The organism is Bacteroides difficilis (genome assembly GCF_048319815.1).
GTDB lineage: Bacteria > Bacteroidota > Bacteroidia > Bacteroidales > Bacteroidaceae > Bacteroides > Bacteroides zhangwenhongii.
Genome location: NZ_CP182814.1, coordinates 1,441,785 through 1,499,455, shown reverse-complemented (window position 1 = coordinate 1,499,455; position 57,671 = coordinate 1,441,785). Strand labels below are relative to the sequence as shown.

The 57,671-nt window shown below is 41.2% G+C and carries 46 protein-coding genes, 1 tRNA gene and 1 pseudogene (2 of these 48 cut by a window edge); 19 read left to right on the top strand and 29 right to left on the bottom strand.

The features are described from left to right. From ACNOGP_RS05425 to ACNOGP_RS05370, 12 genes are all read right to left on the bottom strand, one after another. On the bottom strand, positions 1 to 518 hold the 5' end (the start) of the coding sequence (locus tag ACNOGP_RS05425; RefSeq protein WP_418214283.1) for a glycosyl hydrolase. Its footprint begins 4,117 nt before the window's first position; the window shows 518 of its 4,635 coding nt (coding positions 1-518); it begins with the start codon at positions 516 to 518; its stop codon lies off the left edge, out of view. Between the two features lie 14 nt (positions 519 to 532). Next, complete coding sequence (locus ACNOGP_RS05420) at positions 533 to 1,741, bottom strand: glycoside hydrolase family 88 protein (RefSeq protein ID WP_195532047.1); 1,209 nt, start codon at positions 1,739 to 1,741, stop codon at positions 533 to 535. A 26-nt stretch (positions 1,742 to 1,767) separates the two neighbouring features. Next, positions 1,768 to 4,359 carry a xylan 1,4-beta-xylosidase gene (gene xyl3A / locus ACNOGP_RS05415; protein ID WP_418214282.1) on the bottom strand — a complete coding sequence of 864 codons (2,592 nt, stop codon included), beginning with the start codon at positions 4,357 to 4,359 and terminating at the stop codon, positions 1,768 to 1,770. A 119-nt stretch (positions 4,360 to 4,478) separates the two neighbouring features. Then, on the bottom strand, positions 4,479 to 5,357 hold the full coding sequence (locus ACNOGP_RS05410) for a metallophosphoesterase (protein WP_418214281.1): 879 nt from the start codon (positions 5,355 to 5,357) through the stop codon (positions 4,479 to 4,481). 111 nt (positions 5,358 to 5,468) lie between these two features. Then, positions 5,469 to 6,713, bottom strand: coding sequence for a DUF2264 domain-containing protein (locus ACNOGP_RS05405; protein WP_195532049.1), 1,245 nt, complete (start codon positions 6,711 to 6,713; stop codon positions 5,469 to 5,471). Positions 6,714 to 6,800: 87 nt separating this feature from the next. After that, positions 6,801 to 7,883, bottom strand: coding sequence for a glycoside hydrolase family 88 protein (locus tag ACNOGP_RS05400; protein ID WP_195629200.1), 1,083 nt, complete (start codon positions 7,881 to 7,883; stop codon positions 6,801 to 6,803). A gap of 26 nt (positions 7,884 to 7,909) precedes the next feature. Continuing rightward, the gene (locus ACNOGP_RS05395; RefSeq protein ID WP_418214280.1) at positions 7,910 to 9,724 is read right to left on the bottom strand and encodes a glycoside hydrolase family 2 protein; all 1,815 of its coding nucleotides are present in this window, start codon (positions 9,722 to 9,724) and stop codon (positions 7,910 to 7,912) included. 186 nt (positions 9,725 to 9,910) lie between these two features. Further along, positions 9,911 to 10,429: a DUF1735 domain-containing protein gene (locus ACNOGP_RS05390; RefSeq protein ID WP_195532052.1), complete on the bottom strand. Its 519-nt coding sequence runs from the start codon at positions 10,427 to 10,429 to the stop codon at positions 9,911 to 9,913. 21 nt (positions 10,430 to 10,450) lie between these two features. Next, positions 10,451 to 12,496: a RagB/SusD family nutrient uptake outer membrane protein gene (locus ACNOGP_RS05385; protein ID WP_287667026.1), complete on the bottom strand. Its 2,046-nt coding sequence runs from the start codon at positions 12,494 to 12,496 to the stop codon at positions 10,451 to 10,453. A gap of 27 nt (positions 12,497 to 12,523) precedes the next feature. Then, positions 12,524 to 15,670 (bottom strand): SusC/RagA family TonB-linked outer membrane protein, encoded by a 3,147-nt coding sequence (locus ACNOGP_RS05380; protein WP_418214279.1) that lies wholly within the window; start codon positions 15,668 to 15,670, stop codon positions 12,524 to 12,526. Positions 15,671 to 15,940: 270 nt separating this feature from the next. After that, positions 15,941 to 19,960, bottom strand: a complete 4,020-nt coding sequence (locus tag ACNOGP_RS05375) for a hybrid sensor histidine kinase/response regulator transcription factor (protein WP_418214278.1) — start codon at positions 19,958 to 19,960, stop codon at positions 15,941 to 15,943. A 96-nt stretch (positions 19,961 to 20,056) separates the two neighbouring features. Next, entirely contained in the window at positions 20,057 to 22,117 is a 2,061-nt protein-coding gene (locus ACNOGP_RS05370; RefSeq protein WP_418214277.1) for an acetate--CoA ligase family protein, read from the bottom strand. A gap of 120 nt (positions 22,118 to 22,237) precedes the next feature. Between ACNOGP_RS05370 and metG the strand changes: the two genes are divergently transcribed. Further along, positions 22,238 to 24,277: a methionine--tRNA ligase gene (metG, locus tag ACNOGP_RS05365; protein ID WP_186966035.1), complete on the top strand. Its 2,040-nt coding sequence runs from the start codon at positions 22,238 to 22,240 to the stop codon at positions 24,275 to 24,277. Positions 24,278 to 24,280: 3 nt separating this feature from the next. Further along, the gene (locus ACNOGP_RS05360) at positions 24,281 to 25,723 is read left to right on the top strand and encodes a lipopolysaccharide biosynthesis protein (RefSeq protein ID WP_143866297.1); all 1,443 of its coding nucleotides are present in this window, start codon (positions 24,281 to 24,283) and stop codon (positions 25,721 to 25,723) included. Here ACNOGP_RS05360 and ACNOGP_RS05355 read toward each other — a convergent pair. Further along, positions 25,720 to 26,550, bottom strand: coding sequence for a hypothetical protein (locus ACNOGP_RS05355; RefSeq protein ID WP_007762192.1), 831 nt, complete (start codon positions 26,548 to 26,550; stop codon positions 25,720 to 25,722). The genes ACNOGP_RS05360 and ACNOGP_RS05355 overlap by 4 nt on opposite strands. An 88-nt stretch (positions 26,551 to 26,638) precedes the next feature. On the opposite strand from ACNOGP_RS05355, the gene ACNOGP_RS05350 reads away from it, so the two are divergent. Genes ACNOGP_RS05350 through ACNOGP_RS05320 form a run of 7 tightly spaced genes read left to right on the top strand, consistent with a single transcriptional unit; the run spans position 26,639 to position 33,959 of the window. Beyond that, entirely contained in the window at positions 26,639 to 27,601 is a 963-nt protein-coding gene (locus tag ACNOGP_RS05350; protein WP_186966037.1) for a glycosyltransferase, read from the top strand. A 12-nt stretch (positions 27,602 to 27,613) separates the two neighbouring features. Then, positions 27,614 to 28,639, top strand: a complete 1,026-nt coding sequence (locus ACNOGP_RS05345) for an exopolysaccharide biosynthesis protein (RefSeq protein ID WP_418214276.1) — start codon at positions 27,614 to 27,616, stop codon at positions 28,637 to 28,639. Between the two features lie 4 nt (positions 28,640 to 28,643). Continuing rightward, positions 28,644 to 29,558, top strand: coding sequence for a glycosyltransferase (locus tag ACNOGP_RS05340; protein ID WP_418214275.1), 915 nt, complete (start codon positions 28,644 to 28,646; stop codon positions 29,556 to 29,558). Then, positions 29,555 to 30,640: a glycosyltransferase family 4 protein gene (locus tag ACNOGP_RS05335; protein WP_272719662.1), complete on the top strand. Its 1,086-nt coding sequence runs from the start codon at positions 29,555 to 29,557 to the stop codon at positions 30,638 to 30,640. The genes ACNOGP_RS05340 and ACNOGP_RS05335 overlap by 4 nt, the downstream gene beginning before the upstream one ends. Before the next feature lie 42 nt (positions 30,641 to 30,682). Then, positions 30,683 to 31,948 carry a glycosyltransferase gene (locus tag ACNOGP_RS05330; protein WP_418214274.1) on the top strand — a complete coding sequence of 422 codons (1,266 nt, stop codon included), beginning with the start codon at positions 30,683 to 30,685 and terminating at the stop codon, positions 31,946 to 31,948. A gap of 3 nt (positions 31,949 to 31,951) precedes the next feature. Further along, positions 31,952 to 33,217: a glycosyltransferase family 4 protein gene (locus ACNOGP_RS05325; protein ID WP_186966042.1), complete on the top strand. Its 1,266-nt coding sequence runs from the start codon at positions 31,952 to 31,954 to the stop codon at positions 33,215 to 33,217. Next, positions 33,210 to 33,959, top strand: coding sequence for a glycosyltransferase family 2 protein (locus tag ACNOGP_RS05320; RefSeq protein WP_186966043.1), 750 nt, complete (start codon positions 33,210 to 33,212; stop codon positions 33,957 to 33,959). Before ACNOGP_RS05325 ends, ACNOGP_RS05320 begins: the two co-directional genes overlap by 8 nt. Before the next feature lies 1 nt (position 33,960). Here ACNOGP_RS05320 and ACNOGP_RS05315 read toward each other — a convergent pair whose 3' ends face one another. Next, a complete protein-coding gene (locus ACNOGP_RS05315) occupies positions 33,961 to 34,677 on the bottom strand; it encodes an SGNH/GDSL hydrolase family protein (RefSeq protein WP_418214273.1) in 717 nt (238 codons plus the stop codon). Positions 34,678 to 35,015: 338 nt separating this feature from the next. Next, on the bottom strand, positions 35,016 to 35,714 hold the full coding sequence (locus ACNOGP_RS05310; protein WP_418214739.1) for an SIR2 family NAD-dependent protein deacylase: 699 nt from the start codon (positions 35,712 to 35,714) through the stop codon (positions 35,016 to 35,018). A gap of 470 nt (positions 35,715 to 36,184) precedes the next feature. Here ACNOGP_RS05310 and ACNOGP_RS05305 point away from each other — a divergent pair, with 470 nt between their 5' ends. From ACNOGP_RS05305 to ACNOGP_RS05285, 5 genes are all read left to right on the top strand, one after another. Next, the gene (locus ACNOGP_RS05305; protein ID WP_186966586.1) at positions 36,185 to 36,769 is read left to right on the top strand and encodes an FKBP-type peptidyl-prolyl cis-trans isomerase; all 585 of its coding nucleotides are present in this window, start codon (positions 36,185 to 36,187) and stop codon (positions 36,767 to 36,769) included. Between the two features lie 20 nt (positions 36,770 to 36,789). Continuing rightward, on the top strand, positions 36,790 to 37,668 hold the full coding sequence (locus ACNOGP_RS05300) for an FKBP-type peptidyl-prolyl cis-trans isomerase (RefSeq protein WP_007747681.1): 879 nt from the start codon (positions 36,790 to 36,792) through the stop codon (positions 37,666 to 37,668). Positions 37,669 to 37,828: 160 nt separating this feature from the next. Then, positions 37,829 to 38,293 (top strand): Lrp/AsnC family transcriptional regulator, encoded by a 465-nt coding sequence (locus ACNOGP_RS05295; protein ID WP_007747677.1) that lies wholly within the window; start codon positions 37,829 to 37,831, stop codon positions 38,291 to 38,293. 6 nt (positions 38,294 to 38,299) lie between these two features. Beyond that, on the top strand, positions 38,300 to 38,611 hold the full coding sequence (locus ACNOGP_RS05290) for a DUF4491 family protein (protein ID WP_007747674.1): 312 nt from the start codon (positions 38,300 to 38,302) through the stop codon (positions 38,609 to 38,611). A gap of 91 nt (positions 38,612 to 38,702) precedes the next feature. Beyond that, a tRNA-Ile gene (locus ACNOGP_RS05285) sits at positions 38,703 to 38,776 on the top strand. 284 nt (positions 38,777 to 39,060) lie between these two features. Here ACNOGP_RS05285 and ACNOGP_RS05280 read toward each other — a convergent pair. Then, positions 39,061 to 39,960, bottom strand: a complete 900-nt coding sequence (locus ACNOGP_RS05280) for a helix-turn-helix domain-containing protein (protein ID WP_418214272.1) — start codon at positions 39,958 to 39,960, stop codon at positions 39,061 to 39,063. A 130-nt stretch (positions 39,961 to 40,090) separates the two neighbouring features. On the opposite strand from ACNOGP_RS05280, the gene ACNOGP_RS05275 reads away from it, so the two are divergent. Together ACNOGP_RS05275 and ACNOGP_RS05270 are read left to right on the top strand one after the other, a co-directional pair. Then, entirely contained in the window at positions 40,091 to 40,867 is a 777-nt protein-coding gene (locus ACNOGP_RS05275) for an MBL fold metallo-hydrolase (RefSeq protein ID WP_418214738.1), read from the top strand. A 232-nt stretch (positions 40,868 to 41,099) separates the two neighbouring features. Beyond that, on the top strand, positions 41,100 to 41,975 hold the full coding sequence (locus ACNOGP_RS05270) for a radical SAM mobile pair protein B (RefSeq protein WP_014775428.1): 876 nt from the start codon (positions 41,100 to 41,102) through the stop codon (positions 41,973 to 41,975). 380 nt (positions 41,976 to 42,355) lie between these two features. On the opposite strand, the gene ACNOGP_RS05265 is transcribed toward ACNOGP_RS05270, so the two are convergent. Next, complete coding sequence (locus tag ACNOGP_RS05265; protein WP_259322503.1) at positions 42,356 to 42,481, bottom strand: hypothetical protein; 126 nt, start codon at positions 42,479 to 42,481, stop codon at positions 42,356 to 42,358. 161 nt (positions 42,482 to 42,642) lie between these two features. Between ACNOGP_RS05265 and ACNOGP_RS05260 the strand changes: the two genes are divergently transcribed. After that, positions 42,643 to 43,776 (top strand): PstS family phosphate ABC transporter substrate-binding protein, encoded by a 1,134-nt coding sequence (locus tag ACNOGP_RS05260; RefSeq protein ID WP_418214271.1) that lies wholly within the window; start codon positions 42,643 to 42,645, stop codon positions 43,774 to 43,776. Positions 43,777 to 43,939: 163 nt separating this feature from the next. Next, positions 43,940 to 44,177: pseudogene (locus ACNOGP_RS05255) on the top strand (tyrosine-type recombinase/integrase); the annotation flags it as partial. Positions 44,178 to 44,245: 68 nt separating this feature from the next. Here the strand turns inward: ACNOGP_RS05255 and ACNOGP_RS05250 are convergent. The 11 genes from ACNOGP_RS05250 to ACNOGP_RS05200 form a co-directional block, all read right to left on the bottom strand. Then, positions 44,246 to 44,800 carry a hypothetical protein gene (locus tag ACNOGP_RS05250; protein ID WP_418214270.1) on the bottom strand — a complete coding sequence of 185 codons (555 nt, stop codon included), beginning with the start codon at positions 44,798 to 44,800 and terminating at the stop codon, positions 44,246 to 44,248. Between the two features lie 29 nt (positions 44,801 to 44,829). Next, positions 44,830 to 46,053: a relaxase/mobilization nuclease domain-containing protein gene (locus ACNOGP_RS05245; RefSeq protein WP_418214269.1), complete on the bottom strand. Its 1,224-nt coding sequence runs from the start codon at positions 46,051 to 46,053 to the stop codon at positions 44,830 to 44,832. Between the two features lie 14 nt (positions 46,054 to 46,067). Further along, positions 46,068 to 46,439: a plasmid mobilization protein gene (locus ACNOGP_RS05240; protein ID WP_039848667.1), complete on the bottom strand. Its 372-nt coding sequence runs from the start codon at positions 46,437 to 46,439 to the stop codon at positions 46,068 to 46,070. Positions 46,440 to 46,640: 201 nt separating this feature from the next. Next, a complete protein-coding gene (locus ACNOGP_RS05235) occupies positions 46,641 to 46,805 on the bottom strand; it encodes a hypothetical protein (RefSeq protein WP_182400473.1) in 165 nt (54 codons plus the stop codon). A gap of 4 nt (positions 46,806 to 46,809) precedes the next feature. Further along, positions 46,810 to 47,142, bottom strand: a complete 333-nt coding sequence (locus ACNOGP_RS05230; RefSeq protein WP_418214268.1) for a helix-turn-helix transcriptional regulator — start codon at positions 47,140 to 47,142, stop codon at positions 46,810 to 46,812. A gap of 250 nt (positions 47,143 to 47,392) precedes the next feature. Next, positions 47,393 to 48,256 carry a toprim domain-containing protein gene (locus ACNOGP_RS05225; RefSeq protein ID WP_418214267.1) on the bottom strand — a complete coding sequence of 288 codons (864 nt, stop codon included), beginning with the start codon at positions 48,254 to 48,256 and terminating at the stop codon, positions 47,393 to 47,395. 173 nt (positions 48,257 to 48,429) lie between these two features. Continuing rightward, the gene (locus ACNOGP_RS05220) at positions 48,430 to 49,626 is read right to left on the bottom strand and encodes a primase-helicase family protein (RefSeq protein ID WP_302508119.1); all 1,197 of its coding nucleotides are present in this window, start codon (positions 49,624 to 49,626) and stop codon (positions 48,430 to 48,432) included. Positions 49,627 to 49,639: 13 nt separating this feature from the next. Beyond that, positions 49,640 to 49,945, bottom strand: a complete 306-nt coding sequence (locus ACNOGP_RS05215; protein WP_302508100.1) for a helix-turn-helix domain-containing protein — start codon at positions 49,943 to 49,945, stop codon at positions 49,640 to 49,642. A 141-nt stretch (positions 49,946 to 50,086) separates the two neighbouring features. Beyond that, on the bottom strand, positions 50,087 to 51,451 hold the full coding sequence (locus tag ACNOGP_RS05210; RefSeq protein WP_418214266.1) for a DUF6043 family protein: 1,365 nt from the start codon (positions 51,449 to 51,451) through the stop codon (positions 50,087 to 50,089). Positions 51,452 to 51,474: 23 nt separating this feature from the next. Further along, on the bottom strand, positions 51,475 to 52,767 hold the full coding sequence (locus tag ACNOGP_RS05205; protein WP_014775431.1) for an ATP-binding protein: 1,293 nt from the start codon (positions 52,765 to 52,767) through the stop codon (positions 51,475 to 51,477). A gap of 176 nt (positions 52,768 to 52,943) precedes the next feature. After that, the gene (locus tag ACNOGP_RS05200) at positions 52,944 to 54,443 is read right to left on the bottom strand and encodes a tyrosine-type recombinase/integrase (protein ID WP_418214265.1); all 1,500 of its coding nucleotides are present in this window, start codon (positions 54,441 to 54,443) and stop codon (positions 52,944 to 52,946) included. Positions 54,444 to 54,832: 389 nt separating this feature from the next. Between ACNOGP_RS05200 and ACNOGP_RS05195 the strand changes: the two genes are divergently transcribed. Next, on the top strand, positions 54,833 to 55,399 hold the full coding sequence (locus ACNOGP_RS05195; protein ID WP_418214264.1) for an Arm DNA-binding domain-containing protein: 567 nt from the start codon (positions 54,833 to 54,835) through the stop codon (positions 55,397 to 55,399). Positions 55,400 to 55,607: 208 nt separating this feature from the next. On the opposite strand, the gene ACNOGP_RS05190 is transcribed toward ACNOGP_RS05195, so the two are convergent. Further along, positions 55,608 to 57,671: the 3' portion of a glycoside hydrolase family 2 protein gene (locus ACNOGP_RS05190; RefSeq protein ID WP_418214263.1), read on the bottom strand. The gene runs 144 nt beyond the window's last position; the window shows 2,064 of its 2,208 coding nt (coding positions 145-2,208); its start codon lies off the right edge, out of view; its stop codon occupies positions 55,608 to 55,610.

Genomic DNA, 57,671 nt, shown 5'->3' with positions numbered 1-57,671 from the left:
TCCCAACCGGACCAGATAGCATACAATTGTCCTCTATGCTCCAACAAAGTCATATCAATCGCCCATCGGTTGTTTTTCCAGTCTCCCAACACATCACCAGTAAATAGCATACCTTTATCTACATATTCTCCCATTGCATCAGAAGTTACCGATTCCAACACCCCAGTTTTCTGGTGGATAAAAGGAGGACCACTATACCCCGCAGCATAATAAATGTACCATTTACCTTTCCAGAAATGGATTTCCGGTGCCCAAACGCAAGTTGAATTCCACGCACCCCTCTGAGGTACCTTCCATACCCGTACCGGAGGATTTATTTTATGCAAATCGCGAGAGCGAGATACCCCAATACCTCCAGGTACACCGCCACAATAATAGTACCAGCCTTCATGTTTCATCACCCAAGGGTCAGCTCCTGAAGACAAAATAGGATTCATGTAATACTCTTCATGTTCTTGGCTATTCACCGCCATCGAACTCACGAGCATAAGTATACCTAGAAATAAAGTCCGTATCATTCCAAAACAGTTTTTTAGTTCATGCTTTCTTTTAGAATATCTCTCTTATAACGAACCAAAGCTTCCACATAATAGTAATCAGCGTAAGTCAAAGGTACATCCACTTCCCCTTTACCGGGATTATTGCCAACTGAATGTTTCAGAATAAAATTACAATTGGTACCTGGTTCAGCAAGATATTCCGGTGAAGAAAGTGTTTTCAACTGAGTCTCAGCGACCGACAAGCATTGCCTGGAGAGCTCCCCTTTTGTATATTGACTCAATTCTATCAAAGCTGAAGCAATTAATGAACCGGCAGAAGCATCACGTAATTCGTTTGGGATATTTGGAGCATCAAAATCCCAATATGGAATCTTATCTTCCGGTAAACGCGGATGATTCATTATAAACTTAGCAATATTTACAGCATGCTCCAGATATTTCTCTTGCCCTGTCTCACGATACATCATCGTATATCCATATAACGCCCAACCTTGTCCGCGTGCCCAAGAAGACTCATGAGCATATCCCTGACAGGTATTTTTCTTTTCCGGCTGACCGGAGATCGTGTCATAAGAAACGACATGATAACTGCTATAGTCCGGACGGAAATGATGTTTCATTGTTACATCTGCATGTGACTGGGCAATCTTGGCAAATTTTGGATCGTTTGAATTTTTAGAAGCCCACATCAACATTTCCAGATTCATCATATTATCAATAATCACAGGATACTCCCATACTTTCTGGTTCCAATCCCAAGAACGGATACACCCTACTTGAGGACGAAAACGAGTACTTAATGACTCAGACCCCTGTAACAAGACTTTCTTGTATTCTTCATTCCCTGTTAAGCGTAAACCATTACCAAAACTACAATATAACATAAAACCGACATCATGATTATCAGTTGTATATTGTTCTCTCTCTACACGTTTAGTAAAATTCTCAGCAAATGCTCTCAAAGTGTCATTTCCATTTGCTTCATATAAATACCATAAAACACCCGGGAAGAAACCACTTGTCCACCAACGCGATTCTGAAGTCACTAATTTCCCATCCTTTCCGATTGTACGTGGAAGCTTACCTTCCTTATCCAAAAGACTTTCAGCCATTAGTTTCGACTGTATCGTAGCTGTCTGTAAACTACTGTTAACAAGAGTACTCATTTCACTTTTAGGAGCTGAACAACTACAAACAGCCCCAAACAAAAGAGACGTAATAATAAATGAACTTATTCTCATATTATATTTATTGATTATTCCTATGACTAATGAATAGTAATGCTTAATTTATTCTCTAATTGCACATTAGAACTATTTCCATACGTAATTTCATATTTGCCGGATGTAATACACATTGTATTTGTGCTCGGGTCAAAGAATTCAAAAGTACTTGGAGATAGTTCTATGGACACGGTACGAGATTCACCGATTTTTAGCGGTACGCGACGAAAAGCACGCAAACTTTTTACAGGTCCCTCTTCATCGTCTATTTTGCGAACATATACCTGAATAACTTCTGCTCCATTAAATCTTCCTGTATTCTTCACGTTGACTTTTAAGTTCACACTTTCCCCTACAGATATGGATCGTTTATTTAAACGGCCTTTAGATATGTCAAAGGTAGTATAACTTAATCCATAACCAAAAGGAAACAAAGGGCTCTCTGTCATATATCTATAAGTCCGCCCTTTCATGCTATAATCTTCAAAATCCGGTAATTGATTCGTGTTCTTATAAAACGTTACCGGTAATTTGCCACTTGGATTAAAATCTCCGAATAGAATATCTGCTACAGCCAATCCTCCAGCTTGTCCAGGATACCATGCCTGTAAAATAGCATCGCACGAATCCATTTCGGGTTCTAATGCAACTGCAGAACCTGAACAATTGACAAAAATAACTTTTTTACCAGCTTTTTTCAAAGCTCTCAAAATATCACGTTGTACTTGAGGAAGTTCGATAGTGGTTCTATCACCACCAGAAAATCCATAACCTTCAATGTTGTATTTTTCTTCACCTTCAAAATCGGGTGAAATGCCGCCTACAAAAATAACAACATCTGCCTCTTTTACTTTATTAACCACTGTTTCAGCCGGAATCTGCCGATAAACTCCTAAATCAAATTTCAGCAATGCTTCTCCACCCGCTTGCATATATTCTATTTTAATTTTATAGTCTTGCCCTGCGATAGCTCTCAATGTATATTCTCTTTTGGCACTAGGATGCACTCCCCAATAATCTATTACCTTTTTATCATTTACATATACCCGATAACCATCATCACCTTCAATAATTAATGTATAATCATCACTTTTTTTCGGACGAAAAACACCTTCATAGGATGCTGTAAAATTAAATAAACCGACACTCGTATTAAACGCCGTATAGCCACTATTGCTTAAATTAATTGGAGAAGTAAACTGCTGTATCGCCGCCACATCACCTTTTAAGTCCATATTATTCCAATAAGTAGCAGTCAGACCGGGGCATCCATTATTAGAAATCTCTTCAAATGAAGAATAAAAGACCTGATTCTTCAACAATTCACACCCTTTCTCATAAAGTACGTCACCAACTTTACCACGAATACCTTCAAGAATTGTATAAGTATGGGAGGGTACACCATTATAATTTCCCCATTGCATTACCGAATCTACAGCATTAGGACCTAAAACTACAATTCGAGTTCCAGACTTAGCTAATGGAAGTACACCATTGTTATGAAGTAATACCATAGATTTACGAGCTATGTCTAAAGACATCCGTTTATGCAAATTACAATCCACTGTATCAATACTGATTTTACTCCAGGAAACTATAGAATCCGGATCCATCTCCCCTAATGCAAAACGAGCTTCTAACAAACGACGTAAACTCTTGTCTATACGTTCTTCCGTTATAAGACCTTTTTTAACTGCCTCCTCCAAATTGGCATATTCCGCTCCACATTCCAAGTCTGTACCATTTATCACAGCGGAAGCGCTGGCATAAACTCCATCTTTATGTGTTTCATGATGACCTTTACGAAAAAAATCCCCTATAGCTCCACAATCACTTACTACCAAATGCTTATATCCCCATTCATCTCTCAGAATCTGTGTTAGCAACCGATTACTATCACAGCAAGGTTCATCCTCAAAACGCTGATATGCGCACATCACCTCCTTAACATCAGCCTCTTGTACTAATGCTTTAAAAGCGGGTAAATAAGTTTCCCACAAATCACGTGGAGAAAGATTCTCAACGTTGAACCGATGGCGCTTTGACTCTGGTCCGCTATGTACAGCATAATGTTTGGCACATGCATGAGTTTTGTCGTATTTGGAATCTGCCGGTCCTTGCATTCCTTTTACTACTGACACCCCCATACGAGTAGTTAGATAAGGATCTTCTCCAAAGGTTTCTTGTCCGCGTCCCCAGCGTGGGTCACGGAAAATATTCACATTAGGGCTCCAAAAAGTAAGTCCCTCATTTCCATATCCATACCGATTATGGCGATGTTCATCGTGAAACTTCGCACGTGCCTCATCACTTACTGCTACATATACCCTTTCAATCGCCTCATCATCAAAAGTAGCCGCCATTCCAATGGTAATCGGAAACACTGTAGCCACGCCATTACGAGCAACACCATGCAACGCTTCGCTCCACCAATTATAAGGTGCGATACCTAACCGTTTTATTGCGCAGGAAGAATTTTGCATCAGTCCAATCTTCTCTTTCAGAGTCAATCGTCCTAATAAATCTTCAGCACGTTCTTCAGGAGATAAGTTCGGGTCTTTATAAGACCCATTCTGCGCAAAACTGCCAGCTAACGCAACTACACAGAAATACCAAATCAGTACAACTTTCTTCATATCATTTATTCCAATTATCATTTTGCAACTATTATATCGCCAGTTTGTAATCAGAAGATGCTCTCCACTTTTTCAAATGAAAATACATTCTTCAACCATAGTCTATTTCCCTCCTTCAATTAAAAGTCAACGTCCACAAAAGAGAACTTATTCCTTTTATCCGTTCTGTATTCCTTTAAATAAGGAGAGTAAGTTTCCACACTCACACATCTTTTCGTAATATCTATATTCACAATGCGCAGAAAACCCGTTTGTCCTTTATTCGAGCCTTTCACCCCATCTTGGAAATTAGCCAACATCTGATATACTTTGTTGCCATGTTCACCTGTACTAACCAATGTTCCGATACCGCTATTTAAAACATGTCCACTAAAGACAAATAAAATATTGGGATATTTACTTACTAATTTATCCCACATCTGTTCTCCATTATTCACAGCATTAACACCAGTATCCTTACCTAATCCATACTTTTGTGGTAGCCAACGATCTCCCTCGCCCATGCGTGTATCATCTGAGTACATATAAGCATGTGTATTAATTATCACTTTATGATCTGGATGTTTTTGTACTACCTTTCCTGCCCAATCCAAGACACTATTACGAGGTCCAAATTCCAAACAAAGAATTAACCATTTTAATCCACCCGCTTTGAAAGTATACCATACATTATCCATTTTCCCTTCCTCAAATGCTCCTCCAAAGTTCTTAGTCTTGCTGTACTTATCGTAAGGGAAATAATGATTAAAAAGTTCTGAATCTCTCTTGTTTGAGTTCTTACCCAAATCATGATTTCCCATTACAAAAGCATAAGGAAGTTTATTATCCATCATATTTAGAGCACCAGCAGCCTCTTTCCATTCCTTATCAATATTGTGGTCAGTCATATCCCCTTGTTGCAAAACAAAGTTAATACTATCAGCATTGTCAACCACCCATTGTATCTGCGACCTCAATATATTCGGATAGAGCCGCGAATAGGTCTGTATATCCGGCAATAAAACTAATTTTACTTGTTTATGCGACTTACAACTTGATAATGTATAAATTGTAATCAAAAATAAAACAAACCACTTCCCATGCTGTCTCATTAGATATTAGATTTATCTTTAATTCCTAATAGCATCATCTTTCTTTATATCACGGCTACCACTCCAAATCTTCATAGAAGACCATTTTTCCGGTTTAGCCGTCCAGAATTCATCATCCGGCTGTAACCCTAAAGGTAAGAATATAAAAGTACACAAATAATTACTACCTGTCGACACATACCTGTCCGCAATCTCTGGCTGATGACCACAAAATCCCAAGTTCAGCCATCCGTCTTTATCAAAAGTACCTTTAATTAGCTGATTTTTCATCACTTTAGTCAATGCACAACGTACTTGTGCCGGTTTTATATGTTTTGGCAACAGTTTCATCCAAGAGACTTGAGCCAAAACCTGAAATGCTCCAAAGCGATATCCCATAGATCTTCCCAACACCGGGTAAGTTCCTTCTGGAGAAATCATCTTTTCTTGCTGATCAGCGTGACGAATAAAACGCTGTAATTGTACATCATAAAAATCCGCCCCTTCTATTCCATGCTTTTTCATAATAGCCAATACATCTATCAACATAGGTTGGATAACATAGCTATTATAATAATCTAAATGAAAATTACGTCCATCACCATACCAACCATCTCCTTTATACCATTCTTTATGTCTTTTCAGAGCATGATGAATAGGCTTTAACTCACATTCACCCGTAAATTCCAACAAAGCAGCCTCGATTGTAGCAGAAAACATCAACCAATTACATTCAAATGCCTTAATCCTACGAGAAGCTTTCAATTCTTTAATAACCCTCTCTTGAGTTATTTTATCCAATTTAGGCCATATCTGATCCTTCGAACGAATTAATCCTTGCGCAAAAAAAGCAGCATCCACCAATGGTTGCCCACCAGGACCATCAAAACGCATATAGTCTGGAGATTCCGGATTCACAGCATTTGCTATTGACTTTACTACCAACTCTGTATATTTAGCACGTAGTTTCCCTTCTTTCGTTTCATCAGGAGGAAGATTCAACCAAGCTGAAATACCATTGAAAGAACGCCCTAATGCCTCCAAATGTGTAACATTCTTTCTAGTATTGCCATTGTTCAACCCATCGAAAGTTTCAACAGGCATGTTCTTTCTTAATGTATTCTGACTTAGATTTGTATAAAGCGGATCTATAATCTTAATCATTGTCTTTACCCAATATTCACGATCCTTACTTTTCTGTGCAAAAGCACTATTCTCATTACCCCAAAAGGATAATGCCAAGAAAAGCAATAATAAAGTACTCTTTTTGTTATTCATTTCCATACAAAGTTTTTATTATCAAAGCCCTAGTAACTTCAAAGTAAGTCGGTGGCTTCTTTTATAATTAATAAATTTAATTGCCCTTCACAACTATCTCATTTTTAGCATTTCAATACCTGCCATCAAAAATGCCCCTACCCCATACACTTCTGTCATATTCTGTGTAACTTTTTCAGGAGCGGCACTGACCGGTTGAACATACCCAAGCATACCATCCTCGTGAACATAACTTTTCAATGCTTTCCAACCTTTTTGAACAGCTTTTTTATACTTTTTATCTTTCAAGATCCCTTGATTTACTCCCCAACCTAAACCGTAAACAAAAAAACCGGAAGCACTATTTTCGGGAGAAGGATATGAATCGGGATCAAGCATACTTGCGTGCCAAGAACCTTTTTTGTCCTGACACTTAATCACAGCAGAAGCCATTTCCTTATAGATATTCAAATAGTAATTGTAAGTAGGATGATCTTTAGGCAAAGTTTGCAGTAATAAAGGTATTCCTGCAAACACCCATCCGTTTCCTCTTCCCCAAAAAACTTTCTCACCATTCTTTTCTTTTCTAGGAATATATCTCCTATCACGATAGTACAATTTCGCATCCTTATCATATAAAGAATCAGTAGCTTCTTTAAACTCCCGATCCATAAAATCTAAATAATTTTTCTCCGGATAAAGTTTATTCAACTGACCATACACCGGAGGAGCCATAAACAAAGCATCACACCAGGACCAACGTTCCGACCATCTTTTAGCGCCAAGCCATAAACGTGCTTTCGACGGATTAGCTATAATAGAATCCACCCGCGCTATTGTCGGTCTGATCATTGCCGGATCACGAAATTTCTCATACATACGGATATACATCTGTGCTATGACAAGATCATCCGCATGATAAAGACGTTTCAAGAATGCCCAACTATGCTTTTTTCCGATCTGCATCAGAAAGTCATAGTAACGAGAATCCTGTGTGTAATCTGCCCACTCCACCATACCTCGGAATAGTACAGCATTTGTCCATTCCAAATCATGATGTTTCACTTGTGGCTGATGATTCACCTGCCACATAGCAACTTTATCAATTAGTACACGATCTTGGTCTTTGTTACTTTTCGCTTCAACAGTTGAAAAGACTGCAAAAAGAGTAAAAACCCCAATAAGTATCTTTTTCATGGTAAAATATATAATCTTTATGTTTATTATTTCAATGAATTGCAAATATCCTCATTCATCTTTTTCAAAATAGCTTCGTCTAGTTTAATCACTTTACGGTCATAGGTTATCAACCCATTCACCTCTACTTCTACATCGGTAGTCTGTGTATAAACAGCCGCAGAAAAGCCTTGGCCAATCATTTCCTTCAACATCTTAGCATATCTTAGATACTCTGCCGTAGCTTCTGCCGATGTATTAAATTGTACATATCCCCAGTTTCTATCCGGTTCCCAAAGATGATCCTTCAATACCAATCCAATTCCTCCATATTCTCCTAGCACTGTGGCCCGCTGTGCATCATATAAATACATTTTAGGACCAGGATAGTTATGTAGATCGAGCATATCACCACAAGTATAATGATTACCACCACTAGCAGGATTAACTAAACGTGTCGGATCATATTGCTTAGTCCATTCTGCAATTTCACGAGTTTTAAATTGTCCCCAAGCCTCGTTAAAAGGTACCCAAGTTCCAATACACGGATAAGAATAAAGACAATCAATGATTTCTTTCCATTCTTTTCGATAGTTAGCTTCAGATTCGGGCGAACGCGTCAGTTCTGTTCCTTCAAAGTACTTCCGATTCTGCCATTCCGGATTTTTATCACCACTTGGCATATCCTGCCATACAATAATGCCCATCTGATCACAATAAGTATACCAACGAGCAGGTTCTACTTTTATATGTTTCCGTATCATATTAAAGCCGAAATCCTTCGTTTTTTTAATATCATAGCGTAACGCCTCGTCTGTAGGTGCCGTATATAATCCATCCGGCCACCAACCTTGATCCAATGGGCCAAACTGAAACAAATCTTTATTATTCAGTTGCAAACGTACAATACCTTTTTCATCTCTTTTCATAGAAAATTTACGCATCGCCATATAACTCTTTATACAGTCAATCCGTTTTCCTTCTGAAAATAAAGAAACTTCCATCTGATATAAAAATGGATTGTCGGGTGACCAAAGTTTTACATCAACAGGCATAGAGATTTCAACTGGTAATCCATTAATAGATGTTCCCATAGCCACCAGTTGTCCTTCATCAAAAACTTTTACCTCAAACTTATCCGAAACTCTATCATTATCAGTTTCCACTTTTACCTTCACCCCATTTGTATCTATATCGGGAGTAGTTCGTACGTTAGTTATATAATGATCTGCTACCGGTTCTAGCCATACAGTCTGCCAAATGCCACTTACCGGAGTATACCAAATACCACGCGGCTGACTTACCTGTTTTCCTCTAGGCTGAGTTCCTTTATCTGTCGGGTCCCAAACTTTTACTACTAGAGTATTTTTCGAACCATCCAAAGCTTGTGTTATATCAAAAGAAAATGGGGTAAAGCCTCCTGTATGTTCACCCACTTTTATATTATTCACCCATACCTCTGTTTTCCAATCAACAGCTCCAAAATGAAGCAAAATCTTTTTCCCTTTCCACTTTGAAGGAATTATGAAGCTACGTTGATACCATAAATTTTTATTCTCTCCCAATATTCTTCCAACTCCGGAAAGAGAAGATTCAATAGCAAAAGGTACGAGTATTTCACCATCAAAAGAAGTTGGTATCCCTTTTCCTAATGGCTGAATAGTATAATTCCATAGACCATTCAGATTAGACCATTCAGAACGTTCCATAATAGGACGCGGATATTCCGGTAAAACATTGTTAATGTCAATGTTTTCTGCCCAAGATGTCTTAATTTTATTGCCGACCGGTTTCCACTGTGCCCATAATACCTGAGAAGATAATAACAAGGTGACTCCTACTAAAACTAAATGTTTTATCATATATAATTTAAATAAAAATATAAAGCACTCTCCTATTCATATAAATATTCTACAAAAATAGCATATCAAACTTCAATATACCTCACAAAAAAAGAATATAAGGAAAAGAAGAAGTGATGAATGGCAGGGAGGGACCTTTCTCCCTACCATTCTTCCCTCAAAAAATAAAGGTTCTTAGTTATACTATTACTTTACTTTCACTTCAATTAAGACACTCTCTTTCTCTGAATCAACAGTCTGCTGAGAAACCAGCCGTAGAGGAAGTACACAAATAGCACCGCTATTATTCGTAATGAAATCATATACTGCAGTCTGATTGAATGTAATCAATATGTCAGTACCTCTTACTGTACCATCAAAGTGAAGGTCTGTTTCACTCAATGTGTAGGCAGTGCTCGGCAAAAGCTTGTAAGTACGTCCAATGGTGGCACCATAGTCTCCAATTTCCTCAACAGTCCAAGGTTCTATCTTTACGTCACCTGTCATGGTTGGTTGCGCTCCACCTTTCAATACTGTTACAGTATAAATAGAAGTTTCTGCTGACCGATCTACGGTATATGTCTCATTTAAACTATTTTTCAGTGCAAATACTACATTATATTCTTCTGGGAAAAGAGTATCGTAGTCACAATTATCTTCTATACAAGCCCCTCCTATTATCAACAGAAGAGATAATGTAAGCAATTTATAAAATCTTATTTTCATATCTTCGTTTTTAATTTATGATTAATATCCTGGAGCTTGAACCATCTGCGGATTAGCATACAATTCATTCAAGGTTGTATTCTTGCCATCTTCTGATACCCCCTGAGGAACAGGTAATAAATAAGAACGATCGTACCATGCAAACGGCTGGTCAATAAGAGTAGGTTTATTAAAATCTTCAAAAGTAGGATTTACTTTACGACCATTTAGTCCATAAAAAGAACCAGCTTTCAAACGCTCAGGCGCAATAGTCCAACGGCGTAAATCATAATACCGTAAACCTTCTTCATAAAATTCAACAAAACGTTCATTACGCACCCAATCCATCAAGCTCATATCACCTAAATCAGTGGTGGTCAATTCCTTAACACCTGCACGTTTACGAATTACATTCAAATTATTCAAAGCCTTTTGAGTTTCACCCTTAGCAGCATAGCACTCAGCCAAGTTCATATAAAGTTCTGCCATACGTACTAACGGACGACGAGGGCAACCCCATTGATGAGTACGAGTAGAAGAATACCATTCCGCATTAGGATCCAAAAATTTCTTACTTAAATAACCGGTACCCACGTAATGACGATCACGGCTTCTATTATATCCATTAGTATTTGTATTCTTGAAATTGATCCACAAAGGATTCTTGCCATCCTGAATTTTAGGACTGTACATACAACCATCATAAGCAATCCATGCATAAAAACGCGCTTCACGCTGCGTATTCAGTTTAATGATATCATACTTTACCGTTTCTTTATCAGGCATTGACTTATTATCAGTATTTACTTGTCCCTCATGATAACGGGTATACCATTCCGATTCCGGATAGAACTTTGGATCTTTAGCAGGAATCAGACCATTTTGGGTATAAAAATGCTGAACGGTATAAAGAGTAGGAGCTTCTGCCGCATTCCCTCCGTAGAGGGTTCCTTTACCTGTCACGACGTAAGAAGGTGGCTTAATTGTGGACTCCTCACCTTGATTCACTGTTTCATTACTTATACGTACTCCCCAAATAATTTCCTTATTTCCTTGACTCTCATTTGCATAAGATAAATATTGGAACATACGTACACGCTCCTTAAAAGCTATATTTTCAGATGTTTCTTCCTCACGACCGGGAATGTAAAGCAACCCCAACTTTTGAGTTGCCGCAAGCTCATTAGCCGTATTTACATCAAACAATTCATAACCAGCGTCTTTAGCCACTTTTAAAGCTTCTTCACAAGCTGTTATAGCTCGATCCCATTTTTTCTCATCATACTCGTGACTAACCAGTTCGTTACCATATCCTGGAGTTTGAAAATTCATATTTTTCCACTCAGGAAAAGGAAAAGAACCATTCCACAACGGAGAAGCCGCATAAAGTAGCAATCTGGCTTTCAAAGCCTTGCAAATAGTAGAAGTAGCACGTCCCAGATCCCTATCCAAACGCACAGGAGGCAGCCCAGCTGCTGCATCATCAAATTTCTTTGCAATATAGTCTACACAATAGTCAAAATGAGAGCGACCAGGCAATTCATCTGTCGTTATACCCGGATCTACCTTACCATCAATAATTGCAATCGGACCATATGCTTGAAGTACACGCATTTGATAATAAGCCTCCAAAAACATAGCCTCGTGCATAAAAAGGTCACGGTCTTCAGAAGAAAGATTTGCAGGTTCGGACTTCTTCAACTGATTCATAAACTCATGAGTATAACCTAAAAAGTTATAAGAAGGCGTCCAAATGTTGTAATCGGTATTACAACTAGGTACTCCCGCTTGAGAAGAAGGAGAAGCCGTCCCCCACTGAATACGTTGCGCAAAAAATGCATAACCCGGTGGAAAAGCATTCTCATCATTACCACGTTCATAAGCTTTAAAATAAAAAGGTTCAGAACGAGGCACCCCGCCATAGCATGTATAAAGGAAATCTAACGTAAGATCAACATCTTTCATTGTGTCGTCAAAGTCTGGCGTAGCAGGAGGAATTACATCTAGATAATTGCAAGACACCAAACAACAGCTTGCCAGAAGTATACTGGCAGTCCGCTTAATACTTAATTTTATATTAGTAAGCATATATAATATGATTATTTCGTTATTATATTAAAAATTCAACTGTACTCCGATATTAAATGTTCTGGAAAGCGGATAGGTTGTCCACGACAACTCCGGATCCCACTCCTTGAATGGACTGAATACCGCCAAATTATCACCTGTGAAATAAACACGACAATGCGGGAAATTGTAACCGATCTCAAGTGTTTTGAAACGGAGGAAGTTACGATTGACTAGCCAAAATGAACTAGGTACCATATTCTGTTTTACGTCACTTTCGTTTACTCCGAGACGAGGGAAACGTGCATTAGGGTTAGGATTATCTACTGACCAGTGGTCGTCAGCAATCCACTGCATCATATTCTGCGGAACAGATGACGTAACCCCTTGACCGGAAGTCAAGAACGGCTGAATGTTACTTAACATTACATTACGCTGCGCCGACCCATTAAAGAATGCTCCAAAATCCCATTTCTTATAACTGATATTAATACCAAAACCATACTGAATAGCCGGAGTATTTCCATTAGGTTCAAGTATTACCTTATCCTCTTCCGTAATATAGCTGTCACCATTCACGTCACGATACTTAATATCACCAGGGCGACACTTGCCTAGCATAGACTGATCTGCCCAATGAGCAATTTCCTCTTCACTTTCAAATAATCCATCTGCCAAATACCCCACAACAGCACCAATTGGACGTCCTGTCTGACTTTGCCAAACGTAAGGGTAAGAAGGTTCATCCTTGTACTTATATTTGTTCTTATTGTAAGTGAAGTTTCCACGTAAATCAACAATCCAATCTTTGCCAAACTGCTTCTTCCAGTTTACACTTAGTTCTACTCCCTTATTTTCTACCTCACCGATATTACTCCACGGAGTAGATCCCCAATAACCCAACATACCCGGCCAAGAGGCACGACGCATCAAAATACGGTCACGATAATCACGGAAGTAATCAAAAGTAATGCGCAATTGATTAAAAAGTGACAAATCAACCCCTACATCAAATTTAGTAACATGTTCCCAGCCTGCATTCTCAACAGAAAGGACACGAAAAGCAGGTCCTTTATGAGATTGTTCTGTTCCAGGAAAACCAGTCCAAAATCCATTACTTGAACCGCCTATTTCCACATTATTAGTATAAAGGAAGTGAGGAGCACCACTATCAAATTGGTCACTTCCAACCAAACCATAAGAAGCTCTTACTTTAAAATAATCTATCACTTTCTCCACAGGAGTCCAGAACTTCTCCGAACTTGCTACCCAACCGACAGATGCCGCAGGGAAAAACTCAAAACGACTGCCTTCAGCCAAACGTTCCGAACCATTATAACCAAAATTAAATTCCAGCAAGTATTTATTAGCATAATCATAAGTTACACGTCCGGAATAACCTTGATTACGATTAGGCAGCACACTATCACGATATTCACGCATCATATACATCGCCATCGCTGTTAAATTATGATCGCCAAAACTACGTTTCCAGTCTAATCGTGCATCAAAATAAAAAGTCTGATTAGTATAACGATTAATACTACCTTGATTAAGGAAAGGATTACCAGTCTGAAGCTCTGTCAACTCATAAGAATCCGGATTTTCGACATTCCATGAACCATCTTTTACTGAATAGAAATAAGGTTTCATACTATGAGTATAGTGCGTCAAAGCATAGCTTTTTACATTAACTAATGATTTAAAGCTTAATCCCTCAGTAATAAAATCCAGTTTCTGATTAATATTTAAAGAAGCGTTCATTGTATGATATTGCTGTTCCTTATAATTACTCAACATATATTCATAAGGATTCACCGCCATTTCACCTTTACCTACCAATTGGCTACCAAACCGAATTATATTTTCATCATTCGGTTGCTCGGGAAAATAAGCAGGATATGAAACAGGATTAGCACGCATTACACGCTGAAAGATGTCGCCAGTACTATTACCCGGACCGTGTTTAGAACCAATCTGCGCCATTATACGGAGATCAAGCATAGTAGTATTAGTCAATTTATAACCAATATTGTTTTGAAAACTATATGACCAATTATTTATGTTATTGTCATACACATAGTTTTTGGGAGCCTCCATTAATCCTGTATCATGATTCGCCTGTAAACTCATATAATAAGTAACACGTGATCCACCACCTTGCACATTCACATTAGCACGTTGATTCATATTACCACTTCTGTACATCAAGTCAAACCAATCTACATTAGGATAAACATAAGGATTAATTCCCTGTTCGGTGTAAGCAATCTGTTCATCCGAATAAAAAGGAGTAACATCACCATCTAAACGAGCAGCTTGAGCCTCATTGTAATAACGCATAAAATTTGGTCCATCTACAAACTCTACACGATTAGTTGGAGTAAAATAAGAAGCTTCTAATGATACACTCACTTTAGCCTTAGTGTTCTCACTACCTTTCTTGGTAGTTACCAACATTACACCATTAGCACCACGATTACCATAAATTGCAGTGGCAGAAGCATCCTTTAACACCGAAAAACTTTCGATAGTTTCTGCCGGAATACGGTTCAGATCATCTGCAGTAATTTCCACTCCATCTAATAAAATCAAGGGAGTAGCTACACCACCAAAAGTATTAATACCACGAATATAAAATTGAGAAGAAGAACCTGGTTCACCACTAGTAGTCATAGAAACGACACCGGCCAGTTTACCAGCCAGCGCACTAGTAAATGAAGAAGAAGGAACCTTAAAATCCACACCTTTTGCCGTGGTGATGGCACCAGTGATTGATACTTTCTTTTGAGTACCCTCACCTATCACAACAACTTCGTCTAACACTTCGTTGTCTGATTCCATTTTAATAGTCATCACACCTAAATCTCCGACCATTAATACCAAAGGTTTGTAACCAATGTAAGAAATTTCCAATTGAGATTTACTCGTCACTGAGATGTTAAACTTACCGTCGACATCAGTAATGGTACCACTCGTTTCGCCCTTTACTTTAATATTGACACCTACTAAGGGTTCATTAGTACTTGCATCAATAACAGTACCGGTCAAAATACGCTTCTGTGCCACTGCACTTTGTTGTACTGTATCAACACTACCAGTCGCATAAAGTGGCCGCGCTCCTACAAAAAGACTTAGTAGGAGTGCTGCTCCCACACATCTCTGCTTCAACTTTGAAATTTGACTTTCTTTCATAGTATATTATTAAAAATAAATAAAATAATAATGTAACCGAGAATTACATATAATTGATACACAAAAGTATGCTACTTATAGATTATAAGTAAGTAGAATTTTCTCTAAAAATGCAACAAACGTCCCTATTTTAACTGCAGAAACAACTAATTACCCCATCAATGACACAAAAATAATATGCAGAACGTCTCAAGTAAAAGAAAGAATAATAAATCTGTCCCAAATACCAAATATATGGGTAAGATTCTCAAAAATACAATTCAAACTTACCTATCCGGCAAATTCTTTAGGCAACACCCCAAACTGTTTCTGGAAGCACTTGGAAAAATAGGAAGGAGAGTTAAAACCTACCATATAACAAATTTCATTCACACGTGCATTACCTTCTTTCAACAATTGGGCTGCCCGTTTCAATCTTTCCAGTCTCAAATATTCATTCGGACTTAAATCTAGCACTCCTTTGATTTTTCTATAAAAGTTGGATCGACTCATATTCAATGAATCTACAATGTCATCCATACTAAAATCAGGGTTATGATAATTATTCTGAATAATTTCATTTAGTTTCTTTATAAACTCCTCATCAGCCTTTGTTAAAGCCATTGTATTAGCAGTAACAAAAGGAGATTGTGTAAAAGCCTGCCGTAATTTCTCACGGCTATTAATTAAATTAGCAATACAAGCCTGCAAATATTCAACAGAAAACGGTTTTTCTATATATGCATCTGCTCCCAGCTCCAACCCTTCTATCTTCGATTGAATATTTGTTTTTGCTGTAAGGAGGACAATAGGAATATGGCTATAATCCAATTTAGACTTAATCACTCTACATAATTCAAACCCATCCATTCGGGGCATGACTACATCACTTACAATCAGCGTTACCTCATTACTATCCAATACTTCCAAAGCCTCCACTCCATTTGTAGCAGTTAATACAATATAACTATTTTCCAACTGCCGGACCACAAAAGATAGCATATCCGGATTGTCATCTGCTACCAGTATCACCGATTTGTTTGCCTTATTCTCCATCAATCCTACCTGACGTTCTGTAACCTTATTACTTTCCACAAAGCTAGGCTCCACCACTAATTTAATTACGCTATCTTGTTCTACAGGAAGCATCAAACAGAAAGTATTTGCTTCTTCTCCCTCCAACATCATCAAATTACCTCGATGCAACTCAGCCAACGAACGTGACAATGCCAATCCAATACCTGTACCAGTAGTTACTTTTCCATTATCTTCTTCATTAAAACGAATAAAAGGTTTAAATATCTCCTCCTTCATCTCATCCGGAATAATAACACCATCATTCACAGTACGGACATAGAATCTTTTTTCCGTCTCTACTTCATTTAGATCCAATAATAGATATACATAGGTTTCCGCATATTTCACTGCATTATTCAACAAGTTACTGATAATTTTCGTAAATGCTTCCTGATTGATATGTGCATAAAAATCCTGTTCAGGTACATTCAAAACAAAATTCAACCCTTTCTGCTTTGCCAAAGAGGTAAAGCGTTTATGAGTTTCTTTCAAGATTTCCGTAACATTACATTCAGTAAAGTTCAAGCGGAACCCCTGACTTTCCGTTTTACGGAAATCAAGTAATTGATTAACCAGATTCAGCAGCCGTTCCGTATTCTGTTTCATGACATTCAAATCTTCCCGAGTTTCTGCATCCACCTGTTTCTTTAATATAATATTTTCCAACGGACCTTTTATCAATGTCAACGGAGTGCGTATCTCATGGGCCACATTCGTAAAGAAGTCAATCTTTGCATGATATACCTCACGCTCCTTTTCCTGTTCAAACTTCTCCATCTGCCGACGATGTTTGTAATTACTACGTCTCTTGAAATACATAACCGCATACAGAGAGCAACCTATTATCAACAAAGCATATATGAAATAAGCACAAATTGAAAGATAAAAAGGAGGTAATATCTGTACCTTTAATGATACTCCTTCTTCATTCCATACCCCATCACTATTAGACACCTTAACCTTAAACATATAATTGCCGTAACGCAAATTGGAATAAGCAACGATAGGACTTTCACCGACCGTCAACCAATCTGTATCAAAACCATCCAACTTATACATGATCTTACTCATTTTCGGAGCCTGAAAGTCCAATGCAGCTACCCGAAAAGAGAAAGAATTCTGATTGGCCCGAAGTACGATTTCATCAGAGAACGTGATACTTTTCTCCAACGGAGATCCCGGATCACCCACATACACTTCCTTACCAAACAACAGAAAATCCGTAATCACAACAGAAGGAAGAGACTTGTTCTCCGAAAAAGTCTTCGGATTAAACGCTACAAAGCCATCAATACTTCCTAAATAGATCGTTCCATCCTCCGTCTCAAAACTCGATCGATAGTTAAACTGATCTCCCAACAAACCGTTGGAAGTTGTATATACTTTCATCCCACCTGTAGCCGGCTGAAAGCATACCAGGCCATTATTGGTAGTCAGCCAAAAGAATCCTTCTTTATCCTCCACAATCTGATAAACCACATCGTTCGGCAATCCGTCAGCCAAACTATAATTGGTGAAAGTCTCCGTATCCGAGTGAAAACAGCAGAAGCCTCCACCTTGAGTAGTCAACCACACCTGACGATGTGAATCCTCAAAGATACTTACCACTTTATCATAGGGTAGACTTTTCGGATTATTTTCATCATGCAAATAGTTTTTCCATCTTTTCTCGTTTACATTATAACAATAAGCACCATTTGCATAAGTTGCAAGCCAGAGGTTACCACCGGAATCTTCTTTTATATCATATACAAACTTTCCATTCAGTTCCGGTATCCGGTCAAAACCATCCAACTGTTTATTATAGCGCAACAAACCAAATAAAGTACCTAAATAAATATCTCCCGTCGTTGTCCGGCAAATAGAAAAAACACTATTATCCACTAACGAATGAGGTGACTCTGTTTTCAGATACGTTTTTACAATAGTTCCCGTCCGCGTATCCACCACTTTCACTCCCTTTGAGAAAGTTCCTACCCAAAGGTTATCACCAACCATACACAACCCATGTACATTTGTAAAAGCATTGCTCGGTGTGAAGAAAGAGAAAGTCTTTGTTTTAGGATTAAAACGATTCAAGCCTCCATCTTCCGTACCAATCCACAAAATACCCTGATTATCCTGACAAAACTCACGTACACGTTTCCCCTGCAACCCGTTCGCTGCTCCTTTTGGATAATATTTCTCAAAATTCGTATAGAAACGGGGATAATAGTTTATCCCACCGAAGTAAGAACCAATCCAGATACCACCTTCGCGGTCTTTGCACAAAGAATAAATAGCATTATCTGACAAAGAGTACGGATCGTTAATCGAACTACGCAAATGAACATACTTACCCGTCCGGAGATTATAAATATAAAGCCCCGACTCTGCGCCAATCCAAAGTTCATTGTCAGAAGCCACCAGCAATTCACGGCAGAATACAGACTCTCCACCTTCATCCACCGAAAGCAAATCATGTAATTTATTCGAAGTCAGATTCAGCTCCTTCACCCCTCCTTTCAATGAACCTACATACAGGCAGTTGTACGCACCTTTCGCGAGGCATATCACAACATCGTTCGCATAAGTTTCTTGTTTATCCACAGGAGACAGATAGGGATGAAGTGTTTTCAAGCGGTCTTTCGAATAGAAAAGTCCGTCACCGTAACAGCCAATCCAAAGCGTTCCGCTATTATCAAAAGCAAAAGTCTGCACATTGCTGGTAAGAAAAGAAAAATCCTTTAATGTATGATTCCGAAGTTGGTCCTTTTCCAAATCATAGCAGAACAATCCCTGTGACTCTACAGCCATCCAGACGCATCCCTGATTATCACCGGATATTGCAGTTACTGTGTGTTCTACTCTTGTACCCTCCAGACTGAGTTCGGTAAAGTGCAAAAAAGAATCTTTCTCCGGATAATAAACGTAGAGCCCCACATCTGTTCCTATCCAGATATTTCCCTCCGCATCCTCATAGAGAGCCGTAATAAAATTATTGCCAATGCTTTGCCGACTACGATTATCATGTTTGAATTTACGGAACGACAAACCGTCATACCGGTTCAGTCCATCCTTCGTACCGAACCACATGAATCCTTGCTTATCCTGCAAAATCGCATTGACTGTATTCTGGGATAATCCGTTTTGTACACTCAGATTTTTGAAATAATAATGTTCATTCGCCACTTGTGCATGGCAAATGCCCGAGTAACAAACAAGACAGATCAAAAGTAGTAGAGTCTTCTTCATATTACGTGTTTTCTAGCTTTCTGTTTGAATTACCAAATGTAGGCAAAATAACAAAAGAAAGATAGCAATTACGTCTCAATGAATAATAAAATAGTCCTATTTCTCTATTCGAATACGTGCGTCAACCGCCACAACCGCCTTCTCAGTTGCCAAAAGCGGGTTTATATCCATTTCTTTAATCTCTGTCGCAAAACGGAGCAAGGTAGACAAACGAACAATGATTTCCGCAAACTTATCCTCATTCACCCCCTTTTGACCACGTGTCCCCTGTATGATTTTATAAGCCCTCAGCGAATGAATCATCGAATAAGCCTCTTCATAAGAAAGCGGGGCCAAACCCGAAGAGACATCCTTCAGCACTTCCACAAAAATACCTCCCAGACCACAAAGGACCACATGCCCGAACTTCTCCTCATATTTCGCTCCAATGAAAAGTTCCGTACCTTTCAGCATTGGCTGTACCATGATTGCTTTCGCATCGGCTATTTGCATCATACGGTCAAACTCCAGAGACAAATGTTGCTCACTCTTGATATTCAACACGACCCCGCCAACATCCGATTTATGCACAGGTCCAACGACTTTTGCCACCACCGGAAATCCGCAACGACGGGCAAAAGCCACCACTTCTTCCTTATTATCCGACACAAATTCATCTACAAGCGGAATACCGGCTGCATGAAGCAAAGCCTGTACATGATGAGGCGCGATATATCCGTCATCCGGAATAGAATCAATGATCCGCCGAATTCTCGGAACATCCACTCCGAACAGTTCTATTTCAGGAACTGCCGGTTTAGGAGCATTCACAATGCGGGAAAGAGCAGTCCCTAATGTGACCTCATCCGAAAAGTTCACGTGACCTTTAGCAAGGAACGCTGCCACTTCCGCTCCGGCAGTATTGATGGAAGGAAGTATCGGGAAAATCGGTTTACTGCAAACCTGCATTTTCTCATGAAGCACATCGTACATCTCGAACATAGTGACTAGTCCCGGAGTTCCAAAAATGGCCATCACAGCATCTATATTCTCAAATTTCTCTTCACAATAGTCAATACAAAGACACAGATGTTCCGGGGTTCCCGTAGCAAGAATATCAATCGGATTACCGACAGCAGCTCCCGGAAAGAGTTGCGCTTTCAGTTCTTCTGCCAGGTTACCTTCTAACTTCGGCACATTCAGCCCCCCCTTGCTCAACGCATCCGTCAGCATTACTCCGGGACCTCCGGCATGAGTGATAATCGCAAAATTCTTTCCCTTCAGTTCGGGCAAGGTAAACACACAACCGACGGTAGTCAGCTCCTCACGTGAAAAGCAACGTACAATTCCCGCTTTACGAAACAAAGCCTCAACAGCAGAATCCGAACTGGCAATAGCTCCCGTATGCGAAGAAGCCGCACGGCTTCCACTTTCCGAGCTTCCCGCCTTAATCGCTGCAATCTTACACCCTTTTCTTATCAATGAAGAAGCATGGAACAATAATCGGTCCGGATTTTGGATACTTTCAATATAGAGCAATTTGATTCGTGAATCATTTTCAGAATCGAAGTTCTCATCCATAAACTGTAATACATCCTCCACCCCAATCTGTTTGGCGTTTCCTACCGACCATACAGAGTTGAACTGCAATCCTTTAGTCACCGCGCTTTCCAAAATGAATACGGCTGTAGCACCCGAACTGGAGATAAGATCCACTCCTTTCGGATTTAAATTTGGAATTGGTTGACTGAACACACTATGGTGCCAAGTATTCATCAATCCGATGCAGTTAGGTCCTATCAACGACGCGCCATATTTGTTTACAGTTTCCAGAATACGTTCTTCCAACAATGCCCCCTCATGAGTCTCCTCACCAAAGCCGGCAGAAAGTATGATAAAAGCCCGGGTATGCTTCCGACCAGCCAATGTTTCTACAATGCCAGGACACATTGAAGCAGGAACCGCCAATACCGCAAGGTCCGTATCAGGCACGTCTTGCACATCCGCAAAGGCAGGAACTCCCTGCACTTCTTTCTCTTTTGGGTTCACAGCCCGAAGTTCTCCCTGATAACCCCCGTTTATCAGGTTCTTTAATATTGCGCCACCCGGCTTATGTACATTATTCGAAGCCCCTACTACAACAATGCTCTCAGGGCGCAGCAACTGGGTTGTTATCATATCATACTCTAATTTTCGTTTAACTTGAATACAAATATATTCTTTCTTACGAGAAAAAAGAAAGAAAAGTCATTATCTTTGCACATTACAAAGCTGAAAACAATAAAATCACACGATACAATGGAAAAGAAATTCAAAAGAACCACCGTCACATCGGCATTGCCCTATGCGAACGGACCTGTCCACATCGGTCATCTGGCCGGTGTATACGTACCCGCAGATATTTATGTACGCTATCTGCGCCTGAAAAAAGAAGATGTATTATTCATCGGCGGTTCGGACGAACACGGAGTGCCTATCACGATCCGTGCCAAGAAGGAAGGAATCACCCCGCAGGATGTAGTAGACCGTTACCATTCCTTGATTAAAAAGTCATTCGAGGAATTCGGAATCTCATTCGACGTGTATAGCCGCACCAGTTCACCGACCCATCACCAACTGGCTTCGGACTTCTTCAAAACATTGTACGACAAAGGAGAATTTATCGAAAAAACGTCCGAACAATACTACGATGAAGAAGCTAAAACATTCCTCGCCGACCGTTATATCACCGGAGAATGTCCTCACTGCCACTCGGAAGGAGCATACGGCGACCAATGTGAGAAATGCGGTACTTCACTCTCTCCGACAGATCTTATTAATCCGAAAAGCGCCATTAGCGGGAGCAAGCCGGTAATGAAAGAAACCAAGCATTGGTATCTTCCCCTCGACAAACATGAGGCATGGCTGCGCAAATGGATTCTGGAAGATCATAAAGAATGGCGTCCCAACGTATACGGTCAATGCAAAAGCTGGCTCGACATGGGCTTGCAGCCACGTGCCGTAAGCCGCGACCTCGATTGGGGAATCCCCGTTCCCGTAGAAGGAGCAGAAGGAAAAGTTTTGTACGTATGGTTTGACGCGCCTATCGGATATATTTCCAATACCAAAGAACTGCTTCCCGATAGTTGGGAAACATGGTGGAAGGATCCTGAAACCCGTTTGATTCACTTCATCGGCAAGGACAACATCGTATTCCATTGCATCGTATTCCCTGCAATGCTGAAAGCTGAAGGCAGTTACATTCTGCCGGACAACGTGCCGAGCAACGAATTCCTAAACCTGGAAGGAGATAAAATTTCCACTTCCCGCAATTGGGCTGTATGGCTGCACGAATACCTGGCCGATTTTCCCGGAAAGCAAGACGTACTCCGCTATGTACTGACCGCCAATGCACCGGAAACAAAAGACAATGACTTCACCTGGAAAGACTTCCAGGCACGCAACAATAACGAGCTGGTCGCTGTATATGGCAACTTTGTGAATCGTGCTATGGTACTTACCCAAAAGTACTTTGACGGAAAAGTACCTGCACAGGGCGAATTGACTGACTATGACAAGGAAACTCTGAAAGAATTCGCAGACGTAAAAGCAGAAGTGGAAAAACTGCTCGACATTTTCAAATTCCGCGATGCACAGAAAGAAGCCATGAATCTGGCACGTATCGGTAACAAATATCTGGCCGACACAGAACCGTGGAAATTGGCCAAAACAGATATGGAGCGTGTAGGCACTATCTTGAACATTTCCCTACAGCTGGTTGCCAACCTCGCCATCGCTTTTGATCCGTTCCTGCCGTTCAGTTCGGAGAAACTCCGTAAGATGCTGAATATGGACACATTCGAATGGGCTGAACTAGGAAAAGACAATCTGCTGCCCGTAGGCCATCAGTTGAATAAGCCGGAACTGCTATTTGAAAAGATCGAAGACGCTACTATCGAAGCACAAGTACAGAAGTTGCTTGATACTAAAAAAGCAAACGAAGAAGCGAACTACAAAGCCAATCCGATTCGTCCGAACATCGAGTTCGATGATTTCACGAAATTGGACATCCGTGTAGGTACTATCCTCGAATGCCAGAAAGTTCCAAAGGCAGATAAGTTGTTGCAATTCAAAATCGACGACGGACTGGAAACACGTACTATCGTATCGGGCATTGCCAAACACTATCAACCGGAAGAGCTGGTAGGCAAACAGGTTTGCTTCATCGCCAATCTTGCCCCGCGCAAACTGAAAGGTATCGTCAGCGAAGGAATGATTCTGAGCGCCGAAAATAATGATGGCAGTTTGGCTGTTATTATGCCGGGACGGGAGGTAAAGCCGGGCAGCGAAGTAAAATAAAAAATGGGCGAAGAGCAATCACTGAGACAAAAGACAGCCAAAGGATTATTTTGGGGAGGACTCAGCAACAGCTTACAGCAGTTGCTGGGACTTCTTTTCGGAATTGTTCTGGCTCGTCTGTTGTCACGCTCCGATTATGGTATGATCGGTATGCTGACCATCTTTTCAACGATAGCCAACATCCTGCAGGAAAGCGGTTTCATCTCCGCTCTGGTCAACCGTAAAAATGCTTCGGACAAAGATTACAATGCCGTATTCTGGTTTAGTGTTTCCTGTAGCGCCATCTTATATATATTACTCTACCTGTCGGCTCCACTGATTGCCGAGTTTTACCGTACGCCGGAATTAGTCCCCCTTTCCCGGCTGGCTTTCCTAAGTTTTTTTATCGCTAGTTTAGGGATCGCTCCACGCGCCATCCTTTTCCGCAACCTCAAAGTGAAAGAAAATACGATTATTTCCCTTTCCTCACTTACATTATCCGGTATTACAGCAATAGTCCTTGCCGTAAATGGATTTGCCTATTGGGGCATAGCCATACAATCACTTGTATACGTAGCAGTTGTCGTTATACTCAATTGGTACTTCGCCAAATGGATGCCTAGCTTCCATTTCGACTTTTCTCCTATAAAAGAGATGTTCGGTTTTAGTAGTAAAATGTTAATTACCAACATATTCATGACTATCAACAACAACCTGTTCTCCGTACTATTAGGGAAATTCTATACCAAGCAGGCAGTAGGAGATTTCAGCCAAGCAAACAAATGGAATAACATGGGACATTCCTTAATCACAGGAATGATTAACGGAGTAGCCCAGCCCGTATTAGCAAGCATAACGGAAGACACCCAGCGTCAGGTAGCCGTATTCCGTAAAATGCTGCGCTTCACCGCATTTATCTCTTTCCCTGCCATGTTCGGCCTCAGCATTGTATCCAAAGAGTTCATCGTGATTACCATTACTGACAAATGGCTCGTTTCCGCCCAAATGATGCAATTGCTCTGTATCTGGGGTGCGTTTATCCCTATTAATAACCTGTTCTCAAACCTATTGGTCAGCCGGGGACGTTCTTCCGTGTTTATGTTCTGCAATATCACACTCAGCATTTTGCAACTTATCACAGCATGTCTCAGCTATCCTTATGGTATCACAATGATGATTTATCTGTTCATTACCATCAATATTTTATGGCTTTTTGTCTGGTATTTCTTCGTCAAAAGAGAAATACCTTTGACTCTATCCTGCGTACTCAAGGATATCGCTCCTTATTTCTTATTAGCAGCCACATTGACTGCCTCCGCTTATTATATCACTCTCGGAATCCGAAATCTATATTTATCCTTACTCATAAAAATAGTGCTGGTAGTATCTTTGTACGCTCTGATTTTATGGAAATTACAATCCGTGATATTCCGTGAGTGCATTGAATTTATAAGAAAGAAAATCTAAACACGAAGTATTTGCAGGGGAATATCTCCTAATTGGGCAGCCAGTTCCGAAAAAGAACTGCCTGAAGATCCATAAATCTTTTGAGTGCGTGACAGTGTATACATATCGGCTACAGCATCCTTAATTCCGGAAATCGAGCCACGATCAGAAACCGCCTCAGCCGTATGCACCCTGCCACCATAACGATTGCGTAACTGCTGTTTCACCTCTTCCGAATCAGTTGCCAAATAGATGCACAAATCATCATACATGTCACTTTCTTTGTCCAACTGTGTAAAAAACAAATCCAATGGACTTTGACGGATGGCTACCGTATGATCTGCACGACGAATATGTACACCTACCGTATGCTTGGAAAAGTAACAAAAACGGCGTTCGACTTCCTCACAAACGGAAGCGACAGGGTGAAACAAAGAACGAAGTAAATTTGTACTGTAATTCGCAAACTGGTCACAAGTAGCAATATACAACCGTCCACTTTGAGATGCCCACTCTTCCAGCTCCGACTCCTTATAACAAAGAGCACGTACATCCCTTTCATACAGACAATCCTCAAACAACAATTTCTGAAAAAGTTTCGGAAGATAAAAATTACGCCTGCGAGGACGGTCATACATAAGCAAATGTTTGCAAGAAGTCTCCGAAAAGGATATATTCATCAACTCCGGTTCCTCAAACACTTTGAAAAAGGGAGCATTCAGTCCCCAATCACGGAACCATAGTACTTCCAACTTTCTCCTTACTCTATATGTCAAGGTAACGGCAGAAGCTACAGCGCGCATACGATTAGCTAATCCTCCCACCGGCACTAATATTATCTTTTCCATAATCATATATTCATTTCCAACACAAAAGTAAACAAGTTTATTATTCTTTGGCTATTTTTGCAGACAGTATTTACACAAATTCAAAAATATGAATATTAATCCGAGCTCACCGGTTTCCATTTCAGTCGTTATGTGTACCTATAACGGAGATAAATATCTTGAACAACAAATAGATTCTATATTGTGCCAAACCTATCCCATCCATGAATTGATCATACAAGACGATTGTTCTACCGATCGTACAGTAACAATTATTGAAGCATATCAAAAACGAGACCCACGTGTCAAACTCTATATTAACGAGGCACCACTAGGATTCAATTACAATTTTTCATCCGCCTTCGCCAAAGCTGAAGGTGAATATATCGCCTCTTCCGACCAAGATGATATCTGGCGACCGGATAAGATAGAGATTCTGATGAACCACGCAAAAAATCATTCTCTACTTTTTCATAACTCTTACCTATTCACCATGGATATTCAACAGACCATGGGAAAAAAGAACAAATCTAATGTACTTTACAACGAGCTTTATCTATTAATGAAACCATATGTCCCGGGACACGAATGTTTCTTCCACCGCAATATCCTACCCATTTTCCAGCAAGCTGTGAAACAAGAGAATAACATCTCCTATGACTCCTTGCTAATGTTGGCTGCCGTTGTCTCCGGACCAATAGAGTTCATTGACGAAGGACTGGTCTATTGGCGTAGACATCCTCAAGCCACTTCCTACCATACGGAACAAAAGTACAATGCATGGGAAGGACTGCAAACTGCTCTGAAAAGCCTAAGCAACCACTTACAGCGCAATGTTACAAAAAGATATTTTCAAGCTGTCAGCAGCTATCCATTCAGGCAGAAATATACCATCCGAACAATTCGGTATATGAAGACAGGCAGTATTGTTGGAATTCTGAAAGCCTGTTGCGTCTGTTGCATTCAGCATAAACAACTTTATCCCCATACACGTTTTTTGCAATCATGCATCAAGTCTTTTTTCACTCCCTTGTATTTTATCCGAGATTGTAGTAAATTTGCCATCCATTAATGACTTAGGAATATGATAACATTTACTGTATTTCCGCGTTTAAGGCAAAACCCTAACGAAAAAAGCAATCCCTATATAGAGAATTTCATCGCTTCCTTGAACCGTGAAGGAGAAAGTACTGTTATCAATCCTCCACACCGAAACCCGCTTCTTAGCATATTGCCTCCCAAACGATGGGGAGACGTGATTATCTTCAATTGGTTTGAAAGTATTCCTGATTTCAAATACGGACTTTTACAAGCTGTCACGGCAATCTGTTTCGTAACAATACTCAAATTGGCAAAGAAGAAAATCGTATGGGTACTGCACAACAAAAAACCACACAATGACGGATATACAGGCATGAAAAAATTCCTCATGCGTTTCATCGCCCGGAAAGCGGATTTAATACTTACACACGCTACCGAAGGGCTGGAAATCATCCGGCAGAGATATCCGCAAGCCAGCGGAAAAGTTCATTTTCTGCACCATCCTACCATCAATCGACTTCCCCGACAGTTACCTGCCGAGAATAATATTCTTTATGATTTGCTGATATGGGGTACTATCTCACGCTATAAAGGTATACATGAATATCTTTCATACCTACGCAACCATCCGGAGCAACACCCCAATGTCTGCATTATCGGACGATGTGCCTCCGCCTCTTTGTTGAAAGAATTGCAGGCCAAAGCACCTGATTATGTCAAAATCATCCCTGAAAGTCCATCGTTTGAAAAGCTAAGTAATTACGTATCCTGCTCCCGTTTTGTACTCATTCCTTACTGTCCTGATTCTGTATTAAGTTCGGGAGTATTAATGGATTCCCTTTCTTTCGGGGCAAAGGTAATAGGACCAGCCACCGGATCATTCATCGATTACAGCCACAACAGTCTATTAAACGTTCACACATTTAAAAGTCTGGATGATATTGCCGTCATCCTCTCAGACCATAAAAAAGAAAAAGCCTCACTAGTTGGATATAGGCAATTTCTCGATGAAAACGCTTGGCAGTACTTCGGCAGCAAAATTATTGAACTAGTAACAAAAACCAAATAACATAATGACAAAATACGCTCCCATATTGCTGTTCGTGTACAATCGTCCGGAACATTTAAAACAAACGATGGAGACACTTCAAAGCAACACACTCGCTGCCGAAAGTGAGCTCTACATCTATTCCGATGCAGCCCGCAAGGACACAGACGAGGCAGCTGTAACTGAAGTCCGCAACTATATCCATAAGATAACAGGATTTAAGAACGTCACCCTCATCGAACGGAAAGAGAACTGGGGACTTGCGCGTAATATCATTGACGGAGTTACTACACAAGTCAGCCGCTTCGGGCGGGTTATCGTAATGGAAGACGACTTGATTACAGCACCTTACTTCCTACAATTTATGAACGATGCACTTGAGACTTACAAAGACGAGCCACGCGTCGGTCACATACAAGCTTGTGATTTCACCAACGACCCTTCCCTGCCCGATACATTTCTTATCAAGTTTACCGGAAGTTGGGGGTGGGCTACTTGGGACAGAGCATGGAAATATTTCAATCCCGACGGGAAAGAGCTGCTCCGCCAATTGGAAGAACGTAACCTCACACGGAGATTTGACCTCAACGGGAATTATCCTTTCACACGAATGCTGAGACGCCAAATCGAAGGGAAAAATAATTCATGGGCCATCCGCTGGAATGCCAGCCTGTTTCTAGCAGATATCCTCTCGTTAAACACCGGACGTTCACTTATTCAGAACATCGGTTTCGATGGAAGCGGCACCAACTGCGGCGGTGGCGGTTTATACAGTTCCACCTTATGGATGAAACCGCTCCCAATAGAAAAATGGTCGCCAATAGAAGAAAATGAAAAAGCCAGAGAAGCATTCGCACGCTATTACCACCGCACAAATTGCTTTATGGCCAAAGCGATCCGACGAATTAAACGTACCTTGAAAGGAGACTTCGGCGCATGAAAATATACTATTATCACACACGCCCCATACAAGAAGCATTGGACGAATGGAAGAACCATTTACACCCCGGACATATATTATATGGGCTCACTCATTTCAGTAAACACGGTATTCACCCGATACTCCACCATTACCGTCATTTCGCATCCCGTATACGGTTCTCACTCTACAATTTCTTTGAAATCATACGTTGCAAAGAACCGTACGACCTTTTGTATGGTACCTCCTTTTACGGACTAGAGCTTATTATCTTCTTACGTGCGTTCGGATTGTACCGCAAACCCATTGCTATCTGGCACCATCAAGCCGTAGTCCGAAACTCCAACAAACTGAAGAATTTGATTTCCCGCTTTTATTACAGAGGTATCGATCAAATGTTCTTTTTCAGTCAGACGTTAATTGAGGACTCTTTAAAATCAGGCAAAGTCAACGCCGGTCAGTTGCACCTTATACATTGGGGAGCCGACCTTGATTTCTATGACTATCTGAGACAGCACCTTCCAGCCGCAAACGAAGAAGAACCGGAAAAGACGTTTATCACTACCGGGAAAGAGAATCGTGACTTCACCACCTTGTTAAAAGCATTTGCCGAAACAGGGCTTCCCCTCGATGTGTTTACCACGCCTGCCGCCGGAGACAAGAACTATGAGCTTTTACTAAAAAAATATATACCATATACCAACATACGGATACATTTCACGGGCGGTATCATCCCACACAAGCTCGCCACAGAAGTAGCACATTCAAAAGTAGTAGTCATCTGCTGCCTTGACACCCCCTACACCGTGGGACTCACCACACTGGTAGAAGCTTTTGCATTAGGACTCCCGGTGATTTGCTCACGTAATCCTAAATTTCAAATGGACATTGAAAAAGAAGGAGCAGGTATCTATGTAGACTATAATGATACGGAAGGATGGAAACAAGCCATCCGTTACCTCTACACCCATCCTGAAGAAGCACAGCAAATGGGAGCCAACGGTCGGAAACTGGCAGAACGGGAATATAATTTAGAACATTACAGCCGCGAATTATCGCAAATCTTAACTACTACGGTAAAAACTTATCGCAAGCAACCATAGATTTGCAACGAAAAGCGTACATTTGCATAAACTTTTATGCGCATGAGAGTACTAATCATCAATACTTCCGAACGAATGGGCGGTGCGGCTATCGCAGCAAACCGTCTGATGGAATCGCTCAACGGTGCCGGAATAGACACCGGGATGTTGGTACTGCACAAAACGAGCCACTCCGATAAAGTACATACTGTCGGTAAGTCTTGGCAAAGAAAGTTCACGTTTATCTGGGAACGTCTCATTATTTGGGCAAATAATCTTTTCAGCCGGAAGAATCTTTTTAGGGTATCCATTGCCAATACGGGGTTCGATGTCACCCGGCTTCCGGTTTTCAAAGAGGCAGATATCATTCACTTGCATTGGATCAATCAGGGCATGCTGTCCTTGCACAATATTCAACAAGTCATCACCTCCGGCAAACCTGTTGTCTGGACGATGCACGATATGTGGGAATGTACCTCCATCTGCCATTATTCCTACTCTTGCAAATCATTCAAAAACGAATGCGGAAACTGCCACTTTCTCCGTTTTCCCGGTAACAACGACTTGTCTCACCGCGTCTTCAAGAAAAAACAGAGCATACTCTCTCCGGCAAGAATAAATATCGTTACAGTAAGTAATTGGCTCGCCTCACAAGTACGCCAAAGCACACTACTCAAAGGAAAGCCGGTCACAGTGATACCGAACACGCTCTCACTGAGCAACTTCCTGATACTTAACAAAGTAGAATGCCGACAAGCATTATCTCTTCCTGACAAACGGATTATCGTGTTCGGGGCTGCCCGTATTGATGATCCGATAAAAGGATTCCCAACGTTGATGGAGGCCATTCGCCTTTTAATCCGACGAAAAGACTTCCGGAGTGAAGAGTTGCATCTCATATTCTTCGGAAAGACCAAATATCCCCAACAGATTCTTCCGTTGATTCCTGTCAGTTACACCGACATGGGTTGGGTAAGCCAAGCGAAGGAACTTTCTCAAATCTATTCGGCAGCCGATGTCGCAGTGTCCGCCTCGCTCTACGAAACCTTCGGGCAAACACTGATTGAAGCCCAGTCTTGCGGTTGCCTGCCCGTATCGTTCGGCAACAGCGGGCAAGCAGACATCATCCGCCATAAAGAGAATGGATACTTGGCTGACTATCAGTCGGCGGAAAGTCTGGCCGACGGAATAAAATGGGGACTTACCGAAGGGAAAGAGCGGGTGTCACCGGAAGCAATGAGAAACGAAGTAATGACTAAATATTCGGGCAAGGTAGTAGCCGGACAATATATCAATCTGTATACAAGCCTGCTGGCAAGCAAACTTTAGAAAATGAGAATACTGATTATTAATACTTCTGAGAAGATGGGCGGTCCGGCCGTTGCGGCAAGCCGTCTGATGGAATCGCTGAAAAACAACGGTATCAAAGCTAAAATGTTGGTACGTGACAAACAGACCGACCAGATTAGTGTTGTCGGGTTGAACAGAAGCTGGTTGCAAGTATGGAAATTCATGTGGGAACGTCTTGTCATCTGGAGTGCCAACCGTTTTCACCGGAATCATATGTTTGATGTAGATATAGCGAATACCGGCACGGACATTACGTCACTTCCGGAGTTCCGTCAGGCGGATGTCATCCACCTTCACTGGGTCAATCAGGGAATGCTCTCATTGAAAGATATCCGAAAGATATTGTCATCCGGCAAGCCTGTAGTATGGACAATGCATGATATGTGGCCTTGTACCGGTATCTGCCACTATGCACGGGAATGTACCAAATACCGGAAGGAATGCCATCACTGCCCCTATATATATAAGGAAGGAGGCCGGAAGGATCTGTCATATCGCACTTTCCGCAACAAACAAGAACTTTATGCTCATGCCCCGATTCATTTCGTCACTTGCAGTCATTGGCTGAAAGAACAAGCACAAAGTAGTGCATTGCTTGCAGGAAAAGAGATTGTCAATATTCCGAACGCCATTAACACGAATCTCTTCAAACCACAAAAGAAGGAGGAGGCACGTACGAAATGTATGTTGCCGCAAAACAAAAAACTAATTCTGTTCGGTTCGGTAAAGATTACCGATAAGCGGAAAGGAGTCGAATATTTAATTGAGTCCTGTAAAATGCTGGCAGAAAAGCATCCGGAATGGAAAGATTCATTGGAGATAGTTGCATTCGGCAACCAATCCCAACAGTTACAGGCTCTGCTTCCCTTTCGTGTACACTCACTTCCTTACATAAAGAATGAGCATGAATTAGTGAATATATACAACTCAGTAGATATTTTCGCCATCCCGTCGCTGGAAGAGAATCTGCCCAACATGATTATGGAAGCGATGGCATGTGGAGTACCGTGCGTAGGGTTCAATGTAGGCGGCATTCCCGAAATGATAGACCATCTGCACAATGGCTACGTGGCACAATACAAGTCTTCGGAAGATTTTGCCAACGGCATTCACTGGATATTGACAGAACCGGAGTACAGCGAACTCTCAGAACAAGCCCGCCGCAAGGTATTGGGCAACTATTCGGAGAGTATCGTTGCCAAAAGATATACGGATATCTATAACAAAATAACAGGAAAATATGCATAGCGTCCATCCCACTCCGAAATTCTCAATCATCACGGTAACATACAACGCCGAGAAGGTATTGGAGGACACCATTCTAAGTGTCATCTCACAAACCTATCATCACGTCGAATATATTATCGTAGACGGGGGATCTGAAGATAAGACCTTATCCATCATTGACCGGTACCGTTCGCGGATACACACTGTCGTCAGCGAGCCGGACAAAGGATTATACGACGCCATGAATAAAGGAATCTCTCTTGCCACCGGTGATTACCTTTGCTTTCTGAACGCAGGCGACTGCTTCCACGAAGATAATACATTACAGCAAATGGTACATACCATCATCGGCAACGAACTTCCCGATGTACTTTATGGAGAAACAGCCATCGTAGACAAGAACGGTCATTTCCTACGTATGCGCAGGCTATCCGCTCCGGAAACTTTAACGTGGAAAAGCTTTAAACAAGGGATGTTGGTCTGTCATCAGGCATTCTTCCCCCGCCACACGTTGGTAGAGCCGTATGATTTGCAGTACCGTTTCTCCGCTGACTTCGACTGGTGCATCCGCATCATGAAAAAAGCACGTACTTTGCACAACACTCACCTGACAATCATCGACTATCTGGACGAGGGCATGACCACCCGGAACCGGAAAGCATCCCTCAAAGAGAGATTCCGCATTATGGCAAAGCATTATGGATGGAGCAGTACCACGATACATCATGCATGGTTTGTGTTCCGAGCGGTTATCCATCGGTAGCCTAAAGCATAACAGGCAACGCAAGCAACTGATACATCAGCGTTCGTGCCATGCGTATCTGTCCTTTCGTGCTGGGATGCAAACGGTCATATCCCGCATCGTAGAAATAAATCAGTTGTTCTTCCACCATCGGATTCAATCCGGTCACCGCATTAAGATCAATCACGGGGACTCCCCACACATTGCCGGCCTCTTTAACAGCCTGCACGTAGGCATCCACATATTCGCCACAACTGTTCTGGTAGTTTTCATCCGGTTGCACATTCGTTTCTCCAAAATTGGCCAGTGAACGGTGCAACGGGGTCAACAACACAATCTGCTTGTCCGGGAAGAGTTGTTTCAGTCTATTGATTCCTATGTTGATACGTCCCTTATACGTGCTTCCATCCATTATAGGAGTACGTTTCTTACGAGTTTCCAGCTTTTGGGTTTGTCCACGGGCTGCCATCACTTGTTCTTCTGTTTCCATAAACCATTCTCCAATAGGTACACCGCCATTAAAATCATTCGTACCCATCAAAATCACGATAGCATCTACTTCTCCGCCGTGTTCTTTCTTCAGTTGCTCGGCTTGCCGGGGTACATCATTCCATTGCCTGCCACTGATACCATATACATAAGGAGTGATTCCCAGCCATTCCTGCAGAAAATCCCAGTATTTCTTTATCTTGTCGCCATGACAGTTGGGATCTGTAATAGAGTCTCCCAAATATCCCACTCTTTTTCCTTACCACGGGTGCCGGATGCATCCATTATTCGTTTCAACAGAGTTTGCCACTTTAGAAGATTGATTCTGTCCGCACAGAAAAGAGGAACAGAAAAACAGGAGGATACATGTGAGTAATAATTTGCTTTTCATCGGTATCATACATTAAATGAGAGATTTGTATTTAATATTCGACAAAAATAACTCAAAAAAATGTAGTTTCAATCAATTTGGGCGATCAATCTCATCCATACAACCAGATATATAAAGAGATTGATTATCCTTTACTTTGCAGAAAACATGGAGACTTTTGCCACCGAACTGGAATAAAACCGGGAAGAGAAAACCTCTCAAACTCCCAACAGCTGTTTCAATTCAGCTACTCCTTCAGAAGCTCCCTTCTGAATTACATGTATCGAACGGGAAGTATGCGTATCTACCGGTTTCGGATCAATCAGATACACCTCTGCTCCTCTCGGTACATAATGAAGCAACCCCGCTGCAGGATATACATTAAGCGACGTACCGATAATAACGAAAATATCCGCTTTCTCCACATATTGGATGGCTGTTTCAATTTCCGGCACAGCTTCTCCAAACCATACGATAAAAGGTCGCAATTGAGTGCCGTCACCGGCCTTGTCCCCCATCTTCACTTCATATTCTTCCGGTTTCAGTTCTTTTATGTAATGGGGATTATGAGGATCTCTACTGGAACACACTTTCGTCAGTTCGCCATGCAGATGAATGATGTGGCTGCTCCCGGCACGTTCATGCAAGTTATCGACATTCTGTGTCACCACCGTAACATGGAAGTTTTTCTCCAGTTCCGCCAATAGCTCATGCCCGCGGTTCGGCCTTACCTCCAACAGCTGTTTCCGACGCTCATTATAGAAATTAATAACCAAAGCCGGGTCACGCTGATAACCTTCAGGAGTGGCCACCTGCTCTACAGGATATTTATCCCACAAACCGCCCGCATCCCGAAATGTACTGATTCCACTCTCGGCGCTCATACCCGCACCCGTCAAAACTACCAGATTCTTCATTACTATTCCTCCTTCTTTTTTTAATAGCCACACAAATGTAATCAGAATCATCGAATAAACGAAAACTTTCTTACGCTTAATATAATCCGGTTTATACTAAACTTTAAAATGAAAGATATAGATAGTTAACATCAAACATACTAATATTTAATCGTCTGACTATAGTTAAATTTTCGTCTGACTATAGTAACTCTTTCGTCTGACTATAGTTAGACGAAAAACAAACTACAGTCAGACGATTAATTATCTGCATAAACCAACCTAGATAATAAGAATAAGCCGATTAAATCCTACGAACAAAAAAACTAATTCTTTTGTAAAAAGCGGTTAACTTTCACAGATATAAGAATTTTTAAATACCAAATATTAAATCATTCAAATAAAACACGTACTTTTGCGATTCATAAATTTGCAATTGATTGAAGGCTAAAACTATGAAATACGCTTCAATCGCCAACAAAAAACATTATATGGATAAATTTAGTTACTCTATTGGTCTCGGAATCGGCCAAAACTTATCAAGTATGGGAATCGCCAACCTTTCGGTAGACGACTTCGCACAAGCTATCAAAGATGTATTGGAAGGCAACCAGACGGCTATCAGCCATCAGGAAGCCCGCGAAATAGTAAACAAGTATTTCGAAGAACTGGAAGCTAAAATGGGTGCCGCCGCTATCGAACAGGGGAAAGCATTCCTTGAAGAAAACCAAAAAAGAGCAGGCGTAGTAACTCTGCCCAGCGGATTGCAATACGAAATAATAAAAGAAGGTACAGGCAAAAAGCCTCAGGCTACCGATCAGGTAAAATGCCATTACGAAGGTACTTTGATTGACGGAACACTGTTTGACAGCTCTGTTCAGCGTGGTGAGCCCGCAGTATTCGGCGTGAGCCAGGTAATCCCGGGATGGGTTGAAGCACTGCAACTGATGCCGGAAGGTTCTAAATGGAAACTGTATATTCCGTCTGAACTGGGTTATGGCGCAAGAGGTGCCGGAGAAATGATTCCTCCCCACAGCACACTCGTATTTGAAGTAGAATTACTCGAAGTATTATAAATAAAAAATTTCAAAGCAAAATGAAAAAAGTTAGTATTTTTATGGCAATCGCCGCTGCTGCAAGCCTTGCTTCTTGCACAGCTCAGTCTCCTAAAGCAAATCTGTCAACAGAACTCGACTCCCTGTCTTATTCTATCGGTATGGCTCAGACTCAAGGTTTGAAAGGCTACCTGACAGGCCGTCTGGATGTTGATACCGCTTACATGGCAGATTTCATCAAAGGTTTGAACGAAGGTGCAAACAAAACCAGCAAGAAAGATATCGCTTACATGGCAGGTTTGCAAATCGGTCAACAGATCAGCAACCAAATGATGAAAGGTATCAACCAGGAGTTATTTGCCGGCGACTCTACTAAAACAATCAGCAAAGCTAACTTCATGGCAGGTTTCATCGCAGGTACTTTGGAAAAAGGCGGCATGATGACTATGGAAGAAGCTCAGACTTATACCCGTACAGCTATGGAAACAATCAAAGCAAAAGCTTTGGCTGAAAAATACGCTGACTACAAAGCTGAAAACGAAAAGTTCCTTGCCGACAACAAGACTAAAGAAGGTGTGAAAACAACTCCGAGCGGTCTGCAATACAAAGTGATCACTGAAGGTAAAGGTGAAATCCCTGCTGACACTTGCAAAGTGAAAGTTAACTACAAAGGTACTTTAATTGACGGAACAGAATTTGACAGCTCTTACAAACGTAAAGAACCGGCTACTTTCCGCGCTAACCAAGTAATCAAAGGTTGGACAGAAGCATTGACTATGATGCCTGTCGGTTCTAAATGGGAACTTTACATCCCTCAGGAACTGGCATACGGTGCTAGAGAATCAGGCGGCCAGATCAAACCGTTCTCTACTTTGATTTTCGAAGTTGAACTGGTGGGCATTGAAAAAGATAAGAAATAAGAAAGTTTCTTTCTAAATAGAAAAAGGAAAGAGGTGCAAAGCGTTTGTACCTCTTTTTTTTGCTTTTGCCTATTTTTTCTCTCAAAAAAGAAGAATAATTAAAATAAATCTCTATATTTGCTTACTATTTGATAACAACTGGAAATTATAATTTATTATTATGGAAAGAATAGACAATCTCGACAGGCAGATACTAGAAATTATTTCCCAGAATGCCCGTATCCCTTTCAAAGACGTAGCAGCCGAATGTGGAGTGTCACGTGCAGCCATCCATCAGCGTGTGCAAAGACTGATTGACTTAGGTGTCATTGTAGGCTCGGGCTACCACGTTAATCCCAAATCTTTGGGCTACAGAACATGTACATACGTCGGTATCAAATTGGAAAAAGGCTCTATGTACAAAGCTGTTGTGGCAGAACTTCAGAAGATTCCCGAAATTGTGGAATGTCATTTCACTACAGGACCGTACACTATGCTGACCAAGCTGTATGCATGCGACAACGAACATCTGATGGATTTGCTGAATAACAAAATGCAAGAGATACCGGGTGTAGTAGCCACCGAGACATTGATTTCTCTGGAACAGAGCATCAAGAAAGAAATCCCCATTCGCATAGAAAAATAACAAGCGATGGAGTTTCTGAATGAATATCACCTTGCAGGGCTATTTATCGGAATTTGTACCTTTTTGATTATCGGCCTTTTTCACCCCGTTGTGGTAAAGGCCGAATATTATTGGGGCACTAAATGTTGGTGGATATTCCTGATACTCGGTATAGGCGGTGTCATAGCGTCATTGAGCATTGACAATGTAATTCTGTCCTCCCTGCTAGGCGTATTCGCTTTCTCTTCCTTCTGGACCATTAAAGAGGTCTTTGAACAGGAAGAACGGGTACGGAAAGGCTGGTTTCCCAAGAATCCGAAACGCAAATATAAGTTTTGAAGGCAAAGAATAGCAGATTTTTATCAAAAGAATTTGCATAATTCGACAGAAAGCACTACTTTTGTGACCGCATCCAGTAAATGGATACACCGGACTTGTAGCTCAGTTGGTTAGAGCAACAGACTCATAATCTGGAGGTCCCTGGTTCAAGCCCAGGCTGGTCCACTTTAATAATCAAGCACTTACAGAGTTTCTGTAGGTGCTTTTTCTTTTACAGGTGACCTTCAGGTGACCTTTTTGAAGCGAAACTCGGCAAGAGTGACCTTTTGAAATTGCATGGGATTGCAGAGAATTTTTATAGATTTTTATTCTATGGTGAACTTGACACTGCGGAATGTGATGCACATTTTAGGCTGAAATAGGATTTCCCACTAAGCATATTTGTAAGTCGTTGAAAACATCTTTGGTATGGGAATGGCCAATCTGCAAGCTTTCCAGTCTGTCCGTTTTCATTCGTATATTCCATTTTGGTAGTCGCGCAAATATTGCGTAAAAGTCTTTCCAGTTTCACGTTTAAAGAAACGCATCAGATGACTCGGGTCGGAGAAATGAAACTCTTCGGCCAGCTGGTTCACGTTTCGGTTAGCAAACAGTAACTCATTCTTCAATTCTTCCAACAGACGCTGCTTGAGCAGATGATTGGCAGATACACCGAATTGACTCATCACGGAACTGTTTAACGTAATACGGCTCACACGGAGCATATCCGCATATTCCTGCACCCGCTGTTTCGTACGGATATTCTTTTCCAGCAAGTCCTTAAACTGGAATGCGTAATTGTTTTTAGGTACATCAATCGGTAAATGATAAGTGGCGGCATACGCCCGGTTGATAATAACCAATAAGTAGTAAAGCACAGATACAATGAGATTATAAGTATCGGCAACAGGATGCAGAAGCTCCTGCTTTATGATTCCTAAAAGACGAATATACTCCGCCATGCTTTCCGGCGAAGTAAACAGATAGGGAGGCGTGTCGGTCTGATAATAATACAGCAAGCGATACACAAAAAACTTGTCCGCTAAGAATGTGCGCATAAAATCCTCGCGGAATATAAGAAAAGAGTAATCTAGTTCTGCTTCATCCACGTGCCATTCCTGCTGCTGATGCGGCGAGAGGAGTAATACCATATTGGCATGCAATTCAAATTTGCGGAAATTCAGCAGCAGATACCCATTGGCCTTACGAAAAAAATAGAAGCTAAAAAAATCTGTTTTAAACACCGGGGTTTCCGTCAGGACACCACATACATCGCTACTGTAGCCTGAGTTGATATAAAAGTCCACACCACAGCGTGTCTTGCTAAATGGAACGCTGACCAGACGTTCAGGATTGACGATTTTATCCATAGATTTCGTTTTTGGGGGCAAATATACTATTTTTTATTTATCAAAATGGCATATATTCCTGTTTTTAAGGCATAATGCATCCGATTTTTTTTACCGAACTTTGCGGCTATAATCAATACAATAAATTATGATGGAAGAAAAAGTAACAATTCGATTGATCCGTAATGCAACATTGCGAATCCATTATGCTGGAAAAGAGATACTTGTTGACCCCATGCTTGCCGGAAAAGGCACTTTACAGTCGGCTCTAGGTGTGTATAAGACCCCAAGAGTACACCTCACGATGCCGATGAATGAAATTGCGGACGGTCTGGATATGGTATTGTTGACACACAACCATATTGACCATTACGACCCGACAGTGAAACAGCATTTAGCGAAGAACATCCTGTTCCTGACACAACCGCAAGATAAAGAGAGTATTACACAGGATGGTTTTACAAATGTAGAAAGCATTGAAAAAGATAAAGCTATTGGAAATTTAACCATTCATCGCATCCAAGGACACCATGGCTTCGGAAAGATTGGAGAAATGATGGGGCCGGTATCAGGCTATGTACTAACTGCACACGGTTTCCCTACTATTTATATAATGAGTGACTGTAAATGGGAAGACTGTATCCGTCAGGCCATTGAACAATTTTCTCCCGATTACATCATAGTGAACAGTGGAGGTGCAATTTTTTCTGAATTTTCTCAAACAGAAGGTTCTATCATTCCAGATGAGCAAGAAGTTATGACAATGCTCGATGAACTTCCCGCCCACATCAAACTAATAGCAGTCCATATGGAAGCTACCGATCATGGGCAGACCACACGCGCAATTCTGCGTAACGAAGCCATGCATCACGAAATAGAAATGAGTCGCCTGATTATTCCTGAAGATGGAGAAATAATAATATTATGAGCGACTTCTCTGATTGGGAAACAGCCTGAAAAGAGGGTTACGAATGGATTTTTATAGGAACGGAAACAGGCAAAAGGAAAGGGAAAGTAGATGCCAATCCTGAATGAGTACGTCATATTGTAGAACAGGCGAAAAGAAATCATATTTTGGTATTTATGAAAGAATACCTTTTGCCTATAATGGGAGAATACCGAATGATTCAAGAACTACCAAAACAATTTATAGAAAAAATATGGAAAAGGAAATAATCAGAGAAATAGATGTACAGAATGTCATGACTAAATCCTCATTACCAGTAGGGGGCTTCTCTGTCAATCCTTATGTAGGTTGTCCTCATGCTTGTAAGTACTGCTATGCTTCATTCATGAAACGTTTTACAGGGCATACAGAGCCTTGGGGTACGTTTCTAGATGTAAAGCACTGGAAACCTATTGATAATCCGCATAAATATGATGGACAACGGATTGTTATCGGTTCTGTAACAGACGGATACCATCCGTATGAAGAAGATTTTTGCAGAACCCGTAAACTGCTGGAAGAGTTAAAAGGCACTAATGCTGAAATCATGATTTGTACTAAGTCAGATTTGGTTTTGCGTGATCTTGATTTACTTAAAGGCTTTCAGAAAGTGACAGTATCTTGGTCAGTTAACACACTCGATGAACAGTTCAGATGTGATATGGATCGTGCCGTAAGCATTGAGCGAAGACTTAAAGCCATGAAACAGATCTATAATGCAGGCATACGCACCGTGTGTTTTATTTCACCGATTTTTCCAGGAATTACAGATGTGAAAGCTATCGTTAATCGGGTAAAAGATTATGCAGATTTGATATGGCTGGAAAATCTGAATCTTCGTGGACAATTTAAGAGAGACATCATGGGGTATATACGGGAAAAGCATCCGGAGCTTGTAGCCTTGTATGATGATACCTACAACAAGAAACGAAAAGATTACTGGCAGGTCTTGGAACAGGAAGTAGCTGCGTTTGCTCAAGCGGAAGGTTATCCGTATCGTATAAACGATTTACCATACGGGCGTTCTCAAAAAGGAAAACCTGTTATAGTAAACTATTTCTATCATGAAAAAATTAGGCTAAAAAAATAGGATCATTTGATTGATTTGATAAATTCACTGATAGCCTGTCTTGTCATTTGTTTGAAAAAACGCATCAGGTGGTTAGGCTCAAAGAAATGAAAACGATAAGCCGTCTCTTTAACCCAAATCGGTCATTAGTACGGCCATTTTTGTGGTTGACTTTGTAACTGCTTGATTATAAGCCTTTTGCTAATAGTGATTTCTAATGACCGCCATTAGAAAATAGGTTTTATAAATAACTCATTATCAACGTATTACAGATTCAACCACAAATTATTCCACTTCTATTGACCGATTTGGGTTTAACTGACAATATAGAAAATAAGAGATCGCTTTTTCCCTCTTGCAATAGACGCTGTTTCAGCAAAAGAGCGGAAGATAAGTCAAATTCACGCATAACGATAGTGTAAACTGAACTGTGTCACGGCTCTGTTTACACTACCGAATTTCTCCATGATTGAAAGTATTCCTCCAAAAGGAGTGAGTTTCTCGGATTTTATTTGTACTTTTGCCATGTCTTGTTGACTTTTTATCGTCTTTGGTATTGCAACACTATGATAGGTGAAATTTCTGATATAGCAATACCCTGAGCAACTTATTGTTGCTCAGGATATTATAAATAACGTTAAACTAAATAGTTGCGGAATTAAGGTCCAATACATAAAAAATCGAAATAATGACATTCATAAAAAGCATCTTGTTTTTGAGTTTGATTAGTGTAGTCTCATGTTCAGCAGAGGAAACACCGTCAGCACCTCCCATCTCCGATATTACCATTGATAATTTTCCTATTATCGATGGGTCAGATTCAACAGACCCATTGAGAACAATTCTTATGTGTAAGATTCTTGGGTTTAATTATAAATGGGAACGTCGCCCATTCACTCAAGAACCTGGAGCTGATATTAAAATGATAGTTCCAGAATATACCTGTTCTGAAGATGAACGAATCTATTTGAGCACTCACTGTCTAAAACAGTCAAATACACATATGTCTTTCATGAATCTGATAGATGATAAGGTTGAAATGGTTATCGCGGCAAGGTTAATCTCAAGGGATGAAAAGGTTTATGCTGAAGAAAATGGGGTAACTCTTATTGGAAAACCGATTGCCAAAGACGCGTTGACTTTTATGGTTAATCCTTTGAATCCCGTAAACAATCTTTCAATCAGCCAACTTCAAAGAATATATACTGGAGAAATAACGAACTGGAAAGAAGTCGGTGGGAACGATGAAGAAATCAATCCGTATGTTCGTAACCGTAATTCAGGGAGTCAAGAGAAATTCGAGACACTTGTAATGGATGGCTTGACTATTGGAGATTTTCCCGAATTACAAGTTGGCCTCACGATGATGTCTCCGTACTATCAACTTGAGGAAGATAAACAAGGGATTGGTTATTCTCCTTTTTACTATTATAGTGTAATAGTTGACAATGGAAGTACAAGAGCCATTGGTATTAATGGAGTGGAAATGACGAAGGAAAATATCATATCCAATACATATCCATATACTACAGAAGTCTATGCGGCTGTTCGTTCAGATATAGACCGTAATTCAACTGCATATAAGCTATTTGAGTTTCTTACTACAGCAGAAGGGCAGAATATTGTAAATGAAAGTGGATATGTACCGTTGGACAAAGCTTCCAGTGTGAGAAGCATATATGGGGCGAATGATATCACCTTATCTACCATATACACAGACCTTCAAGGAATATCTCATAAAACAAGACAAAAAGGTATAATGATAAAGACTGATGTATATAGGGATGGTAAAAAACATAGTACAAAAATCTTAGCTGAGTAAGTTCCATTTTAAGGAATCATGATTAACCGTCATATGCTGATTCCACCTCGACCTCTCTCAATCTTCCAATCATACTTCCCCTCTGCGACATCGTCAACCTCATTGAGTGTATGGCGATGTTTTGTTTCGTCAAAAGGCTGTTGGCTTTCCGCATTATGACAGACCACGCACCTACCGCAACTATTATCATGGACTTATGAAGCGTCTCGACATACCTCGACTGACACGGACTGCGCCACAGCTTTGCAACACGCTGCATTGAAAGCAACTGTGACTACAAGACAGTAAGTGTATTGCTCGGTCATGCCAACATTAGAACAACCCTTAATCTCTATGTTCACCCGAACATGGGGCAGAAGAAAAAGTGCATCACCAGGATGTTCAAGTCTCTTGGGAAATAGGGAAGAAAAGTAGCATAGGCTATAAAAGGCAAAAGGATGAGGTGACTCCACATCACCCCATCCTCAGCTTACTTGTCTATGTATGATGCGACAAGATAAACAATCGAAATGCTTGTATAAAGGAAACACGGAAAAAAAATCCAAAGCAAAGCCTTTACCCAACCATTTGACAACCACACACCTTCATTCCTTGACATCATATTAGACATATCATAGAAATGTCGAGTGAGGATTTCTTTGTTCTCCTTTCGGTGGTCTTCAAGAAGTTTGGACTCGTTTTCAATGAGTTTCTTCCTGTTGTTGATTGCCTGTTCCATATCGGCATCATCAACCTTAGCTTTGACAGTTATGTCTTTTACTTTGCCGATGTAGGCTTCAATAGCTTTGGTGACAGTATTCGCTTTATCTGAGGCTTCACTCAATTTGTCTTTTGCTTCATGCATGGAAGCAGTAGCCATTTCAACGCCACTTTTTGCCAAAGTCAAGCTATTGCCAGCATCCTTGTAGGCTTGAAGCTGTTGGTCAAACTTGTCCGATGCCTTGTCCGTTTCGATATTCTTGTCAATCGAGTTCTCGAAAGAGCCGAAATCCATATCTGAGATTTTACTTTTACCTATTGGCATAGTTTCAATGTTGTTGGTTGAACATTCGGTTATCTGCCATACCATTGCTTCTTGCGAGGTCTGCACAGTCGATTAGCCATCATAGCGCAGCGATACGCCCAAGACAGTTCATTCTCGTCCTTGTCACGTCCCCAACCTGAGGTTGCACCACCTCCGCCACCGCCAGACTGGGCGGCAATGGTTGTGGCAGCATCAATGTATTCAGCAAAGAGAAGAATGGCGGTCTTCAGCACATCACCTATCTTGGCAAACACATTGTCGGCATCCAAAGCTATATTCTTGTCGATGACATCCAGACAATTCTGAGGAATATCAACAGGGTAATGATGAAACTCGTCCGTATAAAAGTCGAAGTGACGTATCTTTGGAGTGTTGTCCGTAGTAGGCATGGGGTTGGGTACAGTCATAATCTTTGGCTGTTGGGTATTCTTTGTTGGAGTTGAAACTGGTTTCTCCAATTCTTGATGATGCAGTTTTGCCCATGTGCCTTCAATCTTTGAGGGCATCAGACAACGACCTTTGCCAAGTTCCGAGGACTTATAAATGGAGTTACCACGCTTGATGGCATAGCCACGCACTTGTCCTTTGTTGTCGGATTGCAGTTTGACATCATATCCCGTTTGTGTGAGGCATTTTGTGTATAGTCCCCAATCAAAGTACGGCATCTTAGCCAAAACGGAAAGACAATCATTGGTTATCGCGTCCTTATTTTGGCGGCTTACCTCTTGTGCATCTTTCCATCCACGCTGTTGCCCAACCTTGGCGGCAGCAGCCATCGCTCTCTCGTAGATATAATGGGCATCATTCACGTTGCCCCTTATGTCTATGCGGTTCGCATCAATATGAAGGTGCATAATGCCACTCTTGCTGTCACGATGAAGCGCAACAACATATTGGCTGTCTTTGAGGTTGGTTGCCTTTGCACTCTTGCGCTTCGACTTGGCTGAAAGGTCAACCGCATCAAACTCACGGATAAAGTCATCCGCCAACCTCTGCCATTCCTCCATCGTCCAACCTTGCGTTTCCTCCGAGGTTGGGGAAACCTCAATGCGTATCATGTTACGTTTGAGCGGATGATAACGGTTCAATTTGTCCTCAAACTTCTTCTGCAAGGCAAGCATTCTTGCCCACATTGCCGTTGGGGAAATATCATCGGGCAAGAGATTGGTCTTTACAATCTCCGCCTTGTCCTTATCCACTGAGTAACGTATGGCATTTGCGCCATGACTTATTACCTTTGCTTTTGCTATCATATATGTTGTATGTTCTATTGTGTTAAGTATTTCTCTATCTCAATCATGCGGTTCAAGATCACCTCTGCGCTTGTTCTCCATCGTTTCATAAAGATTTCGCTACGTAGAATGTTCTCACGTTCCGTTAGCGGACGACCTTTGAGGAAGCCGAACAATTTCTGTATATCGCCCCTGGCATCCGATAGGCTGTTCAAAGCCTCCATTTCTTTGTCAGTCAAGCGTTGTTTGGGATATTTGCCCTCCAACCGCTTGCGTGCGTATGCGCTTGTGGTCAGTCCACAAAGAGCAGCATATTCCGCTATCTCCTTATGGAGTTGCGGCGTAAGCCTTACTATCAGGCGGCTCGTGTATTTCGGTGCCTCCTTTTCTATATTTTTCTTATTCATACCAAGTATTGCTTCTATAAAAGTGTGCAACCCAATGCGAGCTTGCGAGCGTTCAAGAAGTCCATTGGCATACGGACAAACGAAGTGCGTTTGTATGACATTGGTATTTCTTGCATAGCACTGCTATCAGAGTTTACGCACAAGCACACAACGCACAGCGGTTGTACATGTTCACAGACTTGTTGTATAACGGTTCTCAAATTACCCAAGCAACAGTAATTGTGGGGCATCCTCCGCTTCCGTCTGTTCCTTGCTTGGGTAAGCAGCAGGAAAGCGGTCGGAAATGTAGTCTACCATATTGCTGACCACATTAGCCAACAGAGGGTCACGTTTTTGCAGACTGTTTATAAGTTCATCTTTCGTCATGATGCTATGGTCTATTGTTCATTTCATTCAGACGGTTTGCAGCCTCCAGTCTTATCTCCTCCTCCGACATGGCTCTTGCTCCTCGCACCCAGTCAAGCAAGGCTTTCTTCTCAAAGAAAATGAGTTTGCCTGTAGGCTTGAAGTACGGCAACTGGTTAAGATGCGTCATCTTGTAGAGCGTACTCTTGGCAATGCCGAGAAAGGCGGATGCCTCTTCAAGGTTCAACACTTCCTTTGTCATACAGCAAAGGTTCTCCAACTTGTTCACCCTCGACTGAAGCTCCACTATCTTGCGCTCATGGTCGAGGTTCATCTTTAATGCGTTCTTTTCTGTCATAAATCTGATATTTTGTTTATTTCGTTATCGATTTCGGCTGCAAAGGTATATTGTTGCCAATGATATTCAAGCAACCGTTATGGTTTATTAAAAGTGCTGATTTTCAATTCTTTGGCTCTATTTACCATGCTGTAATGTGGTAGATTGGTCGGACACTCACTCTTCGGGAATAAAGTGGAGAAGTTATAGTGGGCTATATCAGGGCAAGCCCTGTCGTGCACGCCACACCTCTTTGCCTCCAGCCGCCAAGTCAGAATTTGTTTCTTCCCTTTTGTTGGAATGCAATGCTTTTGTTCATCAGATACTCGTTGAGGTCTTTGTATTCTTCATACTCATTTGAGGCATCAGTACACTTGTCTTCCAATGCTTCCATTATCTGCCAGGTGGCCATTCTGCCAGCTTTGTCATTATCCAAGTGGCAGCATATTTGAGAATACTTATTGAGCATGGAGAGAGCACTCGGGATGTTTACAATGGAGTTGAGTACCACAGCATCACATTCGCCATGTAGTATGAGATAGGAGAGATAGTCCACGAACCCCTCGAATATGTGACAAGCTGTTTCGTGGTTCCTTATCGTAGTGATTGCTTTCGGAGCAATACATCCCTTGAAGTATGGATTCCGAAGTTCATAGCCACCAGCATCATTCTTGAAGCCAATAGCAAAATATCGCTTGCCAGCACTTTTGTAGTGTATTTCCACGCACTGCCTTTTGGCTGTAATAGAATCAATACCCCTTCCCGAGAGGTATTGTAGCAAAGCAGGATGAGCCAGTTCTTTTACCTCAATATCTTCAAACGAAGTGTCCTTTTGTGAGCAAGTAGAATGGATTGGTATTGTGGGTAGAATGGTTGAATGCCCCATCATGTGCAATACTTCTGAAATGTTTTGCGTGTGGTATAGTTGCATCGCCAAATCAATGATGTTACCTCCTTTGCCCAGTGCAAAGTCATACCACACGTTTTTGGTTAAATCCACCTTAAATGATGCGGTTTTCTCCGTATGTAGTGGCGATAAGTACCACCACTTATTTCCTTTTCTGTTTATTGGTTCATATCCCTTGCTTGCAAGGAAGTTGGATATTTGGATTGCCTTTATTTCTTGTATAGTCATAATGTGAGTGATTTGTTGAAATGTTGAGTTGTTGAGAGAATGGGCTGGTGAAAAGAAAAATAGCTTTCTCTTTTGCCCAGTTACACCTCTTGTTGAGTGCTTGTTGAATTGTATTTGTTTGAGTACCAAAGATTAGTCTGTTGTTCTCAACAATTCAACAACTCAACAAAGGATTATAAACCTAAAGAGTCTATAAATTCCTTGGTCACCGTGTAGAAACGTCCCACTCTGCTAATTGAGGAAACACGCCCCGGCTTAGTGTAGTCACATTGATAGGCAAGATAGGTCAGTGCATTGTGAGCAGGGGTAAGTCGCCAGACATCTTTCACGACCTTTCGTATCTGCCATTGCTCCACTTTTACACCGTTCATGGTCAGTAACGGTATTAAGTCTTGAGGGATGAACGACAGCTTGTCAACGTGTTGCGTTTCCATAATGTCACGTATCAGCTCTACCATATCCAACTCCGTATGGTTGCGGTTGCACTGGATAATGCGGTCAAGAGCCTCTGTCCTGATAAGGGTAGGATGAAACCACATACGCCCCTCTTTGTTGGTGGAGAGTGTGCGGTGCTGGAGATAATAGAGGAATGCAGGTATCTGTTCCTTTAGCTTTTGCAGGAAATTGGTATCATCGCTTTCAAGTGGTCGGATTTTACGCACCCAATAGCGGTTTTCTCCCGGGTCAATGATAACAGGGTAAAGTTCGTTGTTGGAACATAGTACGAACTTGGCAAAGAAGTTTACCTCCTGTCTGTCTTTACCCTTGGCCTCTACCTTGTAGGTTTGGGCTGTGCTTAGGTTCTTCAATCGCTCTGAATCTTCTCTACGACTCAACAGCACCTCGTCCACAACGATGAGTAGCTTGCCAGCCCAGTCTGCATTGAACTGGCTCCTGAAATCCTCGTTTGTATTAAAGGTAGCATTGTCCTGAAAGATACTTTTCAGAAAGTTCAGGAAAGTGGTCTTTCCTGTGTTTCGTTCCTCTGACACCAATAACAGGATGGGGAGTTTCTGAGTCGGCTGCATATAAAGCAACTGCATATAGTCCAACCCCAGTTCGTATTGCTCCTCAAAGATGTGGTGTAGCAGTTTTTCAATATCTGAGAAATTCCCTTCTGCCGGAACATGGTCAATTGGTTCATACAGATTATAGAAACCTGCAACATCCTTTTGATAGTCTGTGTGACTTGGCACTGTGCAAAAACCATTATATTTATCAATAGTAGGGATATTGTGCTTACCATAATCTTGTCGGATAGTGCCAAAGCTCCATTGCAATCTGCGGGTAGTCATCGTTCCATCAGCCAAAGGCTGCTGCACTATCTTATATATAGTAGTGCCTACTCGAATGTATTGTTCTTCCATAATGCTTGCTTTTAGATTAAACATTTGGATTAGCGCTATTAGCAGTTTGTACTTTAGCTTTCAGAAGTGAGGAGATTTCCTTCTTCGAGTAAAGATTACGTCCACCCAATTTGTGAACTATAATTCTTCCCTCCTTCTGCATACGCCACAAGGTGGTATAGGTTATGTGGAGTCGTTCACATACCTGGTCGCGAGTAAAATACTCGTCACTCTCTTCTGGTGTCAAATTGGCCTGTGTTTTTTTCCCAACTAATTCTTCCACCAATTCAGAAACAACCTGTTTCAGGTCATCCTTCTGTAACATTATAAAATTGCCTTGCATATCATGTTGTTTTAATAATTACGCTGCGAAATTACGATGGAATAAAATGAAAGCACCTCGGTAAAAATCATGACGATTTCTGCCGAGGTGCTTTTAACGGAACAGCGTTTCTTTTTAACAAATAAAGCCTTTATGATGCAATCAATATGCATCAGGGGAAAGTAAGGTGCGCAGTCTTATGTTTATCAACTTTGCCAGTTCCTTTCCGGTCTGGATCGCTTTTTCTGATAGGTTCAAATTATAGTCGTAGTCATGTTCACTGACAATGGCATTATAAAGGGCTTCTGCCCAATCAAAACCAGGCTTAAAGCCAAGGGACGGAAACTTTTCCAAGATAGCTGTATGGAAAGTCCGATAGTTGTAGGAGTCATTAAGCAAGTTGTAACTGGTCAATGCAGCAAATACATACGCAAGAACTGAGTCTGTACCTTTCGTTTCCATCCATTCAGTGAGTATTTTTTCTATTTCGTTGGTAAGAAGTTCTGCATAAGGTTGTATAAGCATTTCTTCAAGCAGGACACAGACTTGCTTACGTCCACGTCTGCCTTTACTCTCTTGTAATGCAGAATTAGCTACATCTTTGACTACACGATTGTTTGCTGCTTTCCATGTGCCTTTAGTGTAAGTCGCTTTATCCATACTGGTAAGCATCAAAGAGCGCATAAATTGTTCGCCAAAGTTTTTCTGCCAAAAAGAAGGCTTCTCTCCCATCATTGTTTTGGATAATAAATCAGCGGACTTCACGAAACCATTATCAAATATCATCCAATAGAACACACAGAACAAGAAAGGATTATTGTGCTGCAATTTATCTTTTGTTTTCTCTTTGTTAAATGTGGAGGCAAACAATTCAGTCAGTTTTTCGTGTGCCTGCTGACTAACATTAGAAAATTGAGCTTTGTTGTAGCTCTCAGTTCCAGGGCATAGGCTTAACAATAATTCGGAGATACCTTTTATACCATCAAGCGACAGCAGCTCTATCAAGTAGGAAAAACTTTTGAGGGCGAAGCTCATGTCACCATCGTATGCTTTTGTGAAGATATTTGTGAACTCTTGATATTCTTTCGGGTGTTCGTAATGCCAACGGCGCAAATGCAATAGATTCAGTTCTCGGTCTGATGCCTCTTGAGTTTCCTGCTCTTTATCCTGCAAGTGGAATTTAACCACATCTTTGATATATTGAGCATCCGTAGATTGCTCAAATTTAGTCATGGCACTCTCTATTTCCTCAAACCCATTATCCAATTCCAAATAGCAATGCATACAACAAGCAGCCATATCACCTTCTTCTGCGGCTTTAGAGAAAGTGTTTATTATGTTCTCAACAGGCATATTCTTTGCTGCCATTGCCTCTAAAAGCATATTTTGAAGCGAGTAAGTTTCATCGCATTCTGCCACATTGGTTCCATCTTGTGATAGAATGCCCAATGTGGAATGAATCTTGCTTTTGAACTCTGCATAGATTTCTTGGTTCGCCTCAAGCCATTCCTTCATCTTATTGTCCATAAGTGTTATTTTAGCTAATAGGGTTAATCTTTAAGACAAGCCAGCGGAATGACTTTCACGCCATCCTGACGAGTGTATGCCATGCTTCCACCAGTCATCACTATCAGCAAATCCGGTTCCCGAATGGGCATCTGTTTCTCTGTTGTGTTATGTTCCTGTATAAGCCTTTTGAGTTCAAGCAGATGCTTGGCTCCATCGTCAATCTCACGACTGCCAAGTTTGCACTCTATCAAGGCATACCGTCCATCTTCCAGATGCAGCACTATATCCGCTTCCAAATCATATCGGTCATGATAATAAGACACGTGACTGTTTAAGTCTATAGTATATGCCTTTAAGTCACGAATACACATCTGTTCAAAGATAAAACCAAACGTCTTGAGCTGCATGCTCAACGCTTCAGGAGACAACCCCAAAAGAGCAATCGGAATGGAAGGGTCGCAGAAACATCGTTTCACACCACTCCTGATAGCGGTTTTACTTCTAATTGCAGGACACCATGCACTTATGTTCTGGATAACAAATAGCTTTTCCAAAGCTGCAACATAGTCATCAAATGTGTCCACGTGGCAACTTACTTCGCCAGATGAGGTCACATCATCCAAAAGCGACTTCTTCTTGACCAGAGTCGAAACATTTCTGGCATACGCCCGAAGTATCATACTGGTCAGTCTGGCATCTCTTTTCTTGCCATCAATGCTAGAAATGTCGTTGGAGCAAATTGTTTGAACATAGTTCTTTGCAACGAGTAGTTGAGCCTTTGGGGTACGAGCTAACAAAGAAGCTGGCCATCCGCCTCGGGAGGCTGCAAAGATTAATTCCTCAACGGTCATCTTAGACATCTTGCCGTCAATATCATAATCTGGATTGTTGAAAAGTTCTTTCAACGAAACTTCACCTGTAGATTCTTGTGATTCCCACAAACTCATAGGCAGCATACGCAGTCTGGCAATACGACCAACTCCAGAATGGTGTATTTGGGATTTGTCAACGGCATTGGAACCTGTAAGTATAAATTGTCCGGGGATTTGACGATCATCAACAACAGTTCGTACTGCATCCCACAACATTGGAGCATCTTGCCACTCATCAATAAGGCGAGGCGTAGCTCCATTTAACAGAATGGACGGCTTAGTTTTAGCGGTGACCAAATACTCCTCACGCAAACTAGGATCTTGCATTCTCAAAATGCTGTTTGCAAGTTGAGACGCAGTTGTAGTTTTGCCACACCATTTTGGTCCTTCTATCAATACAGCCCCAAATGCATCCAGCAAGTCTTGCAACAGGGCATCGGCAGTTCTTTTATAATAACTCATATAATATGCTTTTTCAATTGCAAAGATACACATTTTCTGCGAAATGCATGGCCAATTCGTGTTTTTTGTGGCATTTCAATCCGCTTTTTTGCGGTGTTTTATTCGGTATTTTTGTGGCATTTCAATCCGCTTTTTTGCGGTATTTCACTTGGCATTCTTGCGGTGAGCAACTATAATTAGTCTGATAAGTTAGCCATCAACTCCATCCGTTCCTCCTCGCTCAAGCCTTTTAGCATCTCAAGCAGGGCTTTCTTATCTACCACAGGAGTACTTTCTTTCGACTTCTCATTGAGTAGATAATGGTTATACTCCAGCATCTTTGCAAGCGGATAGGCACCGATATAATTGGAAGTAATGTCACCGCCGCCACTATGCCCCATGCTGTCGCTTATATATTTATAAGGTACGACACCAGAGTTATTGAGGTTGGTAGCGAAGCTGTGCCTTGCCCAAGTGGGTGATGGCACCTGTTCCATATCCAATAGTTTGGCAACTTTTGCCATGTGCTCACGTATATATCTGTTGTAGCGTTGGATAACCCATATCTCTTGTTCTGGTGTGATTAACTCACTCATGATGGGGAATACCCTTCGCCCAAGTTTTGGGACATTGCCATACCGGTTGAGTATCTCTTGAATCTCTGGAGTAACAGGAAATATCACTTCGCTGGCACTCTCGTTCCGCTCACGAGTTTTGTGGCGAAGGAAACGAAGCTGCTTGCCATGAGTGGCATAGTATAGTTCATCATAAGTCAGTCGGAGTGTATCAGCAAGGTTCTGTCCATCGCCCAAATACATAAAAATGAATAGTCCAAGGTCGCGAAATATGGCATACTTCTCTCTGCCGAGGAACAGTTCGTTTCCATCTTTGTCTTTTGCCTCGTCAGCTTTCCAAAAATCATAGAGCTTCCGCATGGTAGCCACGTCAAGAAACTCATGCTTACGGCTCTGCGCTTTGTTGTAGCCCGTATCCTTAAACATTTCTTTGGTATCACCTTTCATCAGTCCGTTAGCGATGCACATATTGATTATAGTCCTTAGACTGCGAAGTGCGATAGCAATAGTGGTGGTGCTCAATTCATTCTTCTTCATGATTTTTACCCATTTCAAGATAAAGTCACGGTTAATATCTGCAAACGACACATCCGTTCCCAAATCTTTCACAAAGCGATTGCGTACATCCTTACTACAACGAGCGGAACCAGCCTTGCCTTCATTGGTCTTAGATTGAATGTACGAATCCCAAACTGTGATGATGGTGCTATCATCGTCTTTCTTGCCTTGGAACCTATCTTGCAACTTGCGAAGAGAGAAATTGTTTTCCGAGATAAGTTGGTTAACCATCAGTTCCACTCTGTCCATCAGATTCTTCATGTCGTTACGCTCCGCTAATTGGATGCGCCGACCGCTTTTCTCATAATCGCAAAGAACCAACCATTCTTCCATAGTGTATGATTTTCCTAAACGCAGGAAAATCTTTTGTCCGCCATGACACACACGCACAGCTACTGGAAGCGGTTGCGAATAGTCGCCCGCTTTTCGTATGTCAAGAGTCAGCGAACCATATACATTGCCATTCGCAGCCGTGAATTTCGCAAGGCATTTTTCTCCTCTTGCATTGGATTTTCCGTTCTTCTTTGCCATTTCGGTGACCTTATTCGTTTTTTCTATCTCCATAATGCACTTATTTATAGTTAATATTCCGCTCGTTTTGGTGACCTTCAGGTGACCTTTTCGCACGAAAACCACTGCAAATATACGTATTTTTCTGCAAACAGCAAAATGTGTTAGATGCTGATTATCAGTATAATTACACTTTATGCAATCCTATGAAATAATCCACAAAAAGACTCATAATCTGGAGGTCCCTGGTTCAAGCCCAGGCTGGTCCACACCTAACAGTTATTTAAGTACAAAAAGCCGCTAAAATTGCAGTTTTAGCGGCTTTTTTACGTTCAACAATATAGGCATTCAAAAAAAGCGGACACAAAATTCGGTGCCTACTTCGGTGACCAACATTGCTTCTTTTCTCTCTTTGAGTGGGCGAACTCATAAAACAAAGAGAAATGAAAGAAAAAAAACAAACTTTCACAGTTCTGTTCTGGATAAGGAAAGGAAGAACAAGTGAAAACATGGCACCGTTACATTGCAGAGTAACAATCTCGGGACAAAGATACGAAATTCCGATGAATATCTATCTACCTTTGTCAAGCTGGTCATCCACCGCACAAAAGGCACTGGGAAAAACCGACATCTGCAAAGAAGTCAATCGGTACATCGAAGATTTAAAGATGACTATCGATGAAACACTTACCAGAATACGGAACAAGAAATATCCTGTGAACATCGAGAACTTTAAACTCATGTTCAATGCGCAAGAAAACGAATATTCGACGATTAGTAAACTTTTCGAGTATCACGAAATTATTGAAAAGAAAAAGTTCCGGGAAAATACTTTCGTCGGTTACAGGATCACCCGAAACCACCTCATCAACTACATTAGAATCAAATATCATACGACAGATTACGATATCACAGCCATTGATAAAGCCTTTGTCTACGAATTCTTCGCTTACCTGCAAGGATTCCAATCGCAAAGACAACAAAATCGCCAAAGCCGCCAATGTAAATAAACGAGTAACCTATCATGAAAGAAGTCACATCTTCGCCTGGTTTAAACAGAGATAGAACTCTTTACTTAAAAACTCTTTCGGAATGTTCATAAGATTTAATTTTCACAAAATCAATACATAAATAAAAAACTACGAGAGAAATCCCGCAGTTTTCTATTTACACAATCAGATGGAGAGTCACTGTTTATTCATACCATTTTTTTCTTAATCAATAAGCTCTCAAACCAAAATCAAAGTTCATCTTTTTATTTTCCTGCACTTCAATTTTCAGCTCATTTCTTCCTTCTCGCAAATAGTGGCAATAATCACTTATATTGTACTGATTATAGTGTCTGGTTTGCTTCACTTCTTGTGAAAAAACTTCCACCCCATTCAACCAGACCTTCACATCTCCAGTAGCACGTATCCATAAAGACAAATGACTGAATTCTTTATTTACTTCAAATGAAGTTTCCGAAATGATTCCCGAACGAGGAGGACAATCGAAAGGCAGAGAAACCATTTTCGGTTCTTCGCCATTGAGACTGACCGCCCGGGTGATCTTGCCTCCATCCTGAGCATCGGCAACCAAAGTAACCGCTTTCACCGGACTGATATGATATAAACGATCGTGCATGAGATGCAGCAAACCTTCAGGTATCTTGATTACTTTCCGGTCGTATGTAATTAAACCGTTTACTTCACCCTCCACATCAGTGGTCTGTGTGTAGATAGCGGCACTTAATCCCTGCGCTATCAGAGTCTCCAAATCATAAACCAGCCTGCCGTAGTTATCCATCAAAGCCATTGCTCCGTCAATATTCTTATATCCCCAATTTCTCATATCGAGATCCCATAAATGCTCCTTGATAGCCCAACCATATCCTCCGAACTCTCCCAATGCAGAAATCCGGTTACCATTGCAAACAGGCAGAATCATGGAAGTCGCCGGGTAGTTGTGTACATCATACATATGCCCCACCCCTCTGTCTGTCCAACCGGTTACTCCGTCAATGATACGGCTCTTATCGTAATCCATCACCTTTTTTACAATTTCTACAGTGTTATGCTGCCCCCAGCCTTCGTTAAAGACTACCCATGTAGTAATACAAGAATAAAAGCGCAGACGGTCGATCATTTCAAACATCTCCTGTTGCCACTGGTTAGTATGTGCTACGGGTGCATTCCAGTCAGTCTGTGCATTAGGCTTTATGTGCTCTTTATCTTTTCTTTCGGTAGAGAAGCCTGACACCATATCCTGCCACATCATCAAACCCAATGAATCGGCATAATAATAATATTGTTCCGGTTCTATCTTGATGTGTTTACGTATAGTATTGAATCCCATCTTTTTGAGTTGAACCATATCCCAAAGCATTGCTTCTTCAGAAGGAGGAGTCAGCAAACCATCCGGCCACCAACCCTGATCCAATGTACCATACTGGAATATCGGTTCGCCATTCAGACAAATACGCCGATAGCCACATTCGTCTTCTTTGATGCTGACCTCACGCAGTGCGAAGTAGCTTTTCACTTTATCTACAACCTTTCCGTTACTTACCAACTCAATATTCAGATGATAGAGTTTTGGAGAAGAAGGACTCCAGAGAACGGCTTCCGGAATTTCCATCTCTATCTTTGACGTTAACTTCTGCTCTATCGCGTTCACTATCTTACTTCCATCCAGCAGCTCTACTTTTACTTTTTCCCCTCCCTTAGCTTTAGCTACACCAATGTCCAGACTCACCGTTTTTTTATGAACATCAGCTGTAGGAAGCACCTGAAGAATATGAGTGGAACTGACAGCTTCTAGCCATACAGTCTGCCAAATGCCGGATACCGGGGAGTACCAAATGCCCTTCGGATCTAACTGTTGCTTACCACGAGAAATTGATTCTGTATCTGTAGGATCGATAACGGCAACCTCAACAAGTTGTGAACCTCCTTTCTTCAAGAATTTAGTTACATCAAAAGAAAAGGGATTGTTCCCTCCTTTATGGATACCTGCCAACTTATTGTTTACCCATACCTGACATTCATAATCCACAGCACCGAAATGCAAAATCACGTTTTTTCCTTTCCATGCGTCATCAAGGGTAAAGTGACGCTGATACCACAATTTCTCAGTAGGTAAAAAAGGACGTTGTACTCCCGAAAGCGAAGATTCAATAGCGAATGGAACAAGAATCTGTTCCTCAAACTTCACTAGTTTTTTAGGAGTATCCTGACTGGTAACTGCAAACTGCCACAACCCGTTCAGATTTATCCATTGCGAACGTTGTAACTGAGGGCG

What these genes read in the sequence shown, in the direction of transcription:
- ACNOGP_RS05340 (WP_418214275.1), top strand. Translation starts at nt 28,644, where the DNA reads ATGACAAAATACGCTCCCATATTGCTGTTCGTGTACAATCGTCCGGAA.
- ACNOGP_RS05295 (WP_007747677.1), top strand. Translation starts at nt 37,829, where the DNA reads ATGGAAAGAATAGACAATCTCGACAGGCAGATACTAGAAATTATTTCC.
- ACNOGP_RS05325 (WP_186966042.1), top strand. Translation starts at nt 31,952, where the DNA reads ATGAGAATACTGATTATTAATACTTCTGAGAAGATGGGCGGTCCGGCC.
- ACNOGP_RS05265 (WP_259322503.1), bottom strand. Translation starts at nt 42,481, where the DNA reads ATGGCAAAAGTACAAATAAAATCCGAGAAACTCACTCCTTTTGGAGGA.
- ACNOGP_RS05275 (WP_418214738.1), top strand. Translation starts at nt 40,091, where the DNA reads ATGGAAGAAAAAGTAACAATTCGATTGATCCGTAATGCAACATTGCGA.
- ACNOGP_RS05330 (WP_418214274.1), top strand. Translation starts at nt 30,683, where the DNA reads ATGAGAGTACTAATCATCAATACTTCCGAACGAATGGGCGGTGCGGCT.
- ACNOGP_RS05245 (WP_418214269.1), bottom strand. Translation starts at nt 46,053, where the DNA reads ATGATAGCAAAAGCAAAGGTAATAAGTCATGGCGCAAATGCCATACGT.
- ACNOGP_RS05375 (WP_418214278.1), bottom strand. Translation starts at nt 19,960, where the DNA reads ATGAAGAAGACTCTACTACTTTTGATCTGTCTTGTTTGTTACTCGGGC.
- ACNOGP_RS05250 (WP_418214270.1), bottom strand. Translation starts at nt 44,800, where the DNA reads ATGCCAATAGGTAAAAGTAAAATCTCAGATATGGATTTCGGCTCTTTC.
- ACNOGP_RS05195 (WP_418214264.1), top strand. Translation starts at nt 54,833, where the DNA reads ATGAAAGAAAAAAAACAAACTTTCACAGTTCTGTTCTGGATAAGGAAA.
- ACNOGP_RS05345 (WP_418214276.1), top strand. Translation starts at nt 27,614, where the DNA reads ATGATAACATTTACTGTATTTCCGCGTTTAAGGCAAAACCCTAACGAA.
- xyl3A (WP_418214282.1), bottom strand. Translation starts at nt 4,359, where the DNA reads ATGAAGAAAGTTGTACTGATTTGGTATTTCTGTGTAGTTGCGTTAGCT.
- ACNOGP_RS05200 (WP_418214265.1), bottom strand. Translation starts at nt 54,443, where the DNA reads ATGGAGATAGAAAAAACGAATAAGGTCACCGAAATGGCAAAGAAGAAC.
- ACNOGP_RS05290 (WP_007747674.1), top strand. Translation starts at nt 38,300, where the DNA reads ATGGAGTTTCTGAATGAATATCACCTTGCAGGGCTATTTATCGGAATT.
- ACNOGP_RS05225 (WP_418214267.1), bottom strand. Translation starts at nt 48,256, where the DNA reads ATGACTATACAAGAAATAAAGGCAATCCAAATATCCAACTTCCTTGCA.
- ACNOGP_RS05210 (WP_418214266.1), bottom strand. Translation starts at nt 51,451, where the DNA reads ATGGACAATAAGATGAAGGAATGGCTTGAGGCGAACCAAGAAATCTAT.
- ACNOGP_RS05300 (WP_007747681.1), top strand. Translation starts at nt 36,790, where the DNA reads ATGAAAAAAGTTAGTATTTTTATGGCAATCGCCGCTGCTGCAAGCCTT.
- ACNOGP_RS05385 (WP_287667026.1), bottom strand. Translation starts at nt 12,496, where the DNA reads ATGCTTACTAATATAAAATTAAGTATTAAGCGGACTGCCAGTATACTT.
- ACNOGP_RS05230 (WP_418214268.1), bottom strand. Translation starts at nt 47,142, where the DNA reads ATGACAGAAAAGAACGCATTAAAGATGAACCTCGACCATGAGCGCAAG.
- ACNOGP_RS05320 (WP_186966043.1), top strand. Translation starts at nt 33,210, where the DNA reads ATGCATAGCGTCCATCCCACTCCGAAATTCTCAATCATCACGGTAACA.
- ACNOGP_RS05405 (WP_195532049.1), bottom strand. Translation starts at nt 6,713, where the DNA reads ATGGAAATGAATAACAAAAAGAGTACTTTATTATTGCTTTTCTTGGCA.
- ACNOGP_RS05235 (WP_182400473.1), bottom strand. Translation starts at nt 46,805, where the DNA reads ATGACGAAAGATGAACTTATAAACAGTCTGCAAAAACGTGACCCTCTG.
- ACNOGP_RS05355 (WP_007762192.1), bottom strand. Translation starts at nt 26,550, where the DNA reads ATGGAAAAGATAATATTAGTGCCGGTGGGAGGATTAGCTAATCGTATG.
- ACNOGP_RS05270 (WP_014775428.1), top strand. Translation starts at nt 41,100, where the DNA reads ATGGAAAAGGAAATAATCAGAGAAATAGATGTACAGAATGTCATGACT.
- metG (WP_186966035.1), top strand. Translation starts at nt 22,238, where the DNA reads ATGGAAAAGAAATTCAAAAGAACCACCGTCACATCGGCATTGCCCTAT.
- ACNOGP_RS05240 (WP_039848667.1), bottom strand. Translation starts at nt 46,439, where the DNA reads ATGAATAAGAAAAATATAGAAAAGGAGGCACCGAAATACACGAGCCGC.
- ACNOGP_RS05395 (WP_418214280.1), bottom strand. Translation starts at nt 9,724, where the DNA reads ATGATAAAACATTTAGTTTTAGTAGGAGTCACCTTGTTATTATCTTCT.
- ACNOGP_RS05360 (WP_143866297.1), top strand. Translation starts at nt 24,281, where the DNA reads ATGGGCGAAGAGCAATCACTGAGACAAAAGACAGCCAAAGGATTATTT.
- ACNOGP_RS05390 (WP_195532052.1), bottom strand. Translation starts at nt 10,429, where the DNA reads ATGAAAATAAGATTTTATAAATTGCTTACATTATCTCTTCTGTTGATA.
- ACNOGP_RS05350 (WP_186966037.1), top strand. Translation starts at nt 26,639, where the DNA reads ATGAATATTAATCCGAGCTCACCGGTTTCCATTTCAGTCGTTATGTGT.
- ACNOGP_RS05420 (WP_195532047.1), bottom strand. Translation starts at nt 1,741, where the DNA reads ATGAGAATAAGTTCATTTATTATTACGTCTCTTTTGTTTGGGGCTGTT.
- ACNOGP_RS05370 (WP_418214277.1), bottom strand. Translation starts at nt 22,117, where the DNA reads ATGATAACAACCCAGTTGCTGCGCCCTGAGAGCATTGTTGTAGTAGGG.
- ACNOGP_RS05280 (WP_418214272.1), bottom strand. Translation starts at nt 39,960, where the DNA reads ATGGATAAAATCGTCAATCCTGAACGTCTGGTCAGCGTTCCATTTAGC.
- ACNOGP_RS05305 (WP_186966586.1), top strand. Translation starts at nt 36,185, where the DNA reads ATGGATAAATTTAGTTACTCTATTGGTCTCGGAATCGGCCAAAACTTA.
- ACNOGP_RS05400 (WP_195629200.1), bottom strand. Translation starts at nt 7,883, where the DNA reads ATGAAAAAGATACTTATTGGGGTTTTTACTCTTTTTGCAGTCTTTTCA.
- ACNOGP_RS05310 (WP_418214739.1), bottom strand. Translation starts at nt 35,714, where the DNA reads ATGAAGAATCTGGTAGTTTTGACGGGTGCGGGTATGAGCGCCGAGAGT.
- ACNOGP_RS05380 (WP_418214279.1), bottom strand. Translation starts at nt 15,670, where the DNA reads ATGAAAGAAAGTCAAATTTCAAAGTTGAAGCAGAGATGTGTGGGAGCA.
- ACNOGP_RS05260 (WP_418214271.1), top strand. Translation starts at nt 42,643, where the DNA reads ATGACATTCATAAAAAGCATCTTGTTTTTGAGTTTGATTAGTGTAGTC.
- ACNOGP_RS05335 (WP_272719662.1), top strand. Translation starts at nt 29,555, where the DNA reads ATGAAAATATACTATTATCACACACGCCCCATACAAGAAGCATTGGAC.
- ACNOGP_RS05215 (WP_302508100.1), bottom strand. Translation starts at nt 49,945, where the DNA reads ATGCAAGGCAATTTTATAATGTTACAGAAGGATGACCTGAAACAGGTT.
- ACNOGP_RS05205 (WP_014775431.1), bottom strand. Translation starts at nt 52,767, where the DNA reads ATGAGTTATTATAAAAGAACTGCCGATGCCCTGTTGCAAGACTTGCTG.